This window comes from Croceitalea sp. MTPC6 (assembly GCF_036985525.1).
Classification (GTDB): domain Bacteria; phylum Bacteroidota; class Bacteroidia; order Flavobacteriales; family Flavobacteriaceae; genus Croceitalea.
Genome location: NZ_BTGR01000004.1, coordinates 1 through 57671, shown reverse-complemented (window position 1 = coordinate 57671; position 57671 = coordinate 1). Strand labels below are relative to the sequence as shown.

At 36.0% G+C, this 57671-nt stretch carries 56 protein-coding genes (1 of these 56 running past the window's edge); 25 read left to right on the top strand and 31 right to left on the bottom strand.

What is annotated here, in order from left to right:
• The 5 genes from AACP56_RS09185 to rpsO all read right to left on the bottom strand — a co-directional run.
• Positions 1-41: the beginning of a tRNA (cytidine(34)-2'-O)-methyltransferase gene (locus AACP56_RS09185; protein WP_339338716.1), read on the bottom strand. 415 nt of this gene lie to the left of the window's left edge; the window shows 41 of its 456 coding nt (coding positions 1-41); the start codon lies at positions 39-41; the stop codon falls past the left edge of the window.
• Complete coding sequence (locus tag AACP56_RS09180) at positions 42-266, bottom strand: VF530 family protein (RefSeq protein WP_339338718.1); 225 nt, start codon at positions 264-266, stop codon at positions 42-44.
• A 209-nt stretch (positions 267-475) separates the two neighbouring features.
• Positions 476-1339 carry a sigma-70 family RNA polymerase sigma factor gene (locus AACP56_RS09175; RefSeq protein WP_149277351.1) on the bottom strand — a complete coding sequence of 288 codons (864 nt, stop codon included), beginning with the start codon at positions 1337-1339 and terminating at the stop codon, positions 476-478.
• Positions 1340-1509: 170 nt separating this feature from the next.
• Positions 1510-3729 carry a polyribonucleotide nucleotidyltransferase gene (locus tag AACP56_RS09170; RefSeq protein WP_339338720.1) on the bottom strand — a complete coding sequence of 740 codons (2220 nt, stop codon included), beginning with the start codon at positions 3727-3729 and terminating at the stop codon, positions 1510-1512.
• Between the two features lie 200 nt (positions 3730-3929).
• Positions 3930-4199: a 30S ribosomal protein S15 gene (gene rpsO / locus AACP56_RS09165; protein WP_339338722.1), complete on the bottom strand. Its 270-nt coding sequence runs from the start codon at positions 4197-4199 to the stop codon at positions 3930-3932.
• 232 nt (positions 4200-4431) lie between these two features.
• Here rpsO and AACP56_RS09160 point away from each other — a divergent pair, with 232 nt between their 5' ends.
• Positions 4432-5307 carry a hypothetical protein gene (locus AACP56_RS09160; protein WP_339338724.1) on the top strand — a complete coding sequence of 292 codons (876 nt, stop codon included), beginning with the start codon at positions 4432-4434 and terminating at the stop codon, positions 5305-5307.
• A 29-nt stretch (positions 5308-5336) separates the two neighbouring features.
• Here AACP56_RS09160 and accD read toward each other — a convergent pair whose 3' ends face one another.
• The 3 genes from accD to tamL are packed head-to-tail and all read right to left on the bottom strand — an operon-like array spanning position 5337 to position 9958.
• Positions 5337-6215 carry an acetyl-CoA carboxylase, carboxyltransferase subunit beta gene (gene accD, locus AACP56_RS09155; protein WP_339338726.1) on the bottom strand — a complete coding sequence of 293 codons (879 nt, stop codon included), beginning with the start codon at positions 6213-6215 and terminating at the stop codon, positions 5337-5339.
• Positions 6216-6230: 15 nt separating this feature from the next.
• Positions 6231-7298 carry a class II fructose-bisphosphate aldolase gene (fbaA, locus tag AACP56_RS09150; protein ID WP_339338728.1) on the bottom strand — a complete coding sequence of 356 codons (1068 nt, stop codon included), beginning with the start codon at positions 7296-7298 and terminating at the stop codon, positions 6231-6233.
• 59 nt (positions 7299-7357) lie between these two features.
• Positions 7358-9958: a translocation and assembly module lipoprotein TamL gene (gene tamL / locus AACP56_RS09145; RefSeq protein ID WP_339338730.1), complete on the bottom strand. Its 2601-nt coding sequence runs from the start codon at positions 9956-9958 to the stop codon at positions 7358-7360.
• Positions 9959-9983: 25 nt separating this feature from the next.
• Here tamL and AACP56_RS09140 point away from each other — a divergent pair, with 25 nt between their 5' ends.
• Complete coding sequence (locus AACP56_RS09140) at positions 9984-10709, top strand: TrmH family RNA methyltransferase (RefSeq protein ID WP_339338732.1); 726 nt, start codon at positions 9984-9986, stop codon at positions 10707-10709.
• A gap of 5 nt (positions 10710-10714) precedes the next feature.
• On the opposite strand, the gene porT is transcribed toward AACP56_RS09140, so the two are convergent.
• On the bottom strand, positions 10715-11410 hold the full coding sequence (gene porT / locus AACP56_RS09135) for a type IX secretion/gliding motility protein PorT/SprT (protein WP_339338734.1): 696 nt from the start codon (positions 11408-11410) through the stop codon (positions 10715-10717).
• Positions 11411-11414: 4 nt separating this feature from the next.
• On the bottom strand, positions 11415-12143 hold the full coding sequence (gene ubiE, locus AACP56_RS09130; protein WP_339338736.1) for a bifunctional demethylmenaquinone methyltransferase/2-methoxy-6-polyprenyl-1,4-benzoquinol methylase UbiE: 729 nt from the start codon (positions 12141-12143) through the stop codon (positions 11415-11417).
• 205 nt (positions 12144-12348) lie between these two features.
• On the opposite strand from ubiE, the gene trkA reads away from it, so the two are divergent.
• Both trkA and AACP56_RS09120 read left to right on the top strand, forming a co-directional pair.
• The gene (gene trkA, locus AACP56_RS09125) at positions 12349-13698 is read left to right on the top strand and encodes a Trk system potassium transporter TrkA (RefSeq protein ID WP_339338738.1); all 1350 of its coding nucleotides are present in this window, start codon (positions 12349-12351) and stop codon (positions 13696-13698) included.
• Positions 13698-15188: a TrkH family potassium uptake protein gene (locus AACP56_RS09120; RefSeq protein WP_339338740.1), complete on the top strand. Its 1491-nt coding sequence runs from the start codon at positions 13698-13700 to the stop codon at positions 15186-15188. Before trkA ends, AACP56_RS09120 begins: the two co-directional genes overlap by 1 nt.
• Before the next feature lie 31 nt (positions 15189-15219).
• Here AACP56_RS09120 and AACP56_RS09115 read toward each other — a convergent pair whose 3' ends face one another.
• Together AACP56_RS09115 and AACP56_RS09110 are read right to left on the bottom strand one after the other, a co-directional pair.
• Positions 15220-16410 (bottom strand): pyridoxal phosphate-dependent aminotransferase, encoded by a 1191-nt coding sequence (locus AACP56_RS09115; protein WP_339338742.1) that lies wholly within the window; start codon positions 16408-16410, stop codon positions 15220-15222.
• 15 nt (positions 16411-16425) lie between these two features.
• Positions 16426-17526 carry a fatty acid desaturase family protein gene (locus AACP56_RS09110; protein ID WP_339338744.1) on the bottom strand — a complete coding sequence of 367 codons (1101 nt, stop codon included), beginning with the start codon at positions 17524-17526 and terminating at the stop codon, positions 16426-16428.
• 116 nt (positions 17527-17642) lie between these two features.
• On the opposite strand from AACP56_RS09110, the gene rsmG reads away from it, so the two are divergent.
• Complete coding sequence (gene rsmG, locus AACP56_RS09105) at positions 17643-18278, top strand: 16S rRNA (guanine(527)-N(7))-methyltransferase RsmG (RefSeq protein ID WP_339338794.1); 636 nt, start codon at positions 17643-17645, stop codon at positions 18276-18278.
• An 18-nt stretch (positions 18279-18296) separates the two neighbouring features.
• Here the strand turns inward: rsmG and AACP56_RS09100 are convergent, their stop codons facing one another.
• The 6 genes from AACP56_RS09100 to AACP56_RS09075 form a co-directional block, all read right to left on the bottom strand.
• Positions 18297-18674: a hypothetical protein gene (locus tag AACP56_RS09100; protein ID WP_339338746.1), complete on the bottom strand. Its 378-nt coding sequence runs from the start codon at positions 18672-18674 to the stop codon at positions 18297-18299.
• 101 nt (positions 18675-18775) lie between these two features.
• Positions 18776-19288, bottom strand: a complete 513-nt coding sequence (locus AACP56_RS09095) for a DinB family protein (protein WP_339338748.1) — start codon at positions 19286-19288, stop codon at positions 18776-18778.
• Between the two features lie 440 nt (positions 19289-19728).
• Entirely contained in the window at positions 19729-21357 is a 1629-nt protein-coding gene (pruA, locus tag AACP56_RS09090; RefSeq protein ID WP_339338750.1) for an L-glutamate gamma-semialdehyde dehydrogenase, read from the bottom strand.
• Between the two features lie 62 nt (positions 21358-21419).
• Positions 21420-21806, bottom strand: a complete 387-nt coding sequence (gene apaG, locus AACP56_RS09085) for a Co2+/Mg2+ efflux protein ApaG (RefSeq protein WP_339338752.1) — start codon at positions 21804-21806, stop codon at positions 21420-21422.
• A 2-nt stretch (positions 21807-21808) separates the two neighbouring features.
• Positions 21809-23020, bottom strand: coding sequence for a DUF3667 domain-containing protein (locus tag AACP56_RS09080; RefSeq protein WP_339338754.1), 1212 nt, complete (start codon positions 23018-23020; stop codon positions 21809-21811).
• 27 nt (positions 23021-23047) lie between these two features.
• Positions 23048-24292, bottom strand: coding sequence for a type IX secretion system plug protein (locus AACP56_RS09075; protein WP_339338756.1), 1245 nt, complete (start codon positions 24290-24292; stop codon positions 23048-23050).
• A 152-nt stretch (positions 24293-24444) separates the two neighbouring features.
• Between AACP56_RS09075 and AACP56_RS09070 the strand changes: the two genes are divergently transcribed.
• The 8 genes from AACP56_RS09070 (at position 24445) to AACP56_RS09035 (ending at position 31982) form a co-directional block, all read left to right on the top strand.
• Entirely contained in the window at positions 24445-25797 is a 1353-nt protein-coding gene (locus AACP56_RS09070) for a Na(+)-translocating NADH-quinone reductase subunit A (RefSeq protein ID WP_339338758.1), read from the top strand.
• A 1-nt stretch (position 25798) separates the two neighbouring features.
• Entirely contained in the window at positions 25799-27058 is a 1260-nt protein-coding gene (locus tag AACP56_RS09065) for an NADH:ubiquinone reductase (Na(+)-transporting) subunit B (protein WP_339338760.1), read from the top strand.
• Positions 27059-27060: 2 nt separating this feature from the next.
• Positions 27061-27813: a Na(+)-translocating NADH-quinone reductase subunit C gene (locus AACP56_RS09060; protein ID WP_339338762.1), complete on the top strand. Its 753-nt coding sequence runs from the start codon at positions 27061-27063 to the stop codon at positions 27811-27813.
• 1 nt (position 27814) lies between these two features.
• Complete coding sequence (locus AACP56_RS09055; RefSeq protein WP_339338764.1) at positions 27815-28462, top strand: NADH:ubiquinone reductase (Na(+)-transporting) subunit D; 648 nt, start codon at positions 27815-27817, stop codon at positions 28460-28462.
• A gap of 10 nt (positions 28463-28472) precedes the next feature.
• Complete coding sequence (gene nqrE, locus AACP56_RS09050) at positions 28473-29210, top strand: NADH:ubiquinone reductase (Na(+)-transporting) subunit E (RefSeq protein WP_339338766.1); 738 nt, start codon at positions 28473-28475, stop codon at positions 29208-29210.
• A 3-nt stretch (positions 29211-29213) separates the two neighbouring features.
• The gene (gene nqrF, locus AACP56_RS09045; protein WP_339338768.1) at positions 29214-30521 is read left to right on the top strand and encodes an NADH:ubiquinone reductase (Na(+)-transporting) subunit F; all 1308 of its coding nucleotides are present in this window, start codon (positions 29214-29216) and stop codon (positions 30519-30521) included.
• A 72-nt stretch (positions 30522-30593) separates the two neighbouring features.
• Positions 30594-30965 carry a Na(+)-translocating NADH-quinone reductase subunit F gene (locus tag AACP56_RS09040; protein ID WP_339338770.1) on the top strand — a complete coding sequence of 124 codons (372 nt, stop codon included), beginning with the start codon at positions 30594-30596 and terminating at the stop codon, positions 30963-30965.
• Between the two features lie 6 nt (positions 30966-30971).
• On the top strand, positions 30972-31982 hold the full coding sequence (locus AACP56_RS09035) for an FAD:protein FMN transferase (RefSeq protein ID WP_339338772.1): 1011 nt from the start codon (positions 30972-30974) through the stop codon (positions 31980-31982).
• Here the strand turns inward: AACP56_RS09035 and AACP56_RS09030 are convergent, their stop codons facing one another.
• From AACP56_RS09030 to gpmI, 3 genes are read right to left on the bottom strand one after another with little or no spacing between them, the layout of a single operon-like run.
• Complete coding sequence (locus AACP56_RS09030) at positions 31983-32747, bottom strand: class I SAM-dependent methyltransferase (protein WP_339338774.1); 765 nt, start codon at positions 32745-32747, stop codon at positions 31983-31985.
• Positions 32748-32749: 2 nt separating this feature from the next.
• Positions 32750-33565, bottom strand: coding sequence for a type I methionyl aminopeptidase (gene map, locus AACP56_RS09025; protein WP_339338776.1), 816 nt, complete (start codon positions 33563-33565; stop codon positions 32750-32752).
• A 49-nt stretch (positions 33566-33614) separates the two neighbouring features.
• Positions 33615-35117: a 2,3-bisphosphoglycerate-independent phosphoglycerate mutase gene (gene gpmI, locus AACP56_RS09020; RefSeq protein ID WP_339338778.1), complete on the bottom strand. Its 1503-nt coding sequence runs from the start codon at positions 35115-35117 to the stop codon at positions 33615-33617.
• Between the two features lie 200 nt (positions 35118-35317).
• On the opposite strand from gpmI, the gene AACP56_RS09015 reads away from it, so the two are divergent.
• Positions 35318-35707, top strand: a complete 390-nt coding sequence (locus AACP56_RS09015; protein ID WP_339338780.1) for an ankyrin repeat domain-containing protein — start codon at positions 35318-35320, stop codon at positions 35705-35707.
• 101 nt (positions 35708-35808) lie between these two features.
• Here the strand turns inward: AACP56_RS09015 and AACP56_RS09010 are convergent, their stop codons facing one another.
• The 5 genes from AACP56_RS09010 to AACP56_RS08990 form a co-directional block, all read right to left on the bottom strand.
• The gene (locus AACP56_RS09010) at positions 35809-35976 is read right to left on the bottom strand and encodes a DUF6747 family protein (protein WP_339338782.1); all 168 of its coding nucleotides are present in this window, start codon (positions 35974-35976) and stop codon (positions 35809-35811) included.
• Between the two features lie 121 nt (positions 35977-36097).
• Positions 36098-36868: a M48 family metalloprotease gene (locus AACP56_RS09005; protein WP_339338784.1), complete on the bottom strand. Its 771-nt coding sequence runs from the start codon at positions 36866-36868 to the stop codon at positions 36098-36100.
• A 43-nt stretch (positions 36869-36911) separates the two neighbouring features.
• Positions 36912-37646, bottom strand: a complete 735-nt coding sequence (locus tag AACP56_RS09000) for a M15 family metallopeptidase (RefSeq protein ID WP_339338786.1) — start codon at positions 37644-37646, stop codon at positions 36912-36914.
• Between the two features lie 99 nt (positions 37647-37745).
• Positions 37746-38915, bottom strand: a complete 1170-nt coding sequence (locus AACP56_RS08995; RefSeq protein WP_339338788.1) for a gliding motility-associated C-terminal domain-containing protein — start codon at positions 38913-38915, stop codon at positions 37746-37748.
• Positions 38916-38918: 3 nt separating this feature from the next.
• Positions 38919-42464 (bottom strand): beta strand repeat-containing protein, encoded by a 3546-nt coding sequence (locus tag AACP56_RS08990; RefSeq protein WP_339339912.1) that lies wholly within the window; start codon positions 42462-42464, stop codon positions 38919-38921.
• A gap of 211 nt (positions 42465-42675) precedes the next feature.
• Between AACP56_RS08990 and AACP56_RS08985 the strand changes: the two genes are divergently transcribed.
• From AACP56_RS08985 to AACP56_RS08960, 6 genes are all read left to right on the top strand, one after another.
• Entirely contained in the window at positions 42676-43422 is a 747-nt protein-coding gene (locus tag AACP56_RS08985) for a carboxypeptidase-like regulatory domain-containing protein (protein WP_339339034.1), read from the top strand.
• A 16-nt stretch (positions 43423-43438) separates the two neighbouring features.
• Positions 43439-44251 (top strand): carboxypeptidase-like regulatory domain-containing protein, encoded by an 813-nt coding sequence (locus AACP56_RS08980; protein WP_339339032.1) that lies wholly within the window; start codon positions 43439-43441, stop codon positions 44249-44251.
• 50 nt (positions 44252-44301) lie between these two features.
• Entirely contained in the window at positions 44302-44808 is a 507-nt protein-coding gene (locus AACP56_RS08975; protein ID WP_339339030.1) for a DUF6702 family protein, read from the top strand.
• Positions 44809-44870: 62 nt separating this feature from the next.
• Positions 44871-47192 carry a M1 family metallopeptidase gene (locus AACP56_RS08970; RefSeq protein WP_339339028.1) on the top strand — a complete coding sequence of 774 codons (2322 nt, stop codon included), beginning with the start codon at positions 44871-44873 and terminating at the stop codon, positions 47190-47192.
• An 84-nt stretch (positions 47193-47276) separates the two neighbouring features.
• Positions 47277-47555 (top strand): Sec-independent protein translocase subunit TatA/TatB, encoded by a 279-nt coding sequence (locus AACP56_RS08965; protein ID WP_339339026.1) that lies wholly within the window; start codon positions 47277-47279, stop codon positions 47553-47555.
• Positions 47556-48134 carry a phosphatase PAP2 family protein gene (locus AACP56_RS08960; protein ID WP_339339024.1) on the top strand — a complete coding sequence of 193 codons (579 nt, stop codon included), beginning with the start codon at positions 47556-47558 and terminating at the stop codon, positions 48132-48134.
• Here the strand turns inward: AACP56_RS08960 and AACP56_RS08955 are convergent.
• Complete coding sequence (locus AACP56_RS08955; protein WP_339339022.1) at positions 48117-48758, bottom strand: O-methyltransferase; 642 nt, start codon at positions 48756-48758, stop codon at positions 48117-48119. The two genes, AACP56_RS08960 and AACP56_RS08955, sit on opposite strands and share 18 nt — an antisense overlap.
• 28 nt (positions 48759-48786) lie before the next feature.
• On the opposite strand from AACP56_RS08955, the gene AACP56_RS08950 reads away from it, so the two are divergent.
• Both AACP56_RS08950 and AACP56_RS08945 read left to right on the top strand, forming a co-directional pair.
• The gene (locus tag AACP56_RS08950) at positions 48787-49266 is read left to right on the top strand and encodes a GNAT family N-acetyltransferase (protein WP_339339020.1); all 480 of its coding nucleotides are present in this window, start codon (positions 48787-48789) and stop codon (positions 49264-49266) included.
• A 47-nt stretch (positions 49267-49313) separates the two neighbouring features.
• Positions 49314-50462, top strand: a complete 1149-nt coding sequence (locus tag AACP56_RS08945; protein ID WP_339339018.1) for an MFS transporter — start codon at positions 49314-49316, stop codon at positions 50460-50462.
• A 1-nt stretch (position 50463) separates the two neighbouring features.
• Here AACP56_RS08945 and AACP56_RS08940 read toward each other — a convergent pair whose 3' ends face one another.
• On the bottom strand, positions 50464-51105 hold the full coding sequence (locus tag AACP56_RS08940) for a hypothetical protein (RefSeq protein ID WP_339339016.1): 642 nt from the start codon (positions 51103-51105) through the stop codon (positions 50464-50466).
• A 136-nt stretch (positions 51106-51241) separates the two neighbouring features.
• On the opposite strand from AACP56_RS08940, the gene AACP56_RS08935 reads away from it, so the two are divergent.
• From AACP56_RS08935 to AACP56_RS08925, 3 genes are read left to right on the top strand one after another with little or no spacing between them, the layout of a single operon-like run.
• Complete coding sequence (locus tag AACP56_RS08935) at positions 51242-51868, top strand: RNA polymerase sigma factor (RefSeq protein ID WP_339339014.1); 627 nt, start codon at positions 51242-51244, stop codon at positions 51866-51868.
• The gene (locus AACP56_RS08930) at positions 51869-52057 is read left to right on the top strand and encodes a hypothetical protein (protein ID WP_339339012.1); all 189 of its coding nucleotides are present in this window, start codon (positions 51869-51871) and stop codon (positions 52055-52057) included. It begins immediately after the preceding gene.
• A 22-nt stretch (positions 52058-52079) separates the two neighbouring features.
• A complete protein-coding gene (locus AACP56_RS08925) occupies positions 52080-52898 on the top strand; it encodes a mechanosensitive ion channel family protein (protein WP_339339010.1) in 819 nt (272 codons plus the stop codon).
• 47 nt (positions 52899-52945) lie between these two features.
• On the opposite strand, the gene AACP56_RS08920 is transcribed toward AACP56_RS08925, so the two are convergent.
• The 3 genes from AACP56_RS08920 to AACP56_RS08910 form a co-directional block, all read right to left on the bottom strand.
• Positions 52946-54892, bottom strand: coding sequence for an OmpA family protein (locus AACP56_RS08920; RefSeq protein WP_339339008.1), 1947 nt, complete (start codon positions 54890-54892; stop codon positions 52946-52948).
• A gap of 18 nt (positions 54893-54910) precedes the next feature.
• Entirely contained in the window at positions 54911-55813 is a 903-nt protein-coding gene (locus AACP56_RS08915; protein ID WP_339339006.1) for a PorP/SprF family type IX secretion system membrane protein, read from the bottom strand.
• 280 nt (positions 55814-56093) lie between these two features.
• On the bottom strand, positions 56094-57671 hold a 1578-nt coding region (locus AACP56_RS08910), incomplete at its 5' end, for a gliding motility-associated C-terminal domain-containing protein (protein WP_339339004.1).

Genomic DNA, 57671 nt, shown 5'->3' with positions numbered 1-57671 from the left:
TTCGGTATTTCCGGAGCTACTAAAACAATATTAAAAGCCATTTATTTTTCTTTTGATTTTAGGTGGAGATATAGTTGCTCCACTTTTTCTCTGGCCCATGGTGTTCTACGGAGAAATTTTAAGCTTGATTTTATAGAAGGATTGTTTTTAAAGCAGTTTATATTAATCTGATTTGCTAGATATTCCCAAGAATATGCTTGTGTGAGCTCTTCCATAATATCCGCCAATTTTATTCCATGCAATGGATTATTGAGTTGTTTCATCATTTTTTACCGAAAATAAACAAATAGGTAGAGGATTAGATTCATAACAAATCAAACTACAAGTATATAAAATGAAAAACTCCGGTAATCAGCCGGAGTTTATTCATCAATCAAAAAACGAACAGTCATGATAAACTGTTGTAGTATACTAAATTACAATATTCTTGCCAAAAAAAAAATTTAAGCTTTATTTAACTGTAATTTCTTTGGTTTTACCCCAAATATGTCTTTAAAATCTTACTTCTAGAAGTATGTTTTAGCCTTCTTATTGCTTTTTCTTTAATCTGACGTACACGTTCCCTTGTTAAATCAAAAGTCTCTCCAATTTCTTCTAAAGTCATTGAATGTTGACCAGCAAGTCCAAAATATAAGCGAATAACATCTGCTTCGCGTGGCGTTAAAGTTTCTAAAGCACGCTCTATCTCAGTACGCAATGATTCGTGTAACAATTCCTTGTCCGGGTTTGGGGATTCCCCACTACGCAGTACATCATAAAGGTTGGAATCTTCACCATCGATAAGTGGAGCGTCCATGGAAACATGGCGTCCAGAGTTTTTTAAAGATTGCTTTACATCTTCAACGGTCATGTCCAATTCTTTTGCAATTTCTTCAGCTGAAGGCATTCGTTCATGCGCTTGCTCCAAGAAAGCAAAAGTCTTATTGATTTTATTAATAGAACCAATCTTATTCAATGGCAAACGCACAATACGGGATTGTTCTGCCAATGCTTGCAAAATGGATTGACGAATCCACCATACAGCGTAAGAGATAAATTTAAAACCTCTAGTTTCGTCAAAGCGTTGTGCAGCTTTAATTAGACCTAAATTACCTTCATTGATTAAATCTGGTAATGTTAATCCTTGATTTTGATATTGTTTTGCCACAGAAACCACAAACCTTAGGTTAGCTTTAGTCAACTTTTCCAAAGCAATTTGGTCACCTGCTTTTATTCGTTGTGCCAATTCTACTTCTTCATCGGCAGTAATCAAGTCTACTTTTCCGATCTCTTGTAAGTATTTGTCTAACGATGCAGTTTCCCTATTGGTTACCTGTTTTGTAATTTTTAACTGTCTCATCTAAATTTCTCCTTCAAATTTAAGTTTTCGAGCCTGTGCTCATATACTTATACGTAAGAAAACATAAAAAGTTACAATTTGGTAAAATTTAATTCAATTATTTTTTGTAAATGAAAAGCCCTTGTGTGAAAATTTCACGCAAGGGCTTACTGTATTTTGAAGAAAAGATACTAGTCTCTTCTTGGCTTTCTGTCACGGTTATCTCTTCCTCCACGACGGTCACCACCTCTACGGTCATTATTTCTAGGCGGACGTTCTACATAACCTTCTGGTTTTGGTAAAAGTGCCTTTCTAGAAACTTTCTCTTTACGTGTTCTGGAATCGATACCAAAGTATTTAACATCAAAAACATCTCCCATGTTAACCACATCAGAAACATTTTCAGTGCGTTCCCACGCTAATTCAGAAACGTGAAGCAAAACTTCATTTCCTGGTGCATCAGTATATTCTACAACAGCACCAAAGTCTAGCATTTTTATAACTTTTACTTCGTATACACTGCCAACTTCAGGTTTGAACAATAAAGAATCTATCTTTGCCATAACAGCATCAATACCTTTGCTGCCAACACCTAATACTTCAACAATACCTTCCTCTGTTACTGGGTCTTCATTGATAACAATGGTAGTTTCAGTCTCTTTCTGTAACTCTTGAATTACTTTTCCACCAGGACCAATCAACGCGCCAATAAATTCATTAGGAATACGTCTTGTAACCATTGTTGGAGCATGCTCTTTTACTTCAGAATTTGGAACAGAAATGGTATCTGTTAATTTGCCTAAAATATGTAAACGGCCATCACGAGCTTGTTTTAGTGCATTCACTAAAATCTCGTATGATAATCCTTTTACTTTAATATCCATTTGGCAAGCAGTAATACCATCAGAGGTACCCGTAACTTTGAAGTCCATATCCCCTAAGTGATCCTCATCACCTAAAATATCAGAAAGGACTGCGTACTTACCAGAATCTGCATCAGAAATTAATCCCATGGCGATACCAGAAACAGGTTTCTTTAACTGAACACCGGCATCCATTAATGCCATTGTACCAGAACATACTGTAGCCATAGAAGAAGAACCGTTTGATTCCAATATTTCTGAAACTACACGAACAGTATAAGGACAATCTTCCGGAACCATTCCTTTTAATGCACGTTGAGCTAGGTTACCATGCCCAACTTCTCTACGAGATGTTCCACGAATAGGTCTTGCTTCTCCAGTTGAAAAAGGAGGGAAATTATAGTGCAAATAGAAACGCTCTTCACCTTCAAAAGATGGCATATCTATTTGGTTGGCCTCTCTAGACGTTCCTAAAGTTACTGTTGCTAAAGCTTGAGTTTCCCCTCTTGTGAAAATCGCAGAACCATGTGTTGAAGGTAAATAATCAACTTCACACCAAATTGGGCGAATTTCATCAGTCTTACGACCATCTAAACGTAAACCTTCGTTTAAGGTAAGGTCACGAACAGCAGCCTTTTCAGCTTTGTAAAAATATTTAGAGATTAAATCGCCATATTCTTCTTGTTCTTCTTCAGAGAAAGTCGCTATAATTTCTTCTTTAATCTCGCTAAACGCAGCACTTCGTTCATGCTTTGCTGAACCTGCCTTAGCTACTGCATAAACCTTGTCATAAGTTAGGTCATGAACTTTCTTGGCTAAATCCTCATCCTCTCTTTCTGGCTCATATTCGCGCACTTCTTTTTTCCCGAAAGCTTCTGCTAATCTTAATTGTGCTGCACACTGTACTTTAATAGCTTCGTGAGCAAATTTGATAGCCTCGGTCATTTCTTCTTCAGAAATCTCATCCATCTCACCTTCAACCATCATTACAGAATCTGCAGAAGCACCAATCATCATATCAATATCGGATTCTTCTAATTGCGCTCTAGTTGGGTTGATAACGAATTCACCATTTACACGACCTACTCTGGCTTCAGAAATTGCACATTCAAAAGGAAAATCTGATAATTGAATAGCGGCCGAAGCGGCTAAACCTGCCATAGCATCTGGCATTACGTCATCATCATGAGACATTAATTGAATCATCACTTGAGTCTCGGAGTGATAATCCTTTGGGAATAATGGTCGTAATACACGATCCACTAATCGCATAGTCAAAACCTCGCCGTCACTTGGCCTAGCTTCTCTTTTGAAAAAGCCACCTGGGTAACGCCCCGCAGCGGCAAATTTTTCACGGTAATCTACAGTAAGTGGTAGAAAATCTACATCTGCTTGTTTGTAGTTAGATACAACTGTACATAGTAACATACATTTGCCTGATTGTACAACAACAGAACCGTGTGCCTGTTTTGCCAATTTTCCAGTTTCGATAGAAATTTCCCTACCGTCACCAAGGTCTATGACCTCTTTAAAAGTTTTTGGAATCATAAAATTTTGTGTTGCCTTTAAAAAACAAAGGACTTGTTAAACATTTGGTCTACCGCCATCCGGACGGTCGGGTTGTGTTGTTGTGTTGACCAATGAAAAACTAAATGTAGCTTTTTAGCCCTGAACTTGTTTCAGGATAAATTTGCCTCCATTGAGGACTTTATAAAAGTTGGGGGAAGCTAATGCCTCCCCCAAAAGTATTATTTTCTAATATTTAGCTCTTTAATAAGCTCACGATATTTTACAACATCTTTCTTTTTTAGGTAATCTAAAAGACTACGTCTTTTACCTACCAATTTTACCAAAGAACGCTCTGTATTATAATCTTTATGATTTTTTTTCAAGTGCGTTGTTAGGTGGTTAATACGGTGCGTGAATAACGCAATTTGTCCTTCTGTAGAACCTGTGTTCCCTTCAGAACCGCCATGTTTCTTAAAGATTTTGGCTTTTACTTCTTTTGTTAAATACATTCCAATATTATTTTAAATGATTTTTATGTATCTGACTGCTTCTCAATCAGGGCGCAAAGATAATTCTTTTTTTAGAAGAAAAAATTTTGCACCAAAATTAAACCTTTTCTTTTTTTTAAGGTCATAGCTACAAACGTTAAGGAATTGTTGGCGTTTAAGTGCGCATGAGATTATACTAGTCTGTCTTTGCACTTCCTATTTAGCCCTATTACAAACATTAAAATTTAAAAAGATGAAAAAGAATCCTAAAAATGTGCGCTTGGCAGCTATAATTTTAACTGCAGCGACTTTAAGTTTTGTTTCCTGTTCTAAAGATGAAACAGCAGTAGAAGAAGAAATTATTGTGGAACAGGTGATTACCGCAACAGAATTAAAATACAGTGATGAGTCTGAAATGATTTCTGAAGAAGTGTCCACTATTGCCGAAGATATCTATGCATCTGATGAAATATCCGCTACCTCAAAATTTGATTACCGTTCAGATTATCTGCCAGACTGTGTTACCATTACAACAGTTGTAACAGATACTACAAAAGAGAAAACTATTGACTTTGGTGAAGGGTGCGAATTGCCCAACGGAAATGTGCTTAGCGGAATAATCAATTTGAGTTATGCAAAAGATATGGAAGCGGCTTCCAAAACATTAACGTTGGCCTTGGAAAACTTCACTTTTAATGGTGTGTCTGTGGAAGGTGGTGCCGATATTCTTAGAGTACGTTCCAATGAAAATGGCAATCCACAAGGGACTGTAAGTGCATCATTTGATGCAACTTGGCCTGACGGTGAAACAGCTTCTTTTATGGGAACAAGAACCCGAGAATGGATTGAAGGTTATGGTAGTGGTTTCTGGGGGGACAATGTGTTTTTGATTACAGGAAAGAGAACATTTGTGAATAAAGCAGGCAATACTTTTGAGAAAGAAGTAGTTTCTCCGCTTAGGAGAGAATGGTCGTGTCGGTTTACCGTTAGTGGTATATTAGAAATCTCAAGAAACGATGCAACAGCAAGTTTGGATTTTGGTGATGGTAGCTGTGATGCCAAGGGAGTATTGACGTATCCTGATGGAACTAGTGAAGAAGTATTTCTAAGAAGGTTTTTGAAAGATTAATATAGGAGAACTTAACAAAAAAGAGTTGGCTAATTAGCCAACTCTTCTTCTTTTCTAATAGGTAGATTTTGAATTAAATCTATGTAGAGATTGACTTTCTTTTTTAAATCTTTTCTATGGGAAATGAAATCTAAAAAGCCATGTTCTTTAACAAATTCTGAAGTTTGAAAACCATCGGGTAAATCTTTACCAGTAGTATCCTTTACTATTCTAGGTCCTGCAAAACCAATTAATGCTCCAGGCTCAGAAATATTAATGTCGCCTAACATTGCATATGAAGCAGTGGTGCCACCGGTTGTGGGATCGGTACAGAGCGAAATGTATGGTAACTTTGCTTCAGCCAATTGAGCCAATTTTACAGATGTTTTAGCCAATTGCATCAAAGAAAGGGCGGCTTCCATCATACGGGCACCTCCAGATTTTGAAATCATTAAAAAAGGTACTTTTTTCTTTTTAGCATGGTCAATTGCCCGAGAAATTTTTTCACCTACCACACTACCCATAGAACCTCCAATAAAACTGAAATCCATACAGGCAATTACCAAATCTTTACCCATGGATTTGCCCATGGCAGTTCTGACGGCATCATTAAGTCCAGTTTTAGACTGTGCCGCTTTAAGGCGGTCCGAATACTTTTTAGTGTCTTCAAACTTTAAAGGGTCTTTTGAGCTCAATTTTACATCCAACTCTTGAAACTTGTTGTTATCAAATAGAATTTCAAAATATTCTTTACTACCAATACGAACATGATAATCATCCTCAGGACTTACATAAAAATTTTTTGCAAGATCTTCTGATTCAACAATTTTTCCAGTAGGGGATTTATACCAAAGCCCCTTAGGAGTGTCTTTTTTTTCCTCAGTAGCGGTTTGTATTCCCTTTTCTTTTCTTTTGAACCAAGCTGTCATAAAAGTAAATTTTAATTAAAGGGTATTAACGTTGTTTAGATCTTCAAAAGCCTTTTTTAAACGAGTGACAAAAGTCTTTTCACCCTCACGCAGCCAAACTCTTGGGTCATAAAATTTCTTGTTTGGTACATCATTACCATCTGGGTTTCCAATTTGAGATTTTAAATAATCTACTTTTGCTCCCATATAGTCTCTAATACCGCTCATAAATGCGTATTGCAAATCGGTATCAATATTCATTTTTATTACTCCGTAGCTGATACCTTCTCTAATCTCTTCAACAGTAGAACCTGATCCTCCATGAAATACAAAATCAATATGATTATGTTCTACACCATATTTTTCAGATATATGTTCTTGAGAGTTTTTCAAGATTTTTGGAGTAAGTTTTACGTTTCCAGGTTTATAAACCCCATGTACGTTGCCAAATGCTGCAGCCACAGTAAATCTTGGACTTACTTTGCTTAACTCTTCGTAAGCATAAGCTACCTCTTCTGGTTGTGTGTATAATTTAGAGTCATCCACATCTGTATTATCAACACCATCTTCTTCACCTCCAGTGATGCCCAATTCAATTTCTAAAGTCATATCCATTTTGGACATTCGCTCTAAATATTGCTTACAGATTTCAATATTTTCTTCAATTGGTTCTTCGGATAAATCGATCATGTGGGAACTAAACAGTGATTTTCCCGTTTTAGCAAAATGTTCCTCACTAGCATCCAGTAGGCCGTCTATCCAAGGTAATAGCTTCTTTGCACAGTGGTCCGTATGTAAAATTACGGGAACTCCATAAGCTTCAGACAGTGTATGTACATGCTTTGCTCCAGCTACGGCACCAGCAATAGCAGCTTTTTGACCTTCATTACTTAATCCCTTACCTGCATTAAACTGTGCTCCTCCATTAGAAAACTGAATAATAACAGGGGCATTTAAATCCCGTGCAGTTTCCAAAACGCCATTTATAGTATCTGAACCGATAACGTTAACTGCAGGTAAAGCATAATTATTTGCTTTTGCATGATTAAAAATCGCTTGAACTTCGTCACCTGTAGCAACGCCTGGTTTTATGTTGTGGGACATACTATTTTTGATTAGTTAGAGAGTTAAAACAAGAAACAAAAGTAATAAAATAATTAGGCTTAGAAAGGATAATTGATACCTATGTTAATGACAGACTCATTGAGGTTAAAGTCAGTAAACCATCTCTCTGAATCAATACGGGCTGGATTGTGGGTTTTAAAGCCTAAATCGAATCGAAAAACAAAATAGCTTAAATCATATCTTAGGCCAAATCCAGTACCCAAGGCAATGTCTGCCAAAGAATTAAACCCGTTAAAAGTAGCCTCCTCATTATCTACATTGTCAAAAACATTCCAAATATTTCCTGCATCAGCAAAAAGGGCACCTTTCACATCCCCAACAATAGGAAACCGATATTCTAAATTAAAGCTTAGTTTAAAATTTGCTTCATTAAAATCATTAAGGTTTTCAGTCCTTCCTGGTCCTAAGGAATATACTTGCCAAGCGCGATTATCGTTAGCCCCACCAGCAAAATAACTACGTACAAAAGGGATACTATTAGAATTGCCGTAAGGTATGGCCAAACCAAAAATACTTCTAAAAGCTAAAACACTTTCCCTATTTAAATCCCAATGCTTTACATAATCAAACTCTGTTTTTACATATTGTGAGTAGGGTACTCCAAAAACCAGTTCTTGACCATTTCCATCTGTATTAAAAGGGATGAAACTCGCAAAGGCGGATAAAAGGTTTCCTGCACTTTCCAATTTTATTCTGTACTGATAGAAGCTATTGTCATTAATATCTGACCTATTGTTTTTTTGAAAAGTAAAATTTGAAGAAAAAATTAGATTGTTTTCTGTTAAACGATTTCTTCGCTCTTCTATACTCCTAACTTCATTTAGGTCCTCAGCGTCTATTGGGAAGCCAGAAACTGTAACAGCATCAATAAAGCCATTTGTTCCAGCAGGAACGGATAACCTTAAATTATCCTGTTGGTTATTATTATCTTCAATAAAAAATTGGGCTAATTCTGGAAAATTTAATGGATCATCAAAGTTATCTGCAATATTGTCCAATTGCGAGTACGAGCTGTTATAAACGTTAAAAAAGTTTTCAGCATTGGTATTTCTTACAAACTCAATGTTCATAAGCTCAAAGGTGTTTTTTACGAAATCGTTGGGAGACCAGTTATAGCCCAAAACTGTATTAAGAACTTGTCTGTCCAAGCCAATATTTTGTTGGAAATTAGTACCTATTGAGAGTCTTGTTTGGGGAACCATATAGTATGGGATTACCCTTTCTGTATTAAAAGGAAACCAAATTCTTGGAAAAGTCAAGTTGATGTCTCCTCCAATTTCTGAAGTAAAAGTTTCATTGGATAGGTCGTTGTCACTCAAAATACCAATAGACCCTCTCGCAGATAAACTTAATGTTTCTGCTCCACCAAATACATTTCTCGTGAATACGGAAGCACTTAAAGCTGTTCCTATTTGTTGAATATCCGACCTAGAAATATCAAAATCCAACCCTAGGGAATATTTAGGCCTAGCCGCTAAATAAATATTGGTGATAAGGCGAGGAGATTGTACGGTGTCCTGTTGAAAGTCAATATTTGGATATTTAAAGGTATTTAAGTTGGTTATTTGTCTTTGTGTTCTAACTCTATCTATATCTCTGTAAATACTGTCCTTTTCAAAAAAAATGGCATCAGTTAAAGCATTAGGCTTATAACGTAATTCATCTTTGTAAAAAATAGTATATCCTTCATGTTCAATAGATTTTAATGAGTCTCTGTCTTGATTGAAAATATAGTCCGCAAAGATGTTTATTTTTTCAAATCGGTGAACCTTGTACTCTTGTGAACTTGTACTGTCATTTGAAGCAACAAAATTTTTGATGTTCATTTGCACGTCCATATTTTGATCATTGGCGATTTTGGTAGTATCCCTTAGAATATCGTAACTAATTGAACTTTCTTGGAAATTATATACCCCAGAATTACGAAAAACACTTGTTAAGCGCTCCCTTTCTTTATTAAAGTTTACTAAGTCAAATTGTTGATTTTCTTTTAAGAAAGAGTCTTCGGTAGTATTTAAATACAATGAGTCAATGTCCGAAGAAAGAATATTCCTTGCTAAAGAATCAATATAATAAGGCTTTCCCAAGTTAACCTCGTACTTTATTTCTGCTCTCTTTTTTCGCTTTATTGGAATAATTGTGTAGTCTGCAGTATTGTTAAAATAACCTTTGCTGCCATAATATGCTTGTATGCGTTCAATAGACTTTTTAGTTTTAGAGGTGTCTATTATTACAGGTGGTTCCCCAATCCTCTTAAAGAAATTGCTGTATCCTTTTACCAAAAAAGATTGCCCTAAACGGTTAACCTGTTTTTCGGACAAAAAAGAATTGAGTCTTTGTTTTCGCTTAGGTTTTTTTTGTAACCAGTTTTGGTATAATGAGTCGGGGTTTTCTTTTGCTAGGTTATATAGGTTTAAGCGTAATGGATAGCCCGCTAAGTTACTGTTGGGTTTTTGGGACAATAAATTTTTGACCTCTTCTTTTTTTATTTTTACACTATCTGCATAAATAGTATTGTTGGTCAATAAAAAATCCTCTTCGCCAACTTTTTTTATTGCATTACAAGAAGATAAGATGAGCAGTAGCAGGAATACCCCTATTTTTGCCCTGAATTTACAAAGAACCTTTATTATCTTCATTGAGGTCAAAATTAAGTGATTTAACATGGTTAGCAAAAACCAACTGAAACTGATTAAAAGCTTACATCAAAAAAAGTACCGAAATGAACATGGGCTTTTTTTTGTCGAAGGTGTAAAAGGGGTGAAGGAACTTTTAAACTCCAGTTTTAAGGTATTCAAAGTTTTAGTAACAAAAGAGTTTAATTCAATTTTTCCCAATATAGAGACTGAAGAAATTACGGATGTAGAATTAAAAAATATTAGTGCACTAAAAAATCCAAGTGGTGTACTGGCAATTTTTGAAATTCCAGAACAGCTACCAGTTGATTTAAAAGATTGGATTGTTGTTTTGGATGACGTAAGAGATCCTGGGAATTTGGGGACGATTATAAGGCTTTGTGATTGGTATGGCATTAAAAGTTTGGTTTGTTCAAAAGAAACAGTAGATAGTTTTAATCCTAAAGTGCTTCAAGCCACTATGGGCTCTATTGCTAGGGTGAATATAGTTTACAGGGATTTAGAAGTTTTTTTGACCAATACCGATTTACCAATTTTTGGAAGCTTTATGAAAGGTACTTCAATCTATAAAAAGGAGCTTCCCGATGCTGGCGTGCTTATAATGGGTAATGAGGCTAATGGAATATCAATTAAAGTTGAGCATAGCATCACTGAAAAAATTACAATACCCCAATTTGGAAATCAATCCGCAGAAAGTTTAAATGTAGCGACGGCCACTGGAATAATTTTAAGTAAAATAAGAGGCGGTAGTTAGTATGACTATTCAAAAGTTAGATTGATGAAGATTCCCCTTGTACGAGCAGCAAGGATATTACCGGTCCATGCGCTGTTAGGGTCATCATCGGGCACCAACTCATTGGTAAGTGCGAAAACGCCCCTTATAGATGGTGTAAATTTAAAGAACTCTGTATAAAAGTCGACCCCAAATCCGAGTTCATAACCGTATACATTCTTTTTCATTCTAAATGTACCACTGCTGTTATCATCCAAACTATCTTCATTTGCTCCAAGATTGATTGCTGCGTAGCCACCTCCAATAATAAAAGGTTTAAAATTATTGAAACGTTTGGTACTAAGCTTCAATAGTAACGGGAATCTAATATAAGTGGACCTTACTTCTCTAATTGCTTCATTTTCAGTAGTAAAGCCAGGAAAACCAAGAATTCTTTGCGAATATAAAAGACCAGGTTCTAATCTTACATCTACAAATTCATTTACTCGTAATTCACCTATTAGACCTACATTAAAGCCAAAACTTTTATCGACAAGAATATCTTGGCCAATATCATTTTCATACTCAAACTGAAAATCATATTGGTTCATACCTAAATAATAACCCCAATTCAAAAGGGCTTTATCCTCATTTTGAATGTTAATTATGGGGTCTTTACGAAATTGCGCTTGAAGATTGTTTGTAGCCATAAATGTGGCCAGCAAGACAAGTAAGTTTTTCATTTATTTATTTTGACGCTACGTATATAGTTGCCACCCCAAATGTTTGAGGTTTGTTCTCTATACCTATAAACCCAATTTTGGCCAAAATATTGTTGAAGTCCTTGCCATGTGGAAAGATTGCTGCCGATTCTGAAAGATAGTTGTATGCCACTTTATCCCTTGAAAATATTTTACCTATAGCCGGTAAGATATACTTGGCGTATACGCTATAACCTTGCTTAAAAGGGATTTTTGTAGGCACGGAGGTTTCCAATATGGCCAAAGTCCCCTTAGGTGCTAAGACTCTATAGATTTCTGCCAATCCTTTTTCTAGGTTTTCAAAGTTTCTTACACCAAAAGCAACGGTAATGGCATCGAAGGAATTATCATCAAAATTTAGATTTTCACTATCTCCAACAACCATATCAATGGTAGTGTCCAGTTTTTTTTCATTAACCTTTTCTTTTCCTACTTCCAACATCCCTGTTGAAATATCAAGCCCTACAATTTTCTTGGCACCGGTTTTTACCATCGCAATAGCTAAATCTCCAGTACCTGTTGCTATGTCCAAAATAGTATTTGGTTTGGCATTGCCAATAAGCTTAACCACCCTTTTTCTCCATTTGGTGTCAATACCAAGAGAAATAACTCTGTTTAGACCATCATAATTTTTTGAAATGGTATCAAACATTTTGGTGACCTGTGCTTTTTTGCTTAATTCTGAATCTTTGTATGGAATTACCTTTTTTGCCATCGTAAAAATTGAACCGCAAAGATACAACATGGACCATGAGTGGTATATATACTTCAGAAGCAAAATAAAATGTGTAATTTTGTCTTGTAATTCAGAAACTATCCCGCTGTATGGGTGAAAGTTTTCACTATTTAACAGACTATCCTTTTCCTCATAACTGCTCAATTTATAAAATTGATTATAGTTAAAAAAACCTTTTGAGTTAATGAAAATAATCATAGCAGGTGCTGGCGAAGTGGGCTTTCATTTAGCCAAGCTTTTATCATATGAATCGCAGGATATCATATTGATTGATACGGATAAGGAAAGTCTTTCCTATGCGGATAACCATTTGGACATTAGGGTTTTAAAGGGAGATGCTACGTCAATTTCTGTACTTCAAGATGCCAATGTGGAAAGTTCGGACTTGGTGATTGGTGTTACTGCTTCTGAAACCACTAATTTGACATTATGTTTGCTGGCTAAGCAATTGGGTAGTAAAAGAACAATCGCCAGAATTTCGAATACTGAATTTGTTGACAATAAAGATCTTATAAAATTCAAAGAGTTGGGTATCGATGAGTTGATTTCTCCAGAAGAATTGGCCGCTAATGAAATTCAATTGTTATTGAATCAATCTGCGTTTAATGATACTTATGAGTTTGAGGAAGGTTTATTGACTATGGTAGGTGTTTTTCTACCAAAAACTGCTCCTTTTGTTGGTAAGATGGTTAAAGAGGCTGCCACTATTTTTCCAGAACTCCATTTTATGCCCATTGCTCTACAGCGTATGGGTACCCAGTATACCGTTATACCAAGGGGGGATACGGTTTTTAAGGAAGGAGATCAATTGTATTTCATTACTTCTGCTGAAGGTGTAGATGAGCTCTACAAGCTTACGGGGATGAAAAAGAAAGAAATTAAGAACGTGATGATACTTGGTGGTAGTAAGGTAGGATGCAAGACTGCCAATTACCTATGCAATAATAAATTCAACGTAAAGCTTATTGAAAAAAATAAGGACAAAGCATTTGACATTGCAGATACATTGCCCAATGCATTGGTAATAAATGGAGATGGTAGAAATGTAGAACTGTTGGACGAAGAAAGTTTAAATTCTATGGACGCTTTTATAGCTGTGACCGGGAATTCCGAAACCAATATCATGTCATGTCTTGTGGCTAAGTCTAAGAACATTAAAAAAACCATTGCTTTGGTGGAAAACATGGATTACTTCCAACTTTCACATTCCATTGGAATAGATACCCTAATTAATAAAAAACTACTAGCGGCCAATAATATTTTTAGATATATAAGAAGGGGAGAGGTTTTGGCCCTCACCAGATTGACTAATTTAAATGCAGAAATCCTAGAGTTTGAAGTAAAGTCGACTTCGCTTGTAAATGGAGAGATTATCAAAGAACTCGATTTTCCTCGTGACGCCATTATTGGTGGGGTGATAAGGGATGGAAAGGGAATTATCGCGTTAGGGGATTTTAAAATCTTAGAAGGGGATAAAGTTGTGGTATGCTGTCTTCCAAAGGCAATTTCAAGAATTGAAAAGCTATTTTTATAATGCGACTTAATCTTAGGATTATCGTTCACATCATGGGCTTGCTATTGCTATGCAATGGTGGTTTTATGCTGCTTGCTGCATTGGTTAGCGGATTGTACAAAGATGGTGCGACTTTAGATATGGCCATGGCTGCCATAGTAACACTATTGGTAGGTGTTATGGCGATGTTTTATACCCGGGGACACCGAAAAGAAGTTAAAAGAAAAGAAGGGTACATCATCGTTACTTTTGGATGGATAGTAATGTCATTGTCTGGCGTGCTACCTTATCTTTTTTCAGGAGCAATACCTTCAGTTACAGATGCTTTCTTTGAGACAATTTCTGGATATACTACAACTGGTGCTTCAATTTTAAATGATATTGAGGTTTTGCCAAAAGGAATTTTGTTTTGGAGAAGCCTCACCCATTGGATTGGGGGAATGGGTATTATCGTTTTGGCAATTGCTATTCTTCCGCTTTTAGGGATAGGGGGAATGCAACTATTTGCAGCTGAGGCACCTGGTCCTGGTGGTGATAAACTACACCCTAGAATTACGGACACTGCTAAAAGACTGTGGTTTATTTATGTTGGTTATACGGTTGCAGAAACCATTTTATTAAAGCTAGCGGGGATGTCATTTTTTGATGCGATGAACCATGCATTGGCAACGTTATCAACTGGTGGCTTTTCCACCAAAAATGCCAGTATTGCATTCTGGAACAATCAACCCATTATCCAATACATCATCATCGTTTTTATGTTTTTGGCAGGTACAAATTTCGTTATCAGCTATTTTGCATTTACAGGTAAGGCACAACGGGTCATCAAAGATGAAGAGTTTAGGGTGTATACCATTTTTATTGTTGGATTTACTTTGGTTGCTTTTTTAATTGTTCTGCTTCAAGCGGATGTTCCTGTTTCTGATTATCATCCACAGGTATGGGGTAAGACAGAAAGTTCTTTTAGGCATGCTTTGTTTCAAGTATTGGCAATTGTTACTACCACAGGATTTGTAACGGCTGATTTTACGAATTGGACGCCTTTTTTAACTGTTTTCTTTTTTGGACTGATGTTTTTGGGTGGTTCAGCAGGTTCAACTTCTGGGGGAATTAAAGTAATGCGCCACTTGTTGATTATTAAAAATGGAATCTTGGAATTTAAGCGTACACTCCATACCAATGCAATTATTCCTGTTAGGTACAACAACAAAACAGTGACCGAGCATATTGTCTATAACATCATTGCATTTTTTGTACTGTACATGCTCTTATTTATCATAGGGGCATTAGTGCTGGCATTTTTGGGCTTGGATTTTGAGTCTGCAATTGGTGGTGCAGCATCATCTTTGGGTAATGTTGGGCCAGCTTTGGGGGATTTAAATCCAGTAGTCAATTTTAGCGAACTGCCTGCTTTTGGTAAATGGTGGTGTGGCTTCTTAATGCTTTTAGGAAGATTAGAACTGTTTACTGTTTTAATTTTGATGACACCTTTCTTTTGGAAAAAGACTTAATTTGAAACGTATTTTCCTTTTCAAATTGATTTTATTCAACCACTGCTTTAATCCTGGATATGGCTTCTCTAATCTCTTTTTCAGAAGCGGCATAAGAAATTCGGATGCTATTGCCATTTCCAAAAGCATCACCAGTTACTGTTGCTACATTGGCGTTTTCAAGTAAATACATGGCAAAGTCTGAAGCATTATTGATTTTGGTGCCATTTAAGGTTTTTCCAAAGAATGCGGTGATGTCCGGGTATACATAAAATGCACCTTCAGGCTCATTACACTTAAATCCATCAATACCATTTAACAATTCAAGAATCAACTTTCTTCGTTCTTTAAATTCACCCACCATGTATGTAATACGTTCTGGTGATTCTGTTAAGGCGGTAATCACAGCTCTTTGCGCAATACAGTTAGCTCCACTGGTAACCTGACCTTGTAATTTATTGCATGCTCTAGCGATGTAAGTTGGAGCACCAATATAACCTATCCGCCAACCGGTCATAGCAAAAGCTTTTGCAACGCCATTAACAGTTACTGTGCGGTCATACATGTCTTCAAATTCAGCCATAGAAGCATGTTCTGTTACCCCATAATTAATGTGTTCGTAGATTTCATCACTAACTACAATAATTTGAGGATGCTTTTGCAGGACGTCTGCCAACGCTCTAAGCTCTTGTTTGCTATATATGGAACCGCTAGGGTTACAAGGAGAGCTGTACCAAAGCATTTTTGTTTTGGGAGTAATGGCAGCTTCTAGTTGAGCTGCTGTCATCTTAAAATCATTTTCTATGGATGTCGGCACTTCAACCGGTACACCATCTGCTAGCTTAACAATATCGCTGTAACTTACCCAATATGGGCATGGTAGAATAACTTCATCTCCTTTGTTCAAACTAACTTGTGCAACGTTATATAAAGCTTGTTTTGCTCCTGTAGAAACGACTATTTGCGATGGTTCGTAGGATAAATTGTTATCCCTTTTGAATTTTGTGATAATAGCTTCTTTCAATTCAACATAACCGTCCACCGGAGTGTAAGAATTATATCCATCGTTTACTGCTTTTATAGCAGCTTCTTTGATGTAATCTGGAGTATTAAAGTCTGGTTCCCCCAAACTTAATCCAATGATATCTTTTCCTGAAGCTCTTAATTCACGGGCTTTGGCAGCCATTTCGAGGGTTGCGGAAGGAGTTACGCTATTTATCCTTTCCGAAAGTTGGTTGTTCATTGTTGAGTAGAATTTCTAGTATTGTAAAGAAGGTTGTTTCCCCAATTCTTTCAAATGTTTAAAGTGTGAAATTATAGCTTTTCTGGTTGTTTTGTATTCGTTATAAGGTAAATTAAACTCCTTGGCTGTTTCTTTCACAATTTTAGAAATTTTTGTGTAATGAACATGACTGATATTTGGAAAAATATGATGCTCAACCTGATGGTTTAATCCACCGGTAAACCAATTTATGATTCTATTCTTAGTTCCAAAATTTACAGTAGTGAAAAGCTGGTGAATAGCCCAAGTGTTTTTCATAGTGCCACTTTCATCTGGCAGCGGGGTTTGAGCATCATCAACGATATGTGCCAACTGAAATACGACACTCAAAATTACTCCAGCAACGTAGTGCATAATGAAGAAACCAAGTAAAACTTGCCACCAGGGAATGTCTACTAAAAGCAAAGGAAGCACAATCCAAATAGTTATATAAAGTGTTTTCGTAATAACTAATGTACTCCAGTTTATTACTGGACTTGGTAGTTTGCCATAGGATAACTTTCGCTTCATATAACGGTACATTTGCTGAAAATCTGTAGTTATCGCCCAATTAAAAGTCAACAATCCATATAGGAAGATTGAATAATAGTGTTGGAATCTATGATGTTTTTTCCATTCAGCGTGCTTTGAAAAACGTAATACACGTCCAGCTTCCATATCCTCATCATGCTCGTGAATGTTGGTGTAAGTGTGGTGTAACACATTATGTTGCACTTGCCAATTATAAACATTGCCAGCAAGAATATAAATACTACTGCCCATTAACTTGTTCACCCATTTCTTGTTGGAGTAAGAACCGTGGTTGCCATCATGCATTACGTTCATACCTACCCCGGCCATGCCAACACCCATAAGCATAGAGAGTAATAAATACCCCCAAAATGGTAGGTTTAAAGTTAGGATTAAAAAGTATGGTGCCAGAAAAATGGAAAACATCACTATTGTTTTTAGGTGTAGTTTCCAATTACCTGTTTTTTTGATTTTGTTCTCGTTAAAATATTGATTGACTCTTTTATTAAGAGTTCTAAAAAACTGTGCGGAATCCTTTCTTGAAAATCGAATTGTATCCTTCTGCATCTTTTGAAATTTTACATTACAAAGGTAACTAAATTGGTAGTCCTAAAAGTTAGGGTTATACTAAAACGTTCTTTGGGATTCTAAAAGTATTATTTTTGGCCAGTTTAACAAATATGATGACTGCAGAAATCGTTTTTAAATATTTTCCAACACTAACCGAAATTCAAAAACAGCATTTTTTACAATTGGAGTTTATGTATAAGGATTGGAACCAGAAAATAAATGTGGTTTCCAGAAAAGATATTGATGAACTTTATATACGACACGTGCTTCATTCCTTAGGAATTGCAAAAATCCAAAAATTTAATGAAGGTGCCACTATTTTAGATGTTGGTACTGGTGGAGGTTTTCCTGGAATACCTTTGGCAATATTATTTCCTGCGACAAACTTTACGCTCGTGGATGCAATAGGTAAAAAAATAAAAGTGGTTCAGGAAGTTATTGATGGTTTGGGATTGGAAAATGTTACGGCTCACCACAGTAGAGTGGAAGATTTACCGGGACAGTTTGATTTTATTGTGAGTAGGGCAGTAGCAGCAATGCCAACTTTTGTGCATTGGATCAAGGGGAAAACAAAAAAAGATTCCTTTCATGAAAGAAAAAATGGAATCCTTTATCTAAAAGGTGGTGATTTGACCGAGGAATTGAAAGCTTATAGAAGTGCTGAAATATTTGATTTGCCCGAGTTTTTTAATGAGGATTTCTTTGAAACTAAAAAAGTTGTCTACTTGCCTCAGAAGTTTAAGGGTTAATATAGGTGTAAAAAGGACTTAGTCCACAGTACAAGGAAAATCAACTGGACTATAAAGTATTTTGGCATTTTTTATTTCGTCAGGTTGAATTTCTGTAAAGAAAGTACCAAGCAAATCACCTTCACAATTATATACTGGTATGACAGTATTGCAAAATGGACAACAATTATTTGAAACAAAAACAGTCTCACCTTTGTATTCTGCTATTTGAATGTAGAAATACCTAGAAGTTTCACTGTCAATATTTTTTAGTTCCTCTATTTGACTTTTTAGCCATGATAGTTCCTCAATTGGATTATTCACATCACATGCCGCAATAAGAGGTAAATCATTGTCATCATTTTCACAGGATAATAAAATCAGGAATATACTAGTGAAAAACAAAACCCTTTTCATATGTCTTTTTGTTTTACAGGTGCTTTATTTTCAAAAGGGTTGCTTTAGGCATAAAAAAAAGGATGCATTAGCGCATCCTTTAATAATTTTGAAAAAAGGTTTTATTTACTCCATGGCGGAACAACACCGTTGGAACGAGCGTAAGCAATTAACTGTCCTTTGTGCTCTCCATTATGTTCCATCATCGCCAAAAGTCCACCCATTTTGTTCATTTTAGCAAAACCAAAGTCTACTTCTGTAGTCAAATCATCATTTTTAACCATCATGATTTTTTCTAATACGAATTCATTTGACTTTTTTAGGGTTTCTATAATCTTATCTTTTCCGGTGATTTTTCCTAAATTCATCATATCCACATCTTCTGGCGGTGGAAAACCCATTTTCATGGCTAAATAGTAATTGCCGCCAGCAATATGTAAAAGTGCTTCTCCAACGGAATTTACACCTTCAGCTGGTCTCCAATCATACTGACTTTCAGAAAAAGCTTCAGCAAGTTGAATAACTTGCCCTTGATTGCCCTGTAAAACACCTTTTATGGTGGATTGGGCCAAATTGTCTTGTGCATATGTTGCTACTACTAAGAGTAACATAAACAGCATTGTTAATTTTTTCATTGTGATTTAGATTAGGAATTCTTATTAAATGAGATATAAATCAATACATCATAAATGTAATCAAAAATCTTTTTTCCTAATCATTGCGACAAGTTTTGTTATATCTAGAAATTAAGTGTGAAGCACTAAATCATAGACCCGTTTGCACTTCCGAGAGTAACATTTTAAGCTGGACCATACCTTTTCTACAAAGTGACCTAAAGAAATTAATATGTTGCCTAATGCTGTCATAATTGATGATTGAATTAATCACATAACAATTTAGAATCAATTAATTAACGTTAAATTTACATAAAAATTGTGAACCTGAAGCGCGAATTGTAAAATAATCCTGTTTTAGTATAGATATATTAAGATAGTTTTAATGGTATTCATTCCTAATAATATAAAAGCCGCTCATAAATTGAGCGGCTTTTATTATTTGTGTCAACTATTATTTTCTACCCCAAAAATGGATAACGATAATTCTCTGGAGTTACAAAAGTCTCTTTAATCAATCTTGGGGAAACCCAGCGCAATAAGTTTTGTGCAGAACCCGCTTTATCATTGGTTCCTGAAGCTCTAGCGCCACCAAAAGGTTGTTGGCCAACAACCGCACCAGTTGGTTTGTCATTAATATAAAAGTTGCCTGCACAGTTTTGTAAAGCTTTAGTAGCTTCATCTATAGCATATCTATCTTGTGAAAGTACAGCACCGGTTAAGGCATATTCTGATGTACCATCAACTAGTTCTAAGGTTTTAGACCAAGCTGCATCCTCATATACATAAACCGTAACTACAGGGCCAAAAAGTTCGGTACACATAGTGGTGTATTTTGGGTCATTCGCTACAATTACTGTTGGCTCAATAAAGTATCCTTTAGATTTATCATATGAGCCACCTGCAAAGACTTCAGCGTTTTTATCCGATTTTGCTTGGTCAATGAACTTTGCCAATTTGTCAAAAGAGCCTTCATGGATTACTGCAGTTATAAAGTTGCTCATATCCTCTGGGGAACCTGGTTTATTAAAGCTTTCTATATCTTTTTTGACCAAACCTAAAATTTCATCAGCTGTGGATTTAGGTAAATAAACTCTAGAGGCTGCACTACATTTTTGTCCTTGAAATTCAAAAGCACCTCGTGTAATCGCTGTTGCAACCTGTTGGGGTTTTGCAGTTGGATGGGCAATGATAAAATCCTTACCGCCAGTTTCTCCCACAATACGAGGATAGGTTTTATAATTATGAATATTAGTTCCAATCTGTTTCCACAATTCTTTAAAAACATGTGTAGAACCTGTAAAGTGCAGTCCTGAAAAATCTGGACTTGCCAAAACGGTATTAGTAATCATTACGGGGTCACCCATGACCATATTGATGACACCATCAGGTAAACCAGCTTCTTTGAAGACATCCATGATGACTTTTGCAGAATAGACTTGGCTATCACTAGGTTTCCATACCACCACATTACCCATCATAGCAGCACTTGCCGGTAAATTTCCTGCAATGGCAGTGAAGTTAAAAGGCGTTATGGCATATACAAAACCTTCTAATGGACGGTATTCTACTCTGTTCCAAATACCTTCGGCAGAATCAGGTTGTTCTTCATAAATCTGGCTCATATACTCCACGTTAAAACGAAGAAAATCAATAAACTCACATGCAGCATCAATTTCTGCTTGGTGAATTGTTTTTGATTGTGCCATCATTGTGGCAGCATTTATTTTTGCTCGGTAAGGTCCGGCAATCAGTTCTGCAGCTTTTAAAAAGATAGCTGCACGTTGTTCCCAAGTTAGATTTGCCCAGGCTTCTCTAGAGTCCAAGCAGTTGGCAATTGCTTTTTCAACGTGTGATTTTTCAGCAGTATGGTAATGACCAACAATATGTTTATGGTCATGAGGGGGAGACATAGGTTTTTTGTCCCCTGTCTTAATTTCTTCAGGTCCAATGTAAAGCGGAACTTCCACTTGACTGTTATAATATGTTTTGTATTGTTTGAGAACGGAATCACGCTCAGGAGTGCCTGGAGAGTAACTTTTTATAGGTTCATTAATTGCAGTTGGTACTTGAAAAAAACCTTTACCCATTTCGGAAAGTTTAAGTGTTAAATATTTCCGGCAAAGGTACTAAACAGTAATCTAAAAAGCGACTAGTTTAAGGCGAAAGGAGCAGCAAATTTAAAGGTAGGCACTTCAACCAAAAATTCATCGGTTGAGGTCAAGTTTACCATATGGAAAAAACCTCTCATTGCGCCTATCGGTGAGGCTAAAAGTGATCCAGAACTGTACGTATGGGACTTGCCAGGCCTTATAACGGGTTTTTTCCCAATTACACCTTCGCCGTCCACGGTTTCTGTCTCTTTTAAGGAGTCAAAGATGTCCCAATGTCGTGCAGTCAACTGAACATTTTCCTTGCTTTGGTTTTCAATGGTAATGGTATACCCAAATGCATAATGCATTTTATAATTTTTGAAGAAGGTTCCTTCAAAAGTAGTTTGGACCGATACTTTAATTCCTTTGGTTACTTGTGTAATCATAATTAGTAGGTAAAAACGCTTCCTATTCCCAATAACAATACTGTAATTATTGCTAAAAAAGTAAATACTGAATTTAGAAACACGTATTTAATACTCGTTTTAAAAAATCCTTGGTTGTAGAATTTTCTCATGGCCTGAAAAAGGTAAATTCCAAAAATTAGCAAGAATAAACCAGATGTGGACCAATCAAAAATTGAGTCTATTATCCAACTAAGGATGAGCAAGATAAATAATAAGGATTGGTTGTGGAAACTAAAGATTAAATGATCGGTATAGGTGTATTTTTTACGGATGTACACCACAGAAATGAAAATTGTAAAGATGGGTAAAAAGAAAAATATGACAAATGGAAGCTTCGCCATAGTATCATTTAGCCAGCTACCAGGTTGCCGCAAAGCTCGTAAACTACTTTTTGAAGCATTAAATGCCAATTTAGTGCCCAAAGAGCCGTCAATATCATATTTTGCCTTGGCATCTGCATAGCTGCTAATAGAATCTCTTCTCAGCATTAAAAAGAAAAACTCCATTTTATCAAACGCCCCACTTTCAGAATCAGTTAAGAGATTTTGGTAATATTGTTTTGGATTTGCATCCATTAAAGAATCAGACTCTTTTTCTTTTAACTCTCTTTGTTTTATGTAGTATTCTAAAGAGTCAAGACCTTGTAAACCTTTATTTAGCTCTGGATTGTTTGTTTTTATGGAATCTAAACCTTTAAAAAGCTTATCTAGCTGCGCTTCGGATTCAATACTGTCTTTTTCTTGTTCTTCCAAGGTTTTATCGTCATCAAAAGTAAATGATAATGGTCCTGTCTGTTTTATTTTTTCATCCAATTGTAGGTCATCCAAGGTTGAAAAAGTGCCCCCGTAGCTTACCATTAAAAAGTATAAAAAAGCCAAGCTTAAAAGAAACCGAAAGGGATTGGTGTAAGAAATGCGTTTTCCCTTAATATAATCTTTGGTAATGGTGCCAGGCTTTATTAGCATGGCATATAGCGTGGCCAATAATTTAGAATCATAGTTGACCAGATTGGAAAGAAACTCATCAAAAAAGTCTTTCAGTGTTAGTTTCTTAATGCTATTGGCTTGTGAGCAACTTGGACAGTATTTGTCACTCATATCCAAGATATGACCACAGTTAAGGCATTCAGTGCCCCTGAACTTTAGTTCATAACGCCCTTTGGTAATAAGGCTTCTTTCTTCTCCCTTTGCCATTTGGTTGGTTCTGGGATTAAAGATAAATTAATTACTGATATTTCTTGAGTTGACCGAGCCAATACCTATAATGCTATCATACATGTCTCCAAAATTGCGGTAATAAACTAGAATAAGGTAATTGTTCTCAGTAAAATGGAAGTTGCCCGAAACACTATTAAGGTCTATAATGCCTTCTTCATCTTCTGTTACATACTTATAGTTATAGAAGCCTTGTTTAAAAGGATAAGTTAATTCTAAGTTACCACTATCTTCATTATAGACCATTTTGTTTTCTTCACTGACTTCGTAATTATTGAATTTCCCAAAGACATAAACATTGTCCAAGCCCATTTCAGGATTGTAAGGAAGGCTAAAATGTACTTTGGTATATTCTGCCTCGCGGGAAACATCAGTTCCTTGTAGGGTTCTAACAACAAAATCTCCGTTTATATCAGGGAAATAAGTATAGGGTCTATTATATCTGTATTGATTGGTAAAAAGGTAATGATTGTACAATTCTTTAAACTCTATGTTGGCTATGGCAAATGATGGCGCTCTTAAATCTTTGGTATCAAAATTTAAGTATTCATTACCTCCATAAAAACTGGTTTCTTGGTCATATTTATAGACCAATTCATTTCCCAAGGTGAATTGAGGCTTTATATTATAGATTGCTGTTGGCCAAAAATAATTTTGGATTAGGGCCACTTTCACCTCTTTTTTTGGATTCACAACCTCAAATCCAGAAGTGTTGATATTGAATTGAACTACTTGTTTCTCATTCAAAAAATTAAAATCTCGAGAACGTTTGGCAACGCCGCCAACTTTTACTAAATCTTGATAGATGACAAATCGCCTAGAGAATTGGAGTTCTTGTCTGGTATTGTAGACCTCAATAACGTAATTGCCACTCACCTTAAACTTTAGTTGACTGTTAGGGAGGGTTAATTGGTAATTGGAATAGGGTTGTAAAGTGGTAAGACTGTTTTCGTAGTTAATTATTCTTTGGTTATCTGTACCAACTATATATTGTGATTTTAACAGCTCAGACGGAGTCCAGTCATAATCGCAATGCACAATTTTAAAATAGTAATCTTGTTCACTTGCCGTAATATCATCGAATTCCAAAAGAATTTGTTCCCCTAATTTAATAACTGGAAATTGATCTTCCGTTGGACCTTTGAAAATGATGGTTTTAATATGGTACGGTGGATTTACTTCTTCTTGCACCTGTGCGAATAGGGTAGAAGTAAATAAAAGCAGCAAAAGCTGTTTAAGAAAAAAGCGCATTCAAAGCATATTTTGAGGGTAAAGGTAAACAAAAAGTATGCCCAACAAATTAAGCTCGATGTAATACTAATTTTATGGTCAATTAATTATAATAATTATCCTTTAAGTAGTAAATTTGCAGCAATTTTGTTAACGAAAGGTCCACACGAATTATGTCTAAAGACATCCGAATAAAAAAAGGGTTGAACATCAACCTAATCGGGGCTGCTGAACAAACTACATCCAAGGCTGTTTTAAGCAACGTTTATGCCCTTAATCTAGAAGATTTTCACGGAATTACCCCTAAAATGTTGGTTAAAGAAGGTGCTGAGGTCAAAGCTGGGGAGCCTATTTTTTACAATAAGAATATCGAAGACATGTGCTTTGTTTCTCCTGTAAGTGGGGAATTGATTGAAATTGTAAGAGGTGCAAGAAGACGTATTTTAACTGTAAAGATACTTGCAGATAAAGAACAAAGCTATCAAGAAAGTACTGTGATTGATGTAGATAATACAGATGCTGAGTCTTTAAAAAAGGCTTTCTTACTATCTGGTTGCTGGCCTTTTATAAAACAAAGACCATATGATGTGGTTGCAAATCCAGATGCAACTCCCAAAGCGATTTTTATATCAGCCTATAGTACCGCTCCTTTAGCAGCAGATGTTGATTATGTACTTAGAGGTAAAGAGAATGAATTACAGGCTGCAATAACAGCACTTGCCAAAATGACACCGGGTCAAGTTCACGTCTCTGTTGGAAATAAAGAAACATCATCTTTTACAAACCTAAAGGGGATAACCTTGCACAAAGTTTCCGGTCCGCATCCTGCAGGACTGGTTGGGACACAAATCAATAAACTAGACCCCATCAATAAAGGCGAGACGGTTTGGACTGTAGCCCCCCAAGATTTGGTAGTTATGGGTGAGTTTTTGTTAACAGGAAAGTTTAATGCAGAACGTACAGTCGCTTTAGCTGGCTCATCAGTAAAAGCTCCAAAGTATTATACTACCAAGATTGGTGCTGAGATTTCAACTTTCTTATATGCAAGCGGAGTTAATGAAGATAAATTCAGATTGATTAACGGTGATGTGCTGACAGGTTCAAAAACTAGTCCAGAAGGCCATTTGGGCTTTTATAACAATACAGTTACAGCTATTCCAGAAGGCGATGATTATGAGTTCTTTGGATGGAATAAGCCTGTATTTAATAAAATATCATCTACAAGGGCATTAACATTCTCTTGGTTAAATAAGAACAAAAAATACGATTTAGATACCAATACCAATGGTGAGCATAGAGCTTTTGTGGTAACTGGTAGATATGAAGAAGTTTTTCCTTTAGATATTTATCCGCTACAGTTGTTAAAAGCCTGTATGGTTAAAGATTTGGACGAAATGGAGCAATTAGGTCTTTACGAAGTAGCTCCAGAAGATTTTGCACTAACAGAGTTCATATGCATTTCTAAACAACCGCACCAGCAGATAATCAGAGAGGGACTCGATTTAATGTATCAAGAAATTGGATAAAATGGGCATGAAAGAAAAATTACATCAGCTTAAATTAAAATATCAGGGTAAAAAAATGGCTCCAGCCTTTAATGCCCTTCATACCTTTTTGTATACACCGAACGAAACTACACACTCTGGAAGTCACGTTCGCGCAGTTGACGATTTAAAAAGGACTATGAACACTGTAATCATGGCATTGGTGCCATGTTTGTTGTTTGGTATGTTCAATGCCGGTTATCAGCATTATTCCGCAATTAATGGTTTCCCAGCTGAGTTCTCATTATTTGAGCATTTCCTTACTTGGGATAACTTTTGGCTAGGGGCAATTACCATCTTGCCTTTGGTCATTGTTTCTTATGGCGTTGGTTTGGTCATCGAATTTATTTTTGCTGTAATCAAAGGTCACGAAGTAGAAGAAGGGTATTTAGTGACAGGAATGTTGGTTCCGCTTATTATACCAGTTGACACACCTCTTTGGATGCTAGCTGTAGCTGTTGCATTTGGTGTGGTAATTGGAAAAGAAGTATTTGGCGGTACTGGAATGAATATTTTAAACCCGGCATTAACCATTAGAGCATTTTTATTTTTTGCATATCCTACATGGATGAGTGGGGACAAAGTTTGGGTTCATGATGCGGTTAATTTGGCAGGTACTGCTGATGCTATTTCAGGTGAAACTATATTGGGGTATCTAGCTCAGGGAAATACAAGTGAATTTTCATACTCGGTCTCGGATATGTTCTTTGGATTTATTCCCGGTTCAGTGGGCGAGACTTCTACATTATTGATTTTACTTGGAGGATTATTTTTGATTTTCAGCAAAATTGCTAGCTGGAGGATTATGCTAAGTGCTGTTATAGGTTCCTTAGTGATGGGACTAATATTTAATGGTGCTGTTGCTTGGGAATGGATTCCGGAATACAGTAAATTCTATGGTTTAATGAGCTTTGATTTTTGGAAACACTTGATTGTAGGTGGGTTGGCCTTTGGTATTGTCTATATGGCCACAGACCCAGTAACAGGTTCACAGACGAATAAGGGAAAATGGATTTATGGATTTTTAATTGGATTCATATCCGTAATGATTAGGGTATTTAACCCAGGATATCCAGAAGGCGTGTTCTTGGCAATATTGTTAATGAACGTTTTTGCACCAACCATTGACCATTATGTGGTTCAAGGTAACGTAAAGAGACGTATGAAAAGATTAAAAAACGCAACAATTCTTCCAAAACCATCGGATGGTAAAGCAGAGGAATTAAAAGTAGAAACAGTTTAGGTATGGCAATCAATACAGACAAAAATTCATACACCGTAATTTTTGCGGTACTTATGGTAATCTTTGTGGGGTCTGCACTTGCTTTTATGGCATCGGGACTTAGCGATAAAATTAAAGAGAATGAACGTTTTGAAAAGCAACAGAACATTCTTTATGCCATGGGTGTAAATGAAAATACGGAAGATAGTGGCGTAAATTTTATTCCCACTACAGAAGTAGAAGAAGAATTTTCAAAATATATCACTCAACAATTAATAATAGCACCAAACGGAACTGTTGAAGAGCAGAATGATGCTTATCTAATTGATATGAAGAAACAGTTGTCTGCACTTAAAAATGGGGATGATGCTAAGTTCCCATTGTTTGTTGGTGAGAAAGATGGAAAAAAGTTCTATATACTTCCAATGTATGGTAAAGGACTTTGGGATGCCATATGGGGTTTTATGTCTCTTGATGAAAACATGGTAGTACAGGGCGCTTATTTTGACCATAAAGGTGAAACACCTGGACTTGGCGCTAATATCAAGTTACGGTATTTCATGGATGATTTCACTGGAGAATCTGTTTTAGATGGAAACAGATATGCTGGAGTCTCAGTTGCAAAGGGAAATAACGATCCACTCAATGAAAATAAAGACGATAATGAGGTTGATGCCCTAGCAGGAGCTACAATTACTGGAAACGGTGTAGCCGCTATGATTAAAGAGACCTTGAAAATATACAAACCTTACTTAGAAACGATTAGAACCAATTAATATGGCGCTACTTTCAAAAAAAGATGCAAATCTTATATTAGACCCACTTGCGGATAATAACCCAATTACAATCCAAGTTTTAGGTATTTGTTCTGCATTGGCAATTACAGCAGAGCTAAAGGCATCTATTGTGATGTCTATTTCAGTAATATTTGTGTTGGGGGTTGGTAATGTAGTTATTTCTTTAATGCGAAATATCATCCCTTCAAAAATTAGAATTATTGTACAATTGATAGTAGTGGCCACATTGGTCATTATTGTTGATCAAGTTTTAAAGGCATTTGCTTATGAATTAAGTAAAACACTTTCTGTATTTGTTGGATTAATAATTACCAACTGTATTATTATGGGACGTTTTGAGGCTTTTGCATTAGGAAATGGGCCTTGGAAATCGTTTTTAGATGGTATCGGAAATGCCCTTGGTTATGGAGTTATTCTTATCATAGTTGGATTTTTTAGAGAATTATTAGGAACAGGAACTTTGCTTGGATATCCAGTTTTAGGAGATCCAATTGCTAAGACAGGTTTATATGCAACGGGTTATGAAAATAATGGTTTCATGATTATTCCTCCTGCTGCGCTAATTGTTGTAGGTATTATAATTTGGGTTCAACGTTCAAAAAACAAAGCATTAATTGAAGAAGCATAAATAGAAGATTATGTTAGAGCATGTAGAATTATTTTTTAAATCCATTTTCATAGACAACATGGTATTTGCCGTGTTCTTGGGAATGTGTTCATACTTGGCTGTTTCCAAAAAGGTAAGTACTGCTGTAGGTTTAGGTGCGGCAGTAATCTTCGTATTAGCAGTTACCGTCCCATTGAACTGGTTGTTAGATCAGTATTTATTGCAAGACGGTGCATTAGCTTGGTTAGGTCCGGAATATGCAGATTATAATTTAAGTTTTTTATCCTTTATTCTATTTATAGCAACTATTGCGACAATGGTGCAATTGGTTGAAATAGTTGTGGAGAAATTCTCACCATCCCTTTATAACTCATTAGGTATATTTCTCCCATTAATTGCGGTGAACTGTGCTATTTTAGGAGGTTCATTATTTATGCAAGCGAGAGAGATTCCAACCCTTGGACTGGCATTTAACTATGGAGTTAGTTCAGGTATTGGTTGGTTCTTAGCTATTTTGGCAATTGCTGCTATCCGAGAAAAGATTAGATACTCAAACGTCCCTGCTCCATTAAGAGGATTGGGAATCACGTTTATCATTACCGGACTTATGGGAATTGGTTTTCAAAGCTTTGGAGGAATGTTGACAGGGGATAACGAACCACCGGAAGAAACACAGTCAACCACGGCAGAAAAGATTGAAGTAGAAGAAATTAAGAAAGAGATTGAAGATGAAAAAGCAGTCTCTTATAACGAAGTTAAAAACAAATAAAAAATGATTTTAGCTACAAGTACAGGAGGTACTATACTAATCACAGTAGTCGCGTTTCTAATATTATTATTAATGTTGGTTGCACTACTTTTATTTACAAAAGAAAAACTATCACCATCTGGTCCGGTTACATTGACAATTAATGGTGAAAAGCAAATTGAGGTTTCTTCTGGAGGTACATTGTTGTCTACTTTAGGCAATCAAAAAGTATTTTTACCGTCTGCATGTGGTGGTGGTGGTACTTGTATCCAATGTGAATGCCATGTGCTTTCAGGTGGAGGTGAAGCTTTACCGACAGAAACACCTCATTTTTCAAGAAAAGAATTACAGCATGGAGCACGCTTGGCTTGCCAAGTTAAGGTAAAGCAGGATATGGAAATTACCATTCCTGAAGAAGTGTTTGGTATTAAAAAATGGCCAGCGAAAGTTGTTCGTAATTATAATGTAGCATCTTTTATTAAGGAATTTGTTGTTGAGATTCCTGAAGATATGGGTTACAAAGCGGGTGGTTATATTCAGATAGAGGTTCCCAAATGTGAAGTAAAATTCGCAGATATGGACATAACTGCTCACCCAGAAGAACATGATACCCCAGATAAGTTTCAAGCAGAATGGGACAAGTTTAATCTATGGCCTTTGGTAATGAAAAATCCAGAGATGGTAGAAAGAGCATACTCAATGGCTTCTTTCCCTGCTGAGGGAAGAGAAATTATGCTGAATGTGCGTATCGCAACTCCGCCATGGGATCGTTCTAAGAATGGTTGGATGGATGTAAACCCAGGTGTGGCATCTTCATATATTTTTGGCTTAAAGCCGGGAGATGATGTGGTGATTTCTGGACCTTATGGTGAGTTCTTTATTAATGAGTCAGACTCTGAAATGTTATATGTTGGTGGTGGTGCTGGAATGGCTCCAATGCGTTCACACTTATATCATTTGTTTAAAACCTTAAAGACCAATAGAAAGGTTTCTTATTGGTATGGCGGTCGTTCAAAACGTGAACTATTCTATTTGGACCACTTTTATAAATTAGAAAAAGAGTTTCCAAACTTTAAATTCTACTTAGCGCTTTCAGAGCCTTTAGAGGAAGATAACTGGAAGGTTAAAGAGAATATAGACGCTCCAGGAGACGGTTTTGTTGGATTTATACACAATTGTGTTATAGATAACTATTTAAACCATCACGAGTCACCAGAGGATATTGAATTGTATTTCTGTGGGCCTCCATTAATGAACAAAGCAGTTCAAAAAATGGGTGAAGATTTTGGAATTCCAGATGAGCACATCAGATTCGATGATTTCGGTGGATAGCTAATAGAGAAAATTATAGTTTTTAGAATCTAAAATTTAAGCCGATACAAAATGTATCGGCTTTTTATATAAATGGAACGTAGAAAACTTACAGAACAAGAACTACACAACTTAGCAATGAATATTGTTGGTAAGCAGCTTGAGGAAAATGGATATGAGTTTTTAGCGGTAAATAGCGAACTTAAAAAGAATCCGCAGTTTGTTTGCACAAAAGAAAAGAAGTTGAGTTTTGTTGTAGTAAAAAGTATTGAATATCCTGGAGACCCTAAGGATATGGAATTCTTTAGAGCAGACTTGAATAAAATGCGAGACCATGCTTTAAAGTTTGAAGCTCGTACTTTTTATGCAGCTGTAGGTTTGGTTAATGCTAAAGATTATAATCTTCCAGTAAATTTAAATGAAGATTATATAGTAGACTATGATGGACTTGTTGAGATTAAATAGCTGAATATGAAGAACGTTATACTGTTTTTGTTGTTGCTAGTAGTGTTTGGTTGTACTTCAAAACCAAAATTGGTCAAGAATCAGAATAGAGGTTCAGCATTGGGAACCACGTATTCTATAATTTATATTTTAGATCAAGAGCTCGATTTTCAGAGAGAAATAGATTCTGTGTTTACCGTTTTCAATAAGTCTCTCTCTACCTATCATCCTGATTCTGATATTTCAAGAATAAACAATGGTGACAGCACACTCGTGGTTGATCAAATGTTTAGGGATGTGTTTTTTCAAAGTCAAGTTATAAATATAGAATCCAATGGCTATTTTGATCCCACTGTGGGAGTATTGGTAGATGCTTGGGGTTTTGGTCCAGGCAAAGCATTACATCAATTAGATAGCATTCAGGTAGATAGCTTAATGCAATACGTGGGTTGGATGCATGTTGGACTCAATAGAGATTTTACCATTACTAAAATGAAACCAGGAATTAGATTTGATTTTAATGCAATTGCTAAAGGGTATGCTATAGATAGGCTAGGAAGGATGTTGGAAAAGCATAATATCAAAAACTATTTAGTAGAAGTTGGAGGTGAAATTGTTGCAAAGGGAACTAACCTAATTTCCAATAAACCATGGACTGTTGGAATCGATGATCCAAACAATGTAATCAATAGGGGGAGTGCTGCTGTAGTCTTTCTAAAAAATAAGGCTTTGGCTTCTTCCGGAAATTATAGAAAATTTAGGATAGACGAAAAAACTGGAAAAAAGTATGTCCATACGATTAACCCAAAAACAGGCTATCCAAAAATTTCCAATATACTATCGGCAACAGTTATTGCGGATTATTGTATACAGGCAGATGGCTATGCCACAGCATTTATGGCTATGGATTTAGAAGATATTAAATCCTTGTTGGAAGAGAAAAAGGGGCAATTGGACGCATTCATTATTTATTTGGGTGAAGAGGGAAACACAAAAGAATTTATGACTCCGGGATTCGAAAAAATGGTTAAAAAATAGTTACTTTTTTACTAAAGGAATTATTTCTCCTTTGGCCAATCGATATTTGTTTACTTTCTCTATGGAGAGCATTGAAGTATAGTCTACTTCTTCTACTTTAAACCCAACGTTTCTTAATTTATCAAAATAATCCCTTCCGTATATACGTACATGATCGTACTGACCAAAAATTTTGGCACGTTCTTTCTTATCGGTAATTGAGTTGTCCTCAAATGTACTTTCCCTATTTAAGTGCTGGGGGATTTGAAATATACCCCATCCTCCAGGTTTTAGTACACGATACAATTCTTGCATTGCTTTAGTGTCGTTTGGTATATGCTCGAGTACATGATTACATAAAACCACATCATAACTATTATCATCAAAAGGAAGGTTGCATATGTCCGCCTTTACATCTGCAATTGGAGAATTAAGGTCCGTAGTGGTGTATTCGATATTTTTTAGTTTTTGAAATCGCTTAAGAAATGCCTGCTCTGGAGCAAAATGAAGGACTTTTAGATTACCCCTAAAAAAGTTGGTCTCATTCTGTAAATAAAGCCAAAGAAGTCTATGGCGTTCTAACGATAATGTAGAAGGGGATAGTACTCCTTCCCTTGGATTTTCATAGCCATATGGCAAAAATTTACGAAAACCTTTCTGGTCAATAGGATCAATAAATTTGTTTCCATGATAATAGAGTACCAAAATTGGACGTATCCAATAGCTTATTATTATTAGCCAAGGCCTTGGAATTAAATTTAAAAAGTATTTAAAGAGTTTGGACACTGTTAAACAGTTTTACTGCTTCGTAATTCTTCCTCTTCATTAGATGTGATTCCTAATGCATCGTAAATATATTGGAAAGTGGAAAGTAATTCTGGTTTACCATCTATAAGCGCAACATCATGCTCAAAATGTGCGCTAGGTTGATTATCGGCAGTTAAAATAGTCCAACCATCATTTAGTTGCTTTATTCTTTTAGTTCCCATATTTACCATAGGCTCGATTGCGACAACCATTCCGTCTACAAATTTTTTACCCCGACCACGCTTACCATAGTTGGGCATTTGCGGGTCTTCATGTAGTCCTTTACCAAGACCATGACCTACCAATTCACGAACTATTCCGTAGCCATGATTTTCACAGTATTTCTGTATCGCATAGCCTACATCACCAACTCTATTTCCAAGTTTAAATTCTTTAATCCCAATATAAAGAGACTCTTTAGTGATTTTTAATAGCTTTTTGGTTTCTTCAGCAACTTCACCAACTTCAAAAGTATAGGCGTGGTCTCCATAATAACCATTTTTTAAAGCCCCGCAATCAACGGAAATAATATCACCATCTTTTAAGACATCATTATTAGGAATACCATGCACTACTTGGGCGTTTGGACTCCAATTTAAGGTATTGGGGAAATCATACATTCCCAAGAACCCTGGTTCGGCACCTTGTTCTCGGATAAACTCCTCAGCTAATCTGTCTAATTTTAGAGGATTTGCACCAGGCTTTATTTCAGAGGCTATCATCCCCAAAGTTTTGGATACTACTAATGCGCTTTCACGCATTAATTCAATCTCTTCTACCGTCTTAATTTTAATCATAGCAGCAAAGATAAGTGTATCTTAATAAATTTATGTTTACAAGAAGACCTTATACTAAAGACTTTTGTGTCATTAAACTTGGCTGTTCAACTCCCATCATCTTTAGAATTGTAGGAGCAATATCTCCTAGTACCCCATTTTCTATTATCTTAATATCCTTATCGACCAAAATTAGCGGTACTGGATTGGTAGTATGTGCTGTATTGGGACTACCATCTGGATTAATCATCGTATCACAGTTACCATGGTCTGCAATAAGGATAGTTGAATATCCATTTTCTAAACCTGTTGATATTACTGCTGCTGCACATTCATCAACAACCTCACATGCCTTTATGGCCGCTTGCATATCACCAGTATGCCCAACCATATCTGGGTTTGCAAAATTTAAGCATACAAAATCTACTTTACTTTTTTTGAGTTCAGGGAGAATAGCATCTTTTATCTCATAAGCACTCATCTCTGGTTTTAGGTCATAAGTGGCAACTTTTGGGGAGGGGCACAAAATACGTTCTTCACCATCAAATGGCTCTTCTCTCCCTCCGTTAAAAAAGAAGGTAACGTGAGGGTATTTCTCTGTTTCGGCAATTCTAATCTGTTTTTTATCCGCTTTAGCTAATGTCTCACCAAGAGTGTCTTTAATATTGTCTTTATCATATACTACTTTGATTCCATTGAAAGAATCATCATAGTTCGTCATGGTCACATAATATAAATCCAACTTTTTCATATCGTTTTCGGGAAAGTCCTCTTGGCTTAAAACCTGAGTAAGTTCACGACCTCTATCTGTCCTAAAATTAAAAAAGATAATTACGTCACCTTCTTTGATTATTCCTTCTTTCTGAAGAACTATAGGCTCAATGAACTCATCGGTTTTACCACCATCATAGCTTTCCTGCATAGCAAGGGAAATATCATTCGCTGATTTCCCAGTTGCATTTACCAAAACATCATAGGCTTTCTTCACCCTTTCCCAACGTTTATCGCGGTCCATTGCAAAATAGCGACCAATAACCGTAGCCAGTTTTGCATTTTTGCCTGAACAATAGTTAGTTATATCTTCAAGAAAACCTTTTCCACTTTTAGGGTCTACATCACGTCCATCAGTAAATGCATGTATAAATGTATTTTTCACCTTGTAACTTTCAGAAGCATCTATTAAGGCTTTTAAATGGCTTATATGGCTGTGTACGCCACCATCACTCACCAAACCTAGAAAGTGAACAGCTTTATTGTTAGTGTTTGCGAACTCAAAAGCATCTTTTAGTATTTTTTCGTCTTTTAACGTATTCTCTTTTACAGCTTTATTGATTTTTGCCAAGTCTTGGTATACGATTCGACCGGCACCTAAATTCATATGCCCGACCTCGCTGTTTCCCATTTGACCTTCAGGTAAACCCACATTCATTCCATCAGTGAGTAAATCTGCATTAGGATATGATCGGTACAAGGAATCAACGAATGGTGTATTGGCATTTTCAATCGCTGAAACTTTAGGGTCCGGTGATTTACCCCACCCATCTAGAATCATTAAAATAACTTTCTTGTTCATGAGATGATTTTGAGTTTTCAAAAATAACGTGTTATATGCATACCAACTAGGTTTTTGTTAATGCGAATTTGTTAAATATTTATGTTAAAAAATGAGGCTTTGTTAAAGTTTAGTTATTTAAGTGTTAATCGTGTAACAAAGCCTTATCAATGGAGTCTATTTTTATATCAATTAAATCTATAATCAAAAATTCATTCATCATGAAAAAAACAATCCTAACAATCGCAGTTGCGCTTTCTTGTGCAGCTACGGGCATTTATGCCAATGAAACAAACAATGTTACTAAAGCCAACATTGAAGAATCAGTAAGTCTTGAAGTAAGTTCTTTTTGCAAAGCAATTATGAAAGGTGATTATGACACCGTAAAAAAAATGATTGAATTTGGAGAAGATGTAAATAAGAAGTCTTTAGGGATGACCCCTTCTCATTTTGCCGCACGTTACAATAAGCCAGAAATTTTGCAATTGTTGATAGACAATGGGGCAAACTTAAAAGCAAGATGTGATAAAGGGTATACCGTAAAAAAGTATGCAGAACTATCCAATGCAATGGAAGCTCTAAAAGTAATTAAAGTAGCTATGAAAGGATAAGGGAGTTTATTCATTTCATCAAAAAACCCATTGCAGCGCAATGGGTTTTTCATTTACCTTATAGTGTTCAAGTAAAAGAGTAAATATATAAATTGATAATATTAGAATTCAAAACCAGTAAATGCACGATATAAAAATGCATATACGGCCATAGATATCATTAGTGCACAAAATGCTGAATATGCCTTTAGTACGATTACCAAAAATTCTGGTTTGCAATTAGCAAAAGCCTCCGAATAGAGATTTTTAAAATGTATAAGTGTTCCCATTAGTTATGTCTTTCTGTTTGTAAACGACTTAGCTAATTAGGTTTAAGGTGGTGTATGATTTGGATATGTAAATGTACAAAAATAGAACCAAAGTCACTTTTTACTCGATGAACTTACAATTTTATCGACCTTGATACTTTATGATGGCTTCTTTTATCTTTTCTATACGATTTTCTGGATCTGGATGCGTACTTTGAAACTCGGGCACACGATTTGGTCCAGCAGCAGCTTTTAAAATTTGCATCACCTTTATCATTTCATAAGGGTCATATCCGGATTGTATCATGAATAAAACTCCAAGTTCATCACTCTCCAATTCATCCCCGCGTCCGTTGGTAAGCAGTGTGTTTTGACCTATTCCACCGACAATGTTGCCTAAATCTCCTGCACCTACAGTTGCTCCCATAGTTGCTGTTCTCCAGAAATTACTTTCTGCGATACGTTCTGCAGAATGTCTACCAATTACATGTCCTATTTCATGACCTAAAACTCCGGCAAGTTGCGCTTCATTTAATTGTGAAAAAAGTGCATAGGTGATAAAACATTGTCCCCCCGGGAGGGCAAATGCATTGATTGTTCTATCATCAGCTAGTAAGTGAAAATCATACCGATACGGTGTGTCCCTAGCTATGCTGCTATTGACAAGTTTTTTCCCGACAGCATCCACAAATGCCTGTAGACGCTCATCTGGATAAAGCCCACCATGTTGTTGTGCCATTTGAGGCGCACTTTCCAATCCAATGGCAATTTCTTGCTCCGTGGACATATTAATGTGTTGAGATCTACCTGTGTATGGATTCTCTTCGGTATTATTACATTTTTTGATAAAAGCAAATGCCACAATGGCCAAGCCAATGAAAATGCGAATTTTCCAACTACCTCTGCTTCTCATTTTATGTTAGTGTTCTAGTTTCCCGTAAGATATAAAAAAAGGATTATAATAGTTCCTCGTTAACACCCAAAATATTGTTCTGGATATAGGTTTTTAAAAACCCTGTTGTAAAATGCTCACTACCTTCAAATTCTTCCCTGATAAGTTGTCTAAAGATGTTGACGCCCCTAAATTGTTCAAGCATAGGTTTGGAAAGTGGGGCATAGCTATAATGCCATGGCTCATATTTAAAACCCTTTCTAAAATAATCATCAGTATAGACTAAGTAAAAGCCAAACTTTTCGGCATTTTCATCCAACCATTTTTTAAAAGCTTCAAATGGACCACCTTCGCCGAATTTTTCTGGGACCAATACATCGCCGGACACCCTAGGGTAACCATCAATGATATCTATATCAGTACCCCAATGGTGACGACTTGTTCCTGGTATGGTAGAATACTCGATAATTTTGTCAATGGCAGCAATAGGTTGCATACCATCAGTCTCTGTGTATTTTATAAATTTTCTTTCAAAAATTGTTTTTTGCCGTTCATAGCTTCGATAGCTAGAAATCATTTTAATATCAAAACCTGCACTATATGCCGCTTTTTTTATTTCAATAAAAGCGTCATGTGCCTCTTTTCTAAGATTTATACCATCACCAAACAATTCTATATCTGCTTTGCCCATTAATTCCTCAATGGTATATTCGGGTTCGTTGGTCATGGTAAATCCTGGTAATATGGTTATGGCCAGACTACTAACACTGGTCTTTTTGATGAATGTACGTCTTTGCATGATAAATTTTAAGTGAATCTTTTGTTCTTAGATAAGCATATGCCAAAAGTTATGCCACTCTATTGATTCCTATCAAAGTTAAGAGATTCTTGATATAAATTATCTGTCTAAAAATAGGAACCCCTGATAGCTCAATTCTAAATCGAAAAGTGTAACAATATAAAAATAGACTCCCTCCGGTAATCCTTGAGATTTGTTTAGTACTAAATTATCTTGATTTGAAAAACCATTGAACTCATCATTGTAGTTATCCATTTCAAAAACCTTTTGTCCAAACCGATTATAGATTTGAAGATTGTTGCTTTCTGCTTCGCCCAGATTATCAATAATCAAAAAATCATTAGTGCCATCTCCATTAGGGGATACAAAATAGTTTCCTAATGTAGGGTTATTGACTGCAAAAGTATCTAGCGGTAATGGTACAGTACCAAATGTAATGGCTGCATAGTCGTCTGGAATAAATTTTTCTGAAACCAAAAAACCTTGACTCAAGTCCCCACTGAATGCAGTTTTACCGATAACTGTCCATAAATTGGAGGCTTTAGACCACCCAACCAAGATAATATCTTCAACATTGGTGGTATTACCAATGTTAGCTAAGTCACTTTCCAGATTCCAACTTACAGTTACGGTCGAGGGTACACTCCCTTTTAAAATCCAAAACTCTCTATTTGAAATTTCGCCAATATTGCGGACTTTATCTTCCAAATCAAAACTTTCTGATATTGCTGATGGATTCCCAGGGTTTTGACGCAAATAGGCGCAGATTGCCAATTCATTATTACTGTCAGACTCTAATAGTAAAGGTCTTAGCTGCGACTGGTCCCCTACCGGGAAAGAAAACATAGTTTTATTCGTAATTGCTGCAAAACCAGTGACTTTAGCGGCATCATTCTCGCCCGTAAAAAATGCATTATCCAAGAAATTTAAATAGACCACCTCATTATTCAAAGGGCTTAATATGTCGCCTTCAATAAAGTTAAGATTGTTAGAAATATTTAAAGTGGTACTTAAAAAAAGATTACTCTGTGTTAATACTTCAGCATCGAATAGGGTAGGAGCAATGGAACCTTGTACTTCTATGGGACTAGTACTGTAAAAACCTACCAAACCAGAAGTGGTTTCAAAGGTACTATCATTGATCAAGTTGGTATGAAAACCCAACTCTGCATTCCCGTGCAACTGCATATTGCCACTATTATACAATGCGGTTTGTGCGGTGGTTATAAAACCAACCAATAAAAGTGATATGTAAAAGAGTTTTTTCAAGTCTTAAAAGTCTAGAATTGTAAAATGCCAATTTGCAATAACTAGAGCATTTGTTGTATTGCTTCTGATTTCAACAGTAAAATCTCCAGCATTTTGAGAAGTAATATAAATTCTATTATCTCCAACAACTGAAAGTTGGATTATGTAATTGTCATCTGGTCTAGCTGTAGTTAATGAAACTGTATTGATACCACCACCAACACCTCCTACAGTTGCTCCATTTACACTAATTGAATTAGCTCCATTTGCTTTGCCCATGGCTACTACCGCAGGTTCTCTCCATTCCGTACCAGTCGCGGTAGCTGTTAAAACATCTCCTACATTTCCAGTAGCGCCATTTTCATCTATTAACTGGTCTGTTAACTCTAATGTTCCTGTGGCAACTATTTCGAGTCCATTTCCAACAGATTCCCTTATTCTTAATATTTCTTGTCCACCAGCGGAAAATGCAAGTTGGTCTTGTGCTGGAAAGTACATTCCAGTATCCAAATTGGTATCATTACTAAACCTATATGAAGGGGTGCCTGCTGTACCATTTGAATTTAAAAGCCCAGAAGTTCTGGTAGTACCGTCAACAGTAAGTTTATTAGTTAGCGGTCTTGTTGCAGCACCAATAGCCAAGCGGTTAGTACTATTATCCCAAAAAAGTTGCGCATTATTTTCATCTAACCCATTTGAGCCATCAGCAAAAAATATTGAACCAGCTGTAGCTGTAACAGTTGCTTCAGCTGGGTCTTGCCATACTGTTGCACCGGCAACCGTGGTCAACACCTGTCCATCAGTCGCAGAAGGTGCAATCTTAGCTGGAGTAACATTGGCATTGATAATTTCTGTGGTTCCTACGGCGTCCGCACCAATGGTCAAAAGTCCGGTGTTATCAATCGTTGCATCTCCTGATAGTACTACTCCAGTAGCAATATTAGTAGCATTACCAACTAATATGTTTGCACTCGTCAAGGTATTAGAAGCTGTTATGGCATTGTCCACGTAGTTTCTAGTCGCAGCATCTTGTGCTGCAGTTGGCTCTGCGACATTGTTTAGTTGAAAACCTCCCATGGCAATATTTGCCGTTGCAGCTCCAAAACCACTGAGTGGGATATTAGTTTTGTCTAGTTTTACATCAGTAATATTGGCATCAATAATTTCTGTTGTACCTACCGCATCTGTTCCAATAGTCAAAACCCCCGCATTGTTTATCGTAGCATCCCCGGATAGTGCTACACCTGTAGCTACTCCGGTGGCACTACCAACAAAAATGTTTGTATTAGCAAGTGCATTAGAGGTTGCAATAGAGTTGTCTACATAGTTTCTGGTTGCGGCATCTTGTGCTGCAGTTGGCTCTGCAACATTGTTTAGTTGAAAACCTCCCATGGCTATATTTGCCGTTGCAGCCCCAAATCCGCTTAATGGAATATTTGCTTTGTCAAGTTTTGCATTTGTTACGTTAGCGTCTATAATTTCCGTGGTTCCGACAGCATCTGCCTGAATTGTCAATAACCCGGTATTGTCAACCAAAGCATCTCCATTTATCGCGATTTCCTGAGCTGTATTTGTTGCATCACCGATATAAATTGTTCCATTTGCCAAAGTATTTACTCCTCCAACAGCATTATCTACATAATTTCTAGTGGCTGCATCCTGAGCTGCAGTAGGTTCGGCGACATTGTTTAATTGGAAACCTCCCATGGTAATATTTGCTGTTGCCGCTCCAAATCCACTCAACGGAATGTTAGCTTTATCTAGTTTAGCATCAGTAACATTGGCATCAATAATTTCCGCTGTTCCTACGGCATCTGTTCCAATAGTCAAAACCCCCGCATTGTTTATCGTAGCATCCCCGGATAGTGCTACACCTGTAGCTACTCCGGTGGCACTACCAACAAAAATGTTTGTATTAGCAAGTGCATTAGAGGTTGCAATAGAGTTGTCTACATAGTTTCTGGTTGCGGCATCTTGTGCTGCAGTTGGCTCTGCAACATTGTTTAGTTGAAAACCTCCCATGGCTATATTTGCCGTTGCAGCCCCAAATCCGCTTAATGGAATATTTGCTTTGTCAAGTTTTGCATTTGTTACGTTAGCGTCTATAATTTCAGTAGTTCCAACCGCATCTGCCTGAATTGTCAATAACCCGGTATTGTCAACCAAAGCATCTCCATTTATTGCGATTTCTTGAGCTGTATTTGTTGCATCCCCGATATAGATTGTTCCATCTGCTAGGGTATTTAGAGCATCCGTTGCATTATCTACATAATTTTTAGTAGCAGCGTCTTGTAAATCAGTTGGGTCAGTAACGTTAATCAGTTTATTAGTGCCCAAATCAACATTCGCAGTAGCAGCCCCAAATCCGCTTAGCGGAATGTTAGCTTTATCTAGTTTAGAATCGGTTATTGCTGCATCTATAATTTCAGCAGTATCGACGGCATCAGGCTCAATAGTCAACACCCCAGCATTATCCATGGTTGCATCACCGGAAATCGCTAGCTCTTGGGCAGTATCCGTAGCATCACCAATATAAATAGTGCCATCAGCTAGTGTACTTAAACCGCCAACAGCGTTATCAACATAATTTTGGTTGGCAGCATCAGTAGGACTACTTGGATCTACTACACCCGTAAGTCTATTATTTCCAAAATCTACATCTGTTGCAGCTGGAGCAAAACCACTTATTGGAATAGTTGGTTTATCCAACTTTCCATTGGTTATACTTGCATCTAAAATTTTATCTGTGGTTACAGCGTCGTTAATAATTTCAGCCGTACCAATGGCATTATCAGCCATTTTTGCATTTGTAATCGCATTATCCGCAACATCTAAACCAACACTGTTAAAAAGGGAGTTAGCTGGGTCGCCAGATATTGTTAGTGTACTTGTGGGGGAAGTAAGTGTTCCAGTTCCAGTTATTTCACTTAAATCAACGTCTAAAGAACCGTCAGGTGCTTGAGATATACCCACACCAGCGACATTGGCATCTATTTTTGAACGATCTACTGAATCATCTTGTAGCTTAGAATTTACTATAGAACCATCTTGAATATCCAAAAATCCATTGATACTAGAATCTACAATGTTAAAACCAGTAATCTCACCTACTTCTATATTTACGTTGTCACCCGTTTCTGTGATTACGATGGTATTATCATTATCCACTGGATTAAATACTGGGTCAGAAGTGAACGTATAAACCCCTAAATCTGATAAGGGCACAGAAACTGAATCTCCATTATTGTCCGTTAGTACCAAATCCTCACCAACAACTTCAAAATCTACATTAAACGTATTTAACTCTTCACAAAGGTTCACCCATGTGGTGCCGTCATAATAGAACACACACCCTTCATCCGTATTATAGACCAATCCACCCTGTAGCGGAGAAATGGAATTCATTTGGGCATCACTTATTCTAGTAATTACCAATACGCGACTGTTACTTTCTAACTCTAGAACAGATGATCCATCAATGTTTTGCGGATTATTACCAATTTTAATTTGCGACTGAAGTAAGCCCATCGCAAAAATACCTAGCATAACACTTAAGAGATACTTTTTCATAAATAGGTTATTAATGAGGGGTGACTCAAGAGGCAAAAATAATGTAATCATAATATTCACCTAATTTTATACGTCCAAATGCCATTGTGTTGGCTGAACGGAAAGATTATACCATTCACAGAGAAAACATTAACAAAAGTTTAGAGTAGCTTTCCTTTTTTAAATGAATTTTAGCTACTTTCTTTATACAATACTGAATAAGCAGCTTGCTATGAAAAACCCGATTTTAATTCTATGTGTTTTATTGTTTACTGTAATGCTTACCGCACAAGAGGATGGTAGGCAATTACTAAGGGGACAGGTTATTTATAGAGGTAGTAATGTTGCCAACGAAAATGTATTTAATTCCACTACGGAAATCGGAACGATAACTGATGATGATGGCCGATTTGCAATTAATGTAAAAGCAGGGGATCAATTGGTTTTTACGGCTGTTAATTATCAGCTTATGGTGTTTAAGGTTACAGAAGAAATTTTAAGTAAAAATAGAATAGTGGTTGAAGTTACAGAGAAAGTGACTCAATTGGATGAAGTAGTGGTAAGTCCTGAGAACCAGCAAAAATTTCTTGAGGTAAAAAATGAAAAGTTTAAGGGGTTTGAATATGAGATTGACCGTGGGACGGAAGTTAAAAATGTTGCTTACCTATCTCAAAACGAGCGGATTGAGGACCGAATTAATTTCGTGAATATTTTTAAGGCCATTTTCAATTCTAAAAATAAGGATGCCAAAGTGGAACGTGCACCCTTAAAGGTAAGTGAGGTAATGCGCCAAGTGTATGATGATGAGTTTTTTGTAGTTGATTTGAAACTTCCCCAAGATAAAATAGATGCTTTTCTGCTCTATTGTGATGATAAAATGGCTTCACAATCTTTATTAAAGAAGGAAAATGAGTTTCAATTGATTGATTTTTTAGTGACTCATAGTAAAACGTTCAAAGCAAGCTTGGAAGAAGAGTAATTTTATTTGACCCTATTTGAAATTAACTACTCCACAAATAATACGAATCACCCTTTTTTTACTGGCTCTTGGCTTGCCAATGGTACTTGTATCGCAAACTTCAAAACAATTATCGGGTAAGGTAATTGCAAAAGATAAAGATGTCACTGGGGTAGTGGTACAAAACATATCTAATGAAAGTGCCGTCATAACCGATGTGGATGGCAATTTCTCCATTAGGGTTTCTTTAAACGATACTTTGGTGTTCTCAGCAGTACAATTTAAACGTAAAGTAGTACCGATAACCACTTCTTTTTATAATTCCAGCTTTTTGACTGTTCCACTGGAAGAATTTGTCAACGAGTTGCGCGAAGTTGTAGTGCAGCCTTTTAACTTATCAGGCAGTTTGGACTCAGATATAACAGGTTTGGAATTGGAAAAGGATGTAAGTGCGGAAGCCTTGGAATTGCCAAATGCCAATGTGAAAATAATAACGCAAAGTGAGCGAAAATTGCAAGAGGCATCCAAAGGAATGTATTCGTTGCGAAATCCCCTTGCGGTGAACATCAACCCCATTATCAATGCCATTACAGGACGCACTAAAATGCTCAAAAATAGAGTGAATGTTGATAAAGCTTACGCTAGAACACAGAGTGTTCAAAACTTTTATATAGATTCAATTTTTATGTCAGATTTAAAGATTCCATATGAAAAGATTGACGATTTTATGTACTTCTGTGAGGTTGATAGCTCTTTTCAAGCCACTGTTGATACACATGATAAATTAAAAATATGGGAGTTCTTAATTCAAAAAAGCATTGTTTACCGTGAGAATAATGAGCTTGATTGAAACTACTTGGCATGGCATTTGTACATCTTAATTATCTCTATTTTTGAACTATGAAAAAAAGTATTTTATCACTTTCAGCGTTGTTTTTTGTACTTACTTCTTTTACAATTGCACACAAGTTCTATGTAAGTGTTACCAACATTAATTACTCCGAGAAGACAGATGCATTACAAATTACCTCACGTATTTTTATTGATGATCTTGAGGTGCTGTTAAAAGAGCGGTATGGAATTGATGCAGCACTTGGTACAGAAAAAGAAACTTCGATGGCAGACGACTATATTCAAAAATACCTTAAAGCCAAATTTGTGCTGGAATTAAATGAAGAAATAGCTTCTTACAATTACATAGGAAAGAAATATGATAATGATGTTGTAATTATTTATTTAGAAGTGCCAGAAATTGGTTTCACAGCATTAAATTCCATAAGCATTCAAAATGAAGTATTGACGGACCTGTATGAGGAGCAAAAGAATTTGGTCCATATTAAATGGAAGGGAAAAAAGAAAAGCTTCGTGCTCATTCGAGAGAATAATAAAGGAATGTTAAACTTGTAACATTCTCTTAAGGTTTCCTTAAAAAAGAAGTATTTTACCACGTCAAAAAATCAAATAATAAAATGAATAAATTAAAGTATTGTTTTGCTTCTATGCTGTTTCTTTTTGGAGCTGTAGTATTTGCGCAAGAAGCAGAAGAAAAGAAAGAGCGCGAACCTGGTCATACCAATCAAAGTAGGTTTAAGCAATTGTATGAAGAGTTTTCAACGCCTAACACCTATCGTTCTGCGTCTGGTGCCCCTGGTCCAGATTATTATCAGCAACAAGCTGACTATAAAATGGATATTGAGTTAGATGATAAAAACGCAAAAATCTATGGTGAAGAGACTATCACGTATACAAATAACTCTCCTGACGATTTAGAATTTTTATGGGTGCAACTAGATCAAAATGTTAGAGAAAAAGATACTAAGTCTGCATTGCGTAATGGTAATGGGGTAAACTTTGCTTATCAGGCAAGTAGTTTTGCACAGAGGTATATTACAGAACCTTTTGATGGTGGATTCAATATTCAAGAAGTCAAAGATGCTAATGGGAGACCATTATCTTATACCATCAATCAAACAATGATGCGTATTAACCTTCCGCAAGCATTAAAGAGCGGGTCTCAAATGTCTTTTTCTATAAAATGGTGGTACAATATTCCTGACCATACTGTTAATCGTGCACGTTCAGGGTTTGAATTTTTTCCAAAAGATGGCAACAGAGCATACGTTATAGCACAGTTCTTTCCAAGAATGGCAGTTTATAATGATACAGAAGGATGGCAAAACCATCAGTTTTGGGGTAGTGGAGAGTTTGCACTACCTTTTGGGGAATATGAGGTTAATATTACAGTACCAGCAGACCATGTTGTAGATGCTACAGGAGTACTTCAGAATAGAAAAGAAGTATTTACAAAAGAAATGATGAAGCGTTATGCTCAGGCGAAAAAGTCTTATGACAAGCCAGTTGTAATTGTTACACAAGCAGAAGCAGAAGCTAAAGAAGGAAGTTTTTCTGAAAAGAAAAAAACATGGAAATTTAAAACTGAGCCAGGCAATTTAGTTCGTGATTTTGGTTTTGCATCTTCTCGCAAGTTTATATGGGACATGCAGGCAGTTAAACTTGCCAATAGAGATGTAATGGCAGTTTCATTATATCCAAAAGAAGGAAACCCACTTTGGGAAGAGCAGTCTACCAAAGCAGTAGCTCAAACTTTAGTAACATATTCTAAGCACACTTTTGATTATCCTTATCACAAGGCTATTTCGGTCCATGCTAAGAACCAAGGTATGGAGTATCCAATGATTTGTTGGAATTACGGACGACCAAATGAAGATGGCACCTATTCTGATAGAACTAAATATGGGATGATAAGCGTTATCATTCACGAAGTTGGTCATAACTTTTTTCCAATGATTGTGAATTCAGATGAGCGTCAATGGGGATGGATGGATGAAGGTTTGGATACTTTTATGCAGTATTTAGCTGAGCAAGCATTTGGAGAAAATAATCCAGATGTTATAGCTCCAAATGATAAGTATCCTTCGCGTAGGGGAGAGGCTGCCAAAATCGTTCCCTACATGGGGGGTGATCAGAGTAGAATATCTCCAATAATGTCAAACCCAGAAAATGTATACCAATTAGGTCCTAATGCCTATGGTAAGCCAGCAACTGCTCTTAATATTTTAAGAGAAACAGTTATGGGTAAAGAATTGTTTGACCATGCTTTTAAAACATACGCGCAACGTTGGAAGTTTAAACACCCAACACCTGAAGATTTCTTCCGTACCATGGAAGATGCTTCTGCAGTAGATTTAGATTATTACTGGAGAGGTTGGTTTTATACTACAGACTATGTAGATATAGGCGTTAAAGGAGTTAAAAAATATTACGTCACTGGTGAAAAGACCAAACAAATGGAAGAATATATGGCTGCTCGTAACCTAACTGATGCAGATTTACCACCATTGGTTTATTTGGTTGAAGAGGGCAGTGAGGATTACAAAGAAGATCTTAAAGGAAAAGCCCCATCTGAAGTTGCTCCAACATTAAAGGAGTTTATGATGGATAATCTTACTGCTGATGAAAGAGCTCAGGTTAAAGAACCTAAGTTTTTCTATGAAGTTACTTTTGATAAGCCAGGAGGTATCCCAATGCCTTTGATCGTAGAATACAAGTATGCAGACGGCACTACTGAAAGTGTAACGTATCCTGCAGAGATTTGGAGAAAGAATGATGATGAGGTTAAACGTGTGCTTTCTTCAGAAAAAGAATTGGTAGGTATTGTAGTTGACCCAAAATTGGAAACTGCTGATATTGATACTACAAACAACTCTTGGCCAATTAAAGATGAGAAATCTGATTTTGACCAGTTTAAGGAAAAGGTAAAAGGAAAATAATCCTTTAATCACTTTATGATATAAAGCCCTGCAATTTGCAGGGCTTTTTTTATATTACATATAACTTCTCTTTATATTTGTAGCATGCATTTTTTATTTATTAGCGGCGGTGAAATTTTCTTTATCATGTTTATTGTGGTCATGGTGTTTGGTGCGGATAAGATACCTGGTATTGCCAAAGGCTTAGGAAAAGGTATGCGTCAACTTCGTGATGCCACTGATGATATTAAGCGTGAGATTCAAAAAAGTGCGGATAAGCAAGGAATTGACACAGATTTTACTAAAGACATCAAGAAAGGTTTGGATGATGTAAAGAAAAATGTAGAGGAGGTTACAGGAGCTGTCAAAAGGGGTGTTAAATAGATGCTCGAGAAACTACTCCAGTGGGATAGAGACACCTTTGTTTACCTAAACAGCTTAGGAATAGAAAAATATGATGTCTTTTGGGCTACTGTTACAGATATAACTACTTGGATTCCATTGTACCTTCTTTTTATTTTTCTATTTTTTTATAAAACCTCTTCTAAAGAAGGTTTTTTTAAACTTGTTTCATTAATTGCTTTGGCAATATTCATTATAGTTATCACTGATCTGACCAAGAATTATGTAGCTCGATTGCGGCCAAACAATGATTTGGAAATAAATACATTAATTCGAATTTTGAAGAGTCCTATGGATTATAGTTTTTTCTCTGGTCATGCTGCTAGTTCTTTTTCCATTACGCTGTTAGTATTTCTTATTCTACGAAAAAAGTACAAATGGACTATTTTCTTCTTTTTATGGCCCATTCTTTTTGCCACTAGCCGTATTTATGTCGGAGTACACTTTCCAGTAGATATTATCGTGGGAATATTGGTCGGTCTTCTTTCAGGCTTTTTATTTTATAAACTTTATAAAATCTTTGAAAAAAGATTTGCTCAAAACCTACAAGACCCTGCTTAGGGTAAGTCCATCACGGATTGGTAATAGTACTGTTTCAACCCTTGGGTCTTCTTTAAGCTTTTTATTATAATTCAATAGAACTTCTGTTGCTTTGTCAGACTTTTGTAATGGTTCGATTACTTTTCCAGACCAAAGCACATTATCGGATAAAATGATACTACCTGAACGGCACTTTTTTATAGCTGCCTCAAAATAGGCATCATATTGTTTTTTTTCAGCATCAATAAATATCAAATCGAATATCGGTTCTAATTCTGGTATAATTGCAACAGCATTACCCAAATGCTGGATAATCTGCTTTCCAAATCCACTTTTGTCAAAGTACTTTCTTTGCATATCGTGGAGTTCTTCATTTACATCTATGGTATGCAATTCTCCATTTTTTTGCAATCCTTCTGCGAGGCATATGGCTGAATAACCAGTGTATGTTCCTATTTCTAGAATTGTTTTTGGCGAAGCTAGTTTTGATAATAAACTCAAAACCCTACCCTGAAAATGTCCCGTTATCATTCTTGGTTGAATGACTTTTAAGTGGGTTTCTCTAGTAAGTTCCTTGAGTAATTCTGGCTCTTCCTCAGAATGTTGGGTGATATAACTTTCTAGTGCCTCAGATAAAAAATGCATTTTTTGCTTTTGGTAAAATTAACTAAATATGAGCTATTTTAGATTGATGGAAAATTTGATAATCAGGGATGCTACACTTGCTGATTTGCCAATACTTTTGCAATTTGAGCAGGAACTCATAATGGCGGAACGCCCATTTGATGTGACTATTAAAGAAGACCCGGTAAGTTATTATGATATTGAGGCTTACATTTTAAATGAAGAAGTAAAAGTGGTAATTGCGGTATATAACAACCAGATAATAAGTTCTGGATATGCATTAAAAAAAGAGGCAAGACATTATTTGAACCACAAGTACTATGGCTATTTGGGCTTTATGTATACAGTTGAGGAATATAGGGGTATGGGTATAAACAAAAAAATAGTGGACGTACTAAAAAACTGGTGTTTGGACAATGGTTTAAAGGAAATTCGCCTTACCGTATATCAAAATAACCAACCTGCACTAAAAGCTTATGCTAAGACTGGCTTTAGACCACATATTCTAGAGATGCGTCTAGATATTTGAATAGATTGCGCCAGATTTATTTTTACTAACCAAAATCAACCAACAATTTGAAGTCACTCTTTTTAATACTTTCCAATCCCAGGTATTTTGCTCCTGCTTTTGTGTTTACAAGTCTTAATGTTTGGTATGGTACATGGGCGATTTATATACCTTCTGTAAAAGACAAACTAGCAATTGATAAAGCAGATTTAGGTATTGCAATTTTCTTTCTTTCTCTTGGTGTATTTACTATTTTTCCGTTGGCATCAAAAATCATAAATAAATTAGGTGTTGGTAAAGCAACATGGTTTGCGGTAATATTAAATAGCTTTTTTGCCTTATTTCCTCTTTTGGTTCCAAATTATTATTTGTTATGCGCATCATTATTTTTATTCGGAGCTTCAAATGGATTGTTGGACATATCAATGAATACCTTGGTCACTGAAATAGAAAAAAAGGATGGTAAAAACTTTATGTCTGCCGCTCACGGATTTTTTAGCTTAGGAGGTATTTTGGTAGGTTTAGGCAGTTTTTTAATTCCGTTTATTGGAAATCCTTTTTTACATATGTCCGTAACTGTAATACTTGTCTTAAGTATCAATTTATTTTTGAAAAAGCAGTATTATCATATTACGGCAGCTCCAGTAGAAAAGGAACCTTTTAGTCTAAAATTGTTCAAACCATTATTTTTATTGGGAGTAATTGGTTTTGTGAGTATGGGGAGCGAAGGTGCAATTATAGATTGGAGTGCATTATACCTAAAAGAGATAACCTTAGCCCCTGAATTTTTGATTGGAGCTGGATTTTTAGCATTTTCAACTACCATGACATTAGGTAGGTTTTTTGGAGATGGCATTAGTGAGCGCATTGGCTCTATAAAATTAGTTGCTCTTGGCGCTTTGATTGCTATTTTGGGATATTCTTTGGTTTTGACAGGTACTACAGTTTTTGCTATCCTCGGCTTTGCTTTAAATGGTCTTGGTTTTTCTGTAATGGTACCAGAACTTTTTAGGATTGGTGGTAACGTAAAGGGAGTGGAATCTTCACAAGGGGTTGCATTTATTGCGGGGACAGGTTATTCCGGATTTCTTTTAGGACCGGTTATTTTAGGTTTTGTCGCAGAGGAATTCACCTTAGCTACAAGCTTTTGGGTACTATTGGGTTGCGCAATTTTAGTTTTGGTTGCTAGTTTGGCATTAAATGCAAAAAAAAGGTAATTTACTCTACTTCTACTTGAGTTTGAATTCTATCAAAAAACAGATTGAAATTTTCTTCAGGTTTTTTATGGTCCATAGCAAAAAGGAATCCATTATGATTAACATAACCCTCCCATGTTGTAGTCATTGATGGTTCAGCCTGATTTGCTTTTCTAAATACCCATTCTTTAATTAAATAGTCATCCTCAAAATAGAAGTCGTAGGCATCCCCAGGAGTATAGCCTCCTTCACTATTATAAACTATGGTCAATTTGTTCATTGGTTTTTGGGCAATTGGAGCCATCTCATTTTTAGTATGTACGTATTCAAAATTAGCTGCGTCCCACACAAGGTTAAATGGTGCCAATAGCCAATATCTATCATTTATAAAGCCACCATTGGTTTTGTAGGCAATGCTATCCATACTTTTACGATTATAGGTTAATGAATCGCTACCAGAGATATACGTTACATCATTTGTTTTGGGCTTCCAAATCCAACTTCTCTCAAAATGTGTAGAGTCTCGATCTACATTAAATGTAAATCCTATTTGGGTAACGTTCTTCCAATTTTCAAAGCCATGTGCATTGGCAACTTTCTCTAAAACCGAAATTTCCTCAACTTCTTTAATAGATTCTTTTTTCTTTTCAGTTTTACAACTCATTATTGTTAGTATTAGAAAACAAGAGCAAATTTGAAGTAAAGATTTCATGGCGTATATGTAGTTTTATCAAATATAAGCGGTTTTTAACCTATATTGAAAAATCGGAATTGGTAGCTCTAATTAAAATTAAATAAAAGTGACTTTTTTAAAACGTCTGTTTCTAATCTTAATAAACCAAGATGGGAGATCATTGAAGGCAGACGGAGCATACAGTCAATTTTCCGATGAAGAACTAGTGCAAAAGATTGTAGCTGATAACAATACGCTATTTTTTGGCGTACTATATGACCGCTATTCTAAAATGGTTTTTAATAAATGTTATGGGTTTGCAAAGTCTAAGGATGAAGCGGAAGATTTGACCCAAGACGTTTTTTTGATGTTATTTATAAAATTAGCATCTTTTAAAGGGAGATCTAAATTTTCTACTTGGTTATATTCTTTTACGTATAATTTTTGCGTGAATTATGTGAATAGAAATAAACAACGGAAAATGAGTGATAGGTCCATACCCATGGATGATGCCGAATATAAGTTAACAGAGGAAGTGCCCGATGAAAGTATTTACGAATTAAAGGCAAGTAAGCTAGATAAAGCTTTACAATTGGTTACTCCAGAGGACAAGTCCATTTTATTGTTAAAATACCAAGATGGAGCTTCTATCAAAGAATTAAGTGAAGTGCTTGAACTTGGTGAAAGTGCAATAAAAATGCGTCTAAAACGTGCAAAGGCAAAATTATTAGAAATCTATAATTCATTATCATAGATGGCGAACGAATTTAAGAATCCGTTTAAGGAATTGGATAGAAAGTTATTGGAGGTGCCACCTGAGATGCGCCAAAAAGTGATGAACGATATCGCTATTGCAAAGCTAATTATGGACATGGCCATTTTAGTAACATCCAATTATTCATCTCTAATTTCAGGTTTGTTCAAAACCAATCAAAGAAAATAACCAATCTAGAAAAATAGAAATCATGGAAAAATATCAAAAAGTATTATCGGATAGTTTAAGTGATATGCTATCCAATGTAGTGCAGCTGCTACCACAGTTAATTATTGGTATACTTGGTCTTATAGTTGCTTGGATACTGTTAAAAGTAATTCTGTTTATAGTAAAAAGAGTATTGAAAGCAGCAAAAATTGATAAGCTTTCTAAAAAGGTGACCGAGGCCAAATTACTTGGGGAAAAGGAAGTAAAGGTCGACTTGTTAAAAATTACTCTTGGGGCAGTAAAGGTGCTACTGATTTTGATTTTCACCATAGTTATCGCAGAAGTTATTGGGCTAAATGCAATATCGGAAGGTATTATTTCCATATTGGGTTATTTACCCACACTTATAAGTGCACTGTTAATATTTGCTGGAGGACTTTACCTGGCGACATTGGTAAAAAAAGCAACATTAGCGCTATTTGATTCTATGGGAATTGGAGGCTCTAAGGTAATTAGCGGTGTTTTATTCTATTTGATAACCTTTTTTATTTCGATTACGGCCCTTAACCAAGCCGGGATAGATACTGATATCATTACTAGTAACTTTACAATGATTTTAGGTGCATTCTTATTTGCTGCTGCACTTGGGTTCGGTTTAGGTTCCCGTGATGTATTCTCAGATGTGCTAAAGATGTTTTATACCAGAAAAAACTATGCTGTTGGGGATAAAATTGCAATTGGTGATTTAGAGGGTACTATTGAGGCAATAGATAACATTACTCTGACTTTAAAAACGAAAACAGGTAAAGTTGTTGTTCCCATAAAGGATGTGGTTTCTCAGAATGTTGAGATAAAATCTTAATAAAAAAGCACCAAGTATGGTGCTTTTTTATACTACATTTCTATTTCTTATTTAGCGCTTACTGCCTTGCCCCTGATTTGAATTACAGGGAATTCTGTTCTCCTGTTCAATTCCAATTCTTCTGGAGAACAGTCTTGCTTACTTGTACATTCATTAATTGGTTTACGTTTTCCAAAGCCTTTGTAAGATAATATATGGTGCCTTGGAACTCCGTGTTCAATTAAGTATTCATAAGTGGATTTTGCCCTACGTTCAGAAAGTGCATCATTATAATTATGACTACCTACTGGGTCTGTATGTGCCTCCAGTTTTATAATCATATCAGGATAAGTCACAGTCATTAATTTGACTACTTTGTCTAGTTCCAAAGCAGCATCAGGTCTAATATTACTTTTGTTAAAATCAAAATAGATTTTCTTCAAACCAGCCAGTAGCTTTACATCTAATGTAGGCTCTAACATAATATCCAAAGTCTGTATTTTAGTAGCTCTACTGGTTTCCTGTGTGCTGAAAAATATGTTTTTATGGGGATGTGTTTTGCGAACTGCTTCAATCATGTAGTTACGCTTTCTACTAATGAACATTTTGTATTGACCGTTCTCGTCCGTCATCGTTTCACCAACTTTTTCCTTGGTCTTTTGGTCAAACAAGGCAATAGCTACGCTATCTAAAGGTTGTTTGTTAATTGCATCACGTACAATACCTTCGACAGCTAAAGATGGTGTAAACTCAAATTTATAGATATCATCACTGCCTTTTCCACCTTTTCTGTTGGAACTTATATAACCATTAATTCCATTGTCTTCGGCAAAAAAGCCGAAGTCATCTGCAGAGCTGTTAATTGGTCTTCCAAGATTAATAACATCAACGAAATTCCCATCAATATCAATTATAGTTGAAAAAATATCCAGTTGTCCAAAACCAACATGACCATCAGAAGAGAATACTAACTTCCCTTCTCTGTTCACAAATGGAAACATTTCATTTCCTTCTGTATTAACAATAGAGCCTGCATTTATTGGTTTTCCAATTCCACCACGCTCATGAATTTCTGAATAATAAATATCTGTACCTCCATAGCCACCAGGTCTATCGGACGCATAATAAAGTCTTTTGCGGTCTGGACTAACAGCAGGGTGTCCTGTAGAAAAGAGGTCACTATTTATTCTTAGACTCTTAACGGTTTCCCACTCACCATCTTTTAATTCAGCCTTATAAATTTTAAGATTATTGTCTTTTTGTAGACCATATCCTTCTTTATTTTGAAAATAATTATTTCGAGTAAAATATATTACCGTATCATTTTTGTAGTCTGTTGAAAAGACCAAAGAACTTTCGTGATATTTTGAATTTACATCTCCCTTTAAGGTTTTAGGGACAGAGGTTGTATTTCCTTCTTCAACATAGAATAAATCCAACCAAGGTTCACCATTCCAACCATAGGTTTTTTCAGAACCTTCATCCACTCTAGTAGAAGCGAAATAAAGCTTTCCTTTGTGCAAATACGCTCCAAAATCGCTGCCTGCAGTGTTAAAGTGTAATTCTGAAACTTCATAACGTTCTCTACTATTAAATACTACAGAAGCAAAATTCCCATCTTCTAAAAAACGTTTTATCCTCGAATCATTTTTATTAAACTTTTTATACTTTCTCAACCATTTGGCAGCTTCTTTTGTTTGTCCGTTACTATGTAATGCCATAGCATATTTAAAGTAGTAATCGGTTGGAATATCCGAGTTGTTGATTACTGCTTCAAAATGTGGCATAGCTTTGTTGAAATCTCTAATCAATAAATAGCATTCAGCTAACTGTTTGTGTGCATGGCTTGTGTTGAAATTACCTTCCAACATATTTTCATAAAAAGCAATTGCTTTAGCGTAGGAAAATTGACTAAAATAATAGTCTCCCTTTTTCTGGACTCCATATTGAGCTGAAACTAATTGACTTGCTATGATAAATAGCAATAGCAAAAAATTCTTGATTATATTTTTCATCTTGTAGGTCATTGTTTTTTAGAAGTATCTTGGAGATTTAAAGATTCCGGCCTTACGTTCACCCAATTCAAAGATTAGAATAACCTCATGTGTTCCGCCTGTATAAGGCCTAAGGTCACCAGTGGGTAAATCATAGGCATATCCCAATCTAAAGTCCTTACTTACTTGATAATCCATAAATGCACCAAAATTGGATGCATCATTAAAACGATAAGATGCTCCAAACCAGAATTTCTCATATCCTAAGAACCCAGCAGTTACATCATATGTTGCTGGGGCACCGTTTGTAAATTTGGTTATCATTGAAGGTCTAAATTTAAAGTCCAAAGAAATGTCGACAACCAAACCAGCAATAGCATAATAACTTAATCTTTCTAATCCTACAAATTCACCACTTCTTACATTAGATTTAACTAATCTTGGTGAAGAAATACCAGCATACCACCTGTCTGAACTTATATATGCTCCAGCACCAAAGTTTGGTGTCCATTCATTTATTGGTCCTAAGTCCGGGTCATTTATATCAATTAAGGGTCTAGTATAATTGGTAAAACCACCTTTTAACCCAAATGAAAGATTTACATCAAAAGACAAAGGCACTGTGTAGGAAAAATCTCCGTATACATAGTTGGTATCTTCAAAGCCCAATTGATCATTTATATAAGAAAAACCAATACCAATTCTATCATTTCGCAAAGGAGAATGTATTGAAAAGGTACTTGTTCTTGGGTTACCAGCAAGACCAGCCCATTGATTTCTGTGCAGCGCAGTTATATTCAACTTTTCCCTACTACCAGCGTAGGCAGGATTAATTGATATGGTGTTGAACATGTATTGCGTAAACTGCGGTAATTGTTGCGCCCCTGCAACCGAAGTAAGCATGAGGGACAAAAACAATAGGATAGTTTTTAAAGTTTTCATTTGCAATAGGTTAAGTTTCTTTCGAACTAATCGTATGTAAAATTAATTTGGGTTTAATTTCTTATACAAATTGACGAATAAACACTCAGAATCAACAATTTATACGTCTAAATCAGATTAAAAGTCGTTGTAGGAATAAAGATTCGTTCAACGGTTTTTTTCTTGCGATGAATGTCTTTAATGAGTATATATTGTTTAATAAAGTTTGATGTGCATTAAAGCAAAATAAAAGGGCCAATTCTTAGAATTGGTCCTTTTATCTATTACTTGTTTGTGAGTGCTATTTTGTACCTAAATATATGAATCCGTTGAATGGTTCTAATGTTTTGCCTAGCTCATTATCAGTAGCACTGATAATGTAGTAGTACGTACCTGAAGGTAATACTCCAGAAGACCCTACGGAACCACTAGGTGATGAGCCGTTCCAATCGTTACGGTAATCTTTTGCTTCGTAAACTTTATCTCCCCAACGGTTAAATATTTGGACATCAAAAGTAAACTGACAGAACTCCACTCCTTTAATTTCGAAGGAATCGTTAATACCATCGCCATTTGCTGTTACAGCTTCAGAGATTTCAATTTCTCCACGTCCACACGGAACACAGTCTGTATTAACAACTATAGTAAAGTCTACGTAGTATTTACAATCTCCTTCGGTGGAGCTGTAAGCTATCTTATATTCACCAGGTAAATGGTCAATAGGATCAAACATACTTCCATTTAGGGTAACATTACCTTCAAGAACTTCAAAGGTTCCGTTTGTATCAAAAGACTCTGGTAAATAATTTATCAAATCAATAGGTTCATCTTCAATACAAATATCTATGGTTACTTCTTCCAATTGTGGTTGGAAAACAAATATGATTTGTTCAAAAGAAGCTGTGTTTCCACAAGAATCCGTTACATTCCAAGTTCTAATCAGCATAAAATCCTCAGAACCATCAGTAGCGTCTTGTCTTTCTTCAGTAAAGACTACTTCATAGTTTCCACAACCACCCATGAACGTTAATTCTGGTACAGCTGGGATTTCATCCCCACAAAGTATAGTAACTTCATCATCATAATCGCTAGCAGTAATTGGACCAGTAGGCTCAATAGTGATAATTTGCGTATGAGAAACTGTATTACCTGCACAATCGCTAGTAGACCATATTCTTGTAATTGTATAACCATCCATACAATTAGCATCATTGGTAATAGTCTCACTAAAATCGACTACAATATTTGTATCACAATTATCTACTGCTGTTAAAGTAACCGCATCAGGTACTTCATTACAAAGAACTGTCATGCTTTCTGGTAACTCTTCAACAAAAGTAGGAGCAACCGTATCTTCAACAGTAATTACCTGCGTATGAGAGATAGCATTACCTGCACAATCAGAAGTTGACCAAGTCCTTGTAATAATATATTCTGAAGGACAAGAATCGTCTTGACCAGTAATTGTTTCTACAAAATCAACAATCAGGTCAGGCTCACAACTATCTATGGCAGTTATAGTATTTGCAACAGGTACACCATCGCACTGTACGGTCATATCCGCAGGTAGTGCTTCAACAAAAGTAGGAGCAACCGTATCTTCAATAGTGATTACTTGTACATGTTCGCGTACATTACCAACACAGTCCGTAATAGTCCATGTTCTAGTAATTGTATACTCCGTCGCACAAGCATCATCTTGTCCTTCTATAACTTCATCAAGCACAACTGTTATTGCACAAGTACTTGTTGAGGTAATATCTGCAGCTGGAGGAATAGTATCACAAGCCTCAATAGTGATATCATCAGGCCATCCTTCGTTACCATCATTATCAATGATGTTCACATTTGCAGTATCGTTTGCTAGAATGCTTACCAA

Bases quoted from the DNA above. Each gene is read 5' to 3' on its own strand.
- AACP56_RS09160 (WP_339338724.1), top strand. From the start codon at position 4,432: ATGAAAAAGAATCCTAAAAATGTGCGCTTGGCAGCTATAATTTTAACT.
- AACP56_RS09010 (WP_339338782.1), bottom strand. From the start codon at position 35,976: ATGGGAACACTTATACATTTTAAAAATCTCTATTCGGAGGCTTTTGCT.
- AACP56_RS08960 (WP_339339024.1), top strand. From the start codon at position 47,556: ATGCTCGAGAAACTACTCCAGTGGGATAGAGACACCTTTGTTTACCTA.
- rpsO (WP_339338722.1), bottom strand. From the start codon at position 4,199: ATGTATTTAACAAAAGAAGTAAAAGCCAAAATCTTTAAGAAACATGGC.
- fbaA (WP_339338728.1), bottom strand. From the start codon at position 7,298: ATGTCCCACAACATAAAACCAGGCGTTGCTACAGGTGACGAAGTTCAA.
- AACP56_RS09120 (WP_339338740.1), top strand. From the start codon at position 13,698: ATGCGACTTAATCTTAGGATTATCGTTCACATCATGGGCTTGCTATTG.
- AACP56_RS09095 (WP_339338748.1), bottom strand. From the start codon at position 19,288: ATGAAAAAATTAACAATGCTGTTTATGTTACTCTTAGTAGTAGCAACA.
- AACP56_RS08940 (WP_339339016.1), bottom strand. From the start codon at position 51,105: ATGAGTTGTAAAACTGAAAAGAAAAAAGAATCTATTAAAGAAGTTGAG.
- AACP56_RS09000 (WP_339338786.1), bottom strand. From the start codon at position 37,646: ATGCAAAGACGTACATTCATCAAAAAGACCAGTGTTAGTAGTCTGGCC.
- AACP56_RS09040 (WP_339338770.1), top strand. From the start codon at position 30,594: ATGGAACGTAGAAAACTTACAGAACAAGAACTACACAACTTAGCAATG.
- rsmG (WP_339338794.1), top strand. From the start codon at position 17,643: ATGACTGCAGAAATCGTTTTTAAATATTTTCCAACACTAACCGAAATT.
- AACP56_RS09065 (WP_339338760.1), top strand. From the start codon at position 25,799: ATGGGCATGAAAGAAAAATTACATCAGCTTAAATTAAAATATCAGGGT.
- AACP56_RS09015 (WP_339338780.1), top strand. From the start codon at position 35,318: ATGAAAAAAACAATCCTAACAATCGCAGTTGCGCTTTCTTGTGCAGCT.
- AACP56_RS08985 (WP_339339034.1), top strand. From the start codon at position 42,676: ATGAAAAACCCGATTTTAATTCTATGTGTTTTATTGTTTACTGTAATG.
- AACP56_RS09080 (WP_339338754.1), bottom strand. From the start codon at position 23,020: ATGGCAAAGGGAGAAGAAAGAAGCCTTATTACCAAAGGGCGTTATGAA.
- AACP56_RS09140 (WP_339338732.1), top strand. From the start codon at position 9,984: ATGGTTAGCAAAAACCAACTGAAACTGATTAAAAGCTTACATCAAAAA.
- gpmI (WP_339338778.1), bottom strand. From the start codon at position 35,117: ATGAACAAGAAAGTTATTTTAATGATTCTAGATGGGTGGGGTAAATCA.
- AACP56_RS08920 (WP_339339008.1), bottom strand. From the start codon at position 54,892: ATGAAAAATATAATCAAGAATTTTTTGCTATTGCTATTTATCATAGCA.
- apaG (WP_339338752.1), bottom strand. From the start codon at position 21,806: ATGATTACACAAGTAACCAAAGGAATTAAAGTATCGGTCCAAACTACT.
- AACP56_RS08930 (WP_339339012.1), top strand. From the start codon at position 51,869: ATGGCGAACGAATTTAAGAATCCGTTTAAGGAATTGGATAGAAAGTTA.
- AACP56_RS09070 (WP_339338758.1), top strand. From the start codon at position 24,445: ATGTCTAAAGACATCCGAATAAAAAAAGGGTTGAACATCAACCTAATC.
- trkA (WP_339338738.1), top strand. From the start codon at position 12,349: ATGAAAATAATCATAGCAGGTGCTGGCGAAGTGGGCTTTCATTTAGCC.
- AACP56_RS09035 (WP_339338772.1), top strand. From the start codon at position 30,972: ATGAAGAACGTTATACTGTTTTTGTTGTTGCTAGTAGTGTTTGGTTGT.
- AACP56_RS08990 (WP_339339912.1), bottom strand. From the start codon at position 42,464: ATGAAAAAGTATCTCTTAAGTGTTATGCTAGGTATTTTTGCGATGGGC.
- AACP56_RS08950 (WP_339339020.1), top strand. From the start codon at position 48,787: ATGAGCTATTTTAGATTGATGGAAAATTTGATAATCAGGGATGCTACA.
- AACP56_RS08975 (WP_339339030.1), top strand. From the start codon at position 44,302: ATGAAAAAAAGTATTTTATCACTTTCAGCGTTGTTTTTTGTACTTACT.
- AACP56_RS08925 (WP_339339010.1), top strand. From the start codon at position 52,080: ATGGAAAAATATCAAAAAGTATTATCGGATAGTTTAAGTGATATGCTA.
- AACP56_RS08965 (WP_339339026.1), top strand. From the start codon at position 47,277: ATGCATTTTTTATTTATTAGCGGCGGTGAAATTTTCTTTATCATGTTT.
- AACP56_RS09100 (WP_339338746.1), bottom strand. From the start codon at position 18,674: ATGAAAAGGGTTTTGTTTTTCACTAGTATATTCCTGATTTTATTATCC.
- AACP56_RS09005 (WP_339338784.1), bottom strand. From the start codon at position 36,868: ATGAGAAGCAGAGGTAGTTGGAAAATTCGCATTTTCATTGGCTTGGCC.
- AACP56_RS09060 (WP_339338762.1), top strand. From the start codon at position 27,061: ATGGCAATCAATACAGACAAAAATTCATACACCGTAATTTTTGCGGTA.
- AACP56_RS09075 (WP_339338756.1), bottom strand. From the start codon at position 24,292: ATGCGCTTTTTTCTTAAACAGCTTTTGCTGCTTTTATTTACTTCTACC.
- AACP56_RS09170 (WP_339338720.1), bottom strand. From the start codon at position 3,729: ATGATTCCAAAAACTTTTAAAGAGGTCATAGACCTTGGTGACGGTAGG.
- nqrE (WP_339338766.1), top strand. From the start codon at position 28,473: ATGTTAGAGCATGTAGAATTATTTTTTAAATCCATTTTCATAGACAAC.
- nqrF (WP_339338768.1), top strand. From the start codon at position 29,214: ATGATTTTAGCTACAAGTACAGGAGGTACTATACTAATCACAGTAGTC.
- AACP56_RS09175 (WP_149277351.1), bottom strand. From the start codon at position 1,339: ATGAGACAGTTAAAAATTACAAAACAGGTAACCAATAGGGAAACTGCA.
- accD (WP_339338726.1), bottom strand. From the start codon at position 6,215: ATGACAGCTTGGTTCAAAAGAAAAGAAAAGGGAATACAAACCGCTACT.
- AACP56_RS09110 (WP_339338744.1), bottom strand. From the start codon at position 17,526: ATGCAGAAGGATACAATTCGATTTTCAAGAAAGGATTCCGCACAGTTT.
- AACP56_RS08955 (WP_339339022.1), bottom strand. From the start codon at position 48,758: ATGCATTTTTTATCTGAGGCACTAGAAAGTTATATCACCCAACATTCT.
- AACP56_RS09180 (WP_339338718.1), bottom strand. From the start codon at position 266: ATGATGAAACAACTCAATAATCCATTGCATGGAATAAAATTGGCGGAT.
- porT (WP_339338734.1), bottom strand. From the start codon at position 11,410: ATGAAAAACTTACTTGTCTTGCTGGCCACATTTATGGCTACAAACAAT.
- AACP56_RS09055 (WP_339338764.1), top strand. From the start codon at position 27,815: ATGGCGCTACTTTCAAAAAAAGATGCAAATCTTATATTAGACCCACTT.
- AACP56_RS09115 (WP_339338742.1), bottom strand. From the start codon at position 16,410: ATGAACAACCAACTTTCGGAAAGGATAAATAGCGTAACTCCTTCCGCA.
- AACP56_RS08915 (WP_339339006.1), bottom strand. From the start codon at position 55,813: ATGAAAACTTTAAAAACTATCCTATTGTTTTTGTCCCTCATGCTTACT.
- ubiE (WP_339338736.1), bottom strand. From the start codon at position 12,143: ATGGCAAAAAAGGTAATTCCATACAAAGATTCAGAATTAAGCAAAAAA.
- pruA (WP_339338750.1), bottom strand. From the start codon at position 21,357: ATGGGTAAAGGTTTTTTTCAAGTACCAACTGCAATTAATGAACCTATA.
- tamL (WP_339338730.1), bottom strand. From the start codon at position 9,958: ATGAAGATAATAAAGGTTCTTTGTAAATTCAGGGCAAAAATAGGGGTA.
- map (WP_339338776.1), bottom strand. From the start codon at position 33,565: ATGATTAAAATTAAGACGGTAGAAGAGATTGAATTAATGCGTGAAAGC.
- AACP56_RS08970 (WP_339339028.1), top strand. From the start codon at position 44,871: ATGAATAAATTAAAGTATTGTTTTGCTTCTATGCTGTTTCTTTTTGGA.